Origin of the sequence: Spirillospora sp. CA-108201, from assembly GCF_050936235.1 — a bacterium.
GTDB lineage: Bacteria > Actinomycetota > Actinomycetes > Streptosporangiales > Streptosporangiaceae > Spirillospora.
Genome location: NZ_JBNJNE010000001.1, coordinates 5,609,157 through 5,664,003 on the forward strand (window position 1 = coordinate 5,609,157; position 54,847 = coordinate 5,664,003).

Here is a 54,847-nt window from a genome sequence, read left to right on the forward strand (position 1 = left end):
CGGGATGACCATGTCGGCCTCGACGGGGTGCTCGCGGGCCAGCCGCCGCCCGACCTCGACGCGGGTGGCCTGGACGCTGCGCCCGGCGATCGTCGTGTCGGGCCGCGCCAGGTACACGTACTCGAACAGGCAGCCCTTCGGGCGCGCCTCGGCGAACCGCTCGGACCGCACGCCCTCGCCGTCGAGCGCGATCAGCTCGCCCGGCTCGATCTCCCGGACGAACCGGGCGCCGACGATGTCGAGCCCGGCGGTCTCGGAGGCGACCACCCAGCCGCGGTCCTCCAGGGAGCCGAGCACGAGCGGCCGGATGCCCTCGGGGTCGCGGGCGGCGTAGAGGGTCCCCTCGTCCATGAAGACCAGGGAGAACGCGCCGCGGGTCGCCGGGAGGATCTCCCGCGCCGCCTCCAGCGCGCCGCCCTGGCCGCGCGCGGCGAGCAGGGCGGTCAGGACCTCGGTGTCGGTCGTGGCGGTCAGCTCGCCGGGGTCCAGCCGCGCGGCCAGCTCCGGCGTGTTGATGAGGTTGCCGTTGTGGACGAGCGCCAGCCCGCCGTCGTCGGTGGACCGGAACGTGGGCTGCGCGTTCTCCCACGTGGGCGAGCCGGTCGTGGAGTAGCGGCAGTGGCCGACGGCGATGTGGCCCCGCAGGGTGTTCAGCACCGACTCGTCGAAGACCTGGGCGACGAGGCCCATGTCCTTGAAGACGACGATGCGCGAGCCGTCGCTCACGGCGATGCCCGCCGACTCCTGCCCGCGGTGCTGGAGCGCGTACAGCCCGTAGTACGTGAGCTTGCTCACTTCGGCCCGGGCCGCCTGCTCGGCGGGCACCCAGACGCCGAAGACCCCGCAGGCGTCCTGCGGAGCACGGTCGGAGGGATCGATGTCGTGGCTCAGACGTCCGTCACGGAGAGGCACGTTCGCCAGTCTAGATGCCCGGTTCACCTGCTCCGATCGGTGGGATCTCCTTAACCGACCTTTACTCCCCGAAACCACGGGGATCACGGGGTGCGGGGGAATCTGGGGACGACACGTGGAGGAACGCATGACCATGCCCGGGTACCGGCCCCACTCGCCCCCGGCGCCGCCGAGGCGGAGCACGCTGGCGCGAGCCTCCCAGGTACTCGGGATCGTCGGCCTGGCCGGGCTCGCGGCGTGTTTCGCGGGGATGCTCCCGGCGCTCGTGGGCCTCGTTCTCGGGACGGTGTCCCTCGCGCGCCGCGATCCCGAGCGGCGTCCCGCCCTCGTGGGGGTGGTCTGCTCCGCGCTCGCGCTCCTGATCGGCTCCGGGACGCTCTTCTGGCTGCTGAGCAAAGCCGCCCAGTGCGGGGACGTGGCCCGGTACCCCGACGACCTCTCGCGGCGCGGCTGCGTCGAACGCGAGTTCCCGTTCGCCCAGGCGACCCCCTGGACGCCCGGGTTCAGGCGCCCGGCTGGTCGGCCAGGGAGCGGACGGCCTCCTGCCCCAGCGCCGAGGCGTACACGCGCAGATCGTCGATGAGGCCGCCGAAGCCGGGCTTGGCGGGCTCCCTGCCCAGGTAGACGGGCCCCGCCGGGGTGACGACGGGATGCTCCAGCGGGGCGGCGGCGTCCTGCTCCCCGTCGACGTAGAGGACCATGCCCCGGGTGTCCACGACGAACGCGATGTGCGCCCATTCGCCCACGGTCAGCCGGGCCCGGCTGTCGACGTAGTCGGGGCCCCTGACGGTGAACAGCTGGACGCGCAGCCTCATCGCGTCCGGGTACAGCCACAGGCCGAGCCCGCGCGCGTCGTCCTCGGCGACGGGCTTGTACAGGAGGCTGCGCCACTCGCCGGTGGGCGCCTCGTCGACCCGGACGAAGAACGCCAGGCCGAACCCGAAGACCTGGCTCAGCACGAGCTGCGGCGCCGCGGGGATCACGGCGCGGTCGCGGCCGCCGAGCGACAGCGCCTCGCCGTCCCGGCCCGGGGCGATCCCCGCGTTCCCCGCCAGCTCGGCGGCGGGGGCGGCCCCGGCGGAGTCGGCGGCCCGGCGGCCGTCCACGGTGCCGGCGTCGAACGTCCAGTGCGCGATCAGCACGGGGACCACCTCCGGTAAGGCGCGCGTCACCCGCGCACGCTATGCGCGTCCTCCCCGCCGAGTCGAGAGGCGGGCCTCAGTCGAGGGGCAGCGGGAGGTGGGGCGTCAGGTCGGCGCGCGGGCCGCTCGCCCGCACCCGTCCGTTCGCCGCGGCGTCCTCCCAGGTGAGGCGGCCGGTGGCCAGCGCGATCCACGTGGCGGCGTCCATCTCCACCACATTCGGTGGCGTACCCCGGGTATGGTGCGGGCCGTCGATGCACTGAACGGCGGCGTGCGGGGGGACCCGCACCTCCACCGAACGACCGGGGGCCAGCTCGGCCAGCCGGTCGAGCAGGTACCGCACCGCTCCCCTGACCACCGGGCGGCTCGGTTCGGCGCCTCCCGCCTCGATGCCCGCGAGGACCGTGTCCAGAGCCGCGCGGCGCAGCGCGGCGGGCTCGTCGGCGCCGGTGTAGGGCGCGAGCCCGAGCGCGGCGCGCTGCTCGTTCAGGACGGTGGGGGAAAGCGGTGTTCGCGGCATCGCGCATGACGCTACCGGGTGAGCCTCGGCACCGCGCAGGCGGTAGAAAGGACCCCGCCAGGCATGGGGGTGCAGGGAACGGGGAGGCCGGGGACGCCGTCCCCGGAGGAGACGGAGGTTCGTCAGATGCCCGAGGCGCTGCCCCTGCAGCCGGGCGATCCGAGTCGGCTCGGCTCGTTCGAGATCACGGGACGGCTCGGCGTGGGCGAGCAGGGCGCCGTCTTCCTCGGCAGGGAACCGTCCGGACGCCCCGTCGCCGTGAAGGTCCTGCACGTGCGGCTGAGCGGCGAGCCGGTCGCCCGGTCGCGGTTCGCCGACGCGTTCGCCCCGGCCCGGAAGGTCTCCGGCTTCTGCACGGCGGCGATCCTGCACGCCGACGTCGAGGGCGACCGCCCCTACGTGGTGAGCGAGTGGGTCGACGGGCCGTCCCTCCAGCAGCTCGTGGACGAGGAGGGCGTGCGCGGCGTCGTCGTCGTCGAGCGCGTGGCGGTCGGCATGGCGGTCGCCCTGGCCGCCGTCCACCGCGCGGGCGCCGTCCACCACGATCTGAAACCCGGGAACGTTCTTCTCGGCCGGCACGGTCCCCGGATGAGCGACTTCGCCATCGCCCACGCCATGGAGGCCGTGAACGTGGCGTTCCGCGGGCACATGACGGAGGACCCGGCCTACAAGTCCCCCGAGCAGCTGAGCGGCATGGGCATCGGCCCCGCCGCCGACGTGTTCGCGTGGGCGTCGACCGTCATGTTCGCCGCCGCGGGCAGGCCGCCGTTCGGCGAGGGCTCGCCGTCCGAGGTGATGCAGCGGATCGTCTACGACGAGGCCGACCTGTCGGAAGTGCCCGACTCCCTGCGCGACGTCCTGACCGCCGCTCTGGCCAAGGACCCGGCCGAGCGCCCGATGGCCAGGACGATCCTCGAACGGCTGCTCGGCAAGGGCAGTGCGCTCGCGGAGCGCCTTCCGACCTCGATGGTCGAGGAGGGGCGCGCCCTCGCGACGGGCGTGATGGTCCGCCACAACCTGCCGCGGGTCACGCCGCCGCCGCGTTCTCCCATGGGAGCCCCGGGGAGCCCCATGGGAGCGGCTCCCCCGGCCGGGTTCACGCCGGGCCCGGCCATGCCTCCGGGGCCGCCTCCGGGCCCGCCTTCAGGGCCGCCCCCGGGGCCGGTCGGCGACTCCGCATCGCCTTCCGTACCGCTGTTCGGGAAGCTCGGGCGGTCCCGCCGCGCGCGCCCGGAGGCCGAGCGGCCGCCCGAGCCGCCCGCCGCCGACCTGGACCCCTCCGCGTTCGAGGCGACCACGACGCTCAGCGCGGTCGGCATGGACCGGCCCGAGCAGCACGCCCAGGCGGAGCAGACCGCGAGGTTCGACGCCGTCGGCGGCGACCGGACGGCCGCGTTCGACGCCGTCGACATGCCGCCCCCGGCCGACCCCACCGCGCCGAATCCCCTCATCCCGGGGCAGGGCCGCGAGGGCGGCGGGCACCGCTCCCCGAACCGCCCCTCGCCCTTCGCGGCCCTCGCGAAGATGCGCCGCCCCGGCAACCACGTCCTCGGCCTGGCGCTGTCCCTGGCCATCGGCGTCGGCGTCGGCGTCGCCATCATCGCGCTGGTGCTGTGGCCCCAGCTGAAGGCGGACGACGACGGATCGCCCCCCGACAGCACCAACACGTCCGACAACCGCCCGGTGACGACGATCCCGGCCTCGTTCACGGGGACGTGGAAGGGGACGGTGGTCAACACGGGCCGCAACGCGTCCTTCCCGGTGGAGATCACGTTCCAGAAGGGCGGGACGACCGGGCGCGCCCTGTACCCGCGGGAGAACTGCAACGGCACGCTCCGGCTCACCCGCGGCACCGAGAGCGCGCTGAAGATGAACCTGGACATCGGCAAGCCGTGCACGTCGGGGACCGTCCAGGTCACCCGGCAGCCGGACGGGACGCTCCAGTACACCTGGACGAGGCCGGGGACGAGCCTCGGCTACGGCGGGCGGCTCAGCCGGGCCTGACCGCTCGGCCGCCCCCGACAATGCGTCCAGATTGTCGTCTCTTATTAGGACAGTTCCGCTAGGGTTTCCCCTCGATCGAAACCATCGATCATGGGCGGGACGCCTCCGCGCGCTCCCCGGCACAAGGAGGGGACCTTGCGGACTGTCCACCGAAGGCTGCTGCTCGTCGGTTCGGTCACGGCGTGCCTCGGCGCCGCCGCGGCGTTCCCGGTGCTCGCCGACGACTCGTCGTCCCTGGTGAAGGTGACGGCGGCGGCGGGCACGCCGGTGCCCGGCCGGTACATCGTCACACTGAAGTCCGGAGCGTCCACCGACGCCGCCGCCAAGAACGTCAAGGCGACGGGCGTCCGGCGCTTCGACGGCGTCCTGAACGGCTTCGCCGCGCGGCTGAACGGCGACCAGCTGAACAAGCTGCGCCGCGACAACCGCGTCGCCGCGATCGAGCAGGACCAGATCGTCAAGGCCAGCACGACCCAGCGCGCGCCGCTGCCCTGGGGCCTGGACCGCATCGACCAGCGGTCGGCGAAGCTGTCCAAGACCTACACTTACAAGTCGTCCGGCAAGGGCGTGAACGCCTACATCATCGACACCGGCCTGGACGTCGGTCACAAGGAGTTCGGCGGCCGCGCCTCGGTCGCCTGGGCGGCGAGCAGGTTCAACGGCGACGGACGTGACTGCAACGGCCACGGCACCCACGTCGCGGGCATCATCGGCTCCAAGACCTACGGCGCCGCCAAGTCCGTGAAGCTGCGGGCCCTGCGCGTCCTCGACTGCAACGGCGAGGGCTCGATGTCGGACATCGTCGACGCCGCCAACTGGCTGCGCACCCACGCCGCCAAGCCGGCCGTGGCGAACCTGTCCCTCGGCGGCCCCAAGTCCACCGCGGTCAACACCGCCGTGATGAACCTGTCCAAGTCCGGGGTGTTCACCTCCGTCGCCGCCGGCAACGAGAACGTCGACGCGTGCAAGGTCTCGCCGGCCGGCGCGGGCTGGGTCATGGCGGTCGGCGCGACCACCAAGACCGACACGCGCGCCTCGTTCTCCAACTGGGGCAAGTGCGTCGACATCAACGCCCCCGGTTACGGCATCTACTCCACCTGGCCCGGCAACCGCAGCAAGGCGCTCAGCGGAACGTCCATGGCCGCCCCCTACGTCAGCGGTGTCGCCGCCCTCTACCTCTCCACCCACCCGAAGGCCACCTTCCCGACGGTGCAGAAGGTGCTGAACGACAACGCCACCCACGGCCTCAAGGGACTGCGTTCGCAGCCCAACAGGCTCCTGTGGAAGGGCAAGCTGTGAGTCCCGTCACGTAGGATGGCCCGGCTCCCAGCAAGGGGGCCGGGCATCTCGCGCCTTCGCCCGCTCCCGGCACCGCCGGGGTCTACTCTTGGCGAGGCAGACGGCTCTTTAACGTTCATTGACCTTCGGCCATGACGAGAGGAGAACACGTGGAGACCCCCGCCTCCACCCGTCGGCACGCTGACCGCCGCCGTGGCCGGCGACGCGCCGCCGCGGCTCTCGTGGCCCTCGCCGCCGCGGTACCCCTGGTCGCCGCCGCCACGCCGTCCGCGGCCGCCCCCGCGTCCCTGCCCCTCGACCCGGGCGACAGCGGCAAGTTCGCGAAGCTGAACCGCCAGATCGAGCAGCTCGACAAGGAGTACGGCGGCGACCTCGCCAAGCTGAAGGACGCCGAGTTCGCCGCGAAGAAGGCGCTGGACAAGTCCAACGACCTCCAGCGCGACCTCCGGGAGGCCCGCGGCGTCGTCGCCCAGCTCGCCGCGTCCCAGTACATGACGAACGGCGAGGACCCCACCGTCACCTTCCTGGCCGACGCGGACCCCTCCGACCTCCTCAGCAACGCCACCCTGGTCAGCCATCTCGCCCAGAACAAGGCGGGCAAGGTCGCCCAGATCCAGAAGCTCGTCAACGACCAGCTCGCGGCCCGCAAGGCGGCCCAGCAGAAGATGACGGAGCTCAACAAGGAGATCAAGGACCTGAGGCGGCGCAAGTCGCAGATCCAGTCCCTGGTCAAGAAGTACAAGCCCGAGTCCCCGAGCGTCGGCATGGGCGGCGTCACCCCCCGCATGCTCAAGGTGAAGAACACCCTCGACCTGGAGACGGGCCCCTTCCCCACGATCGGCTGCGTCCGGCAGACCGGCGACCCCCAGGACCACGGCACCGGCCACGCCTGCGACTTCATGGTGACCACGGGCGGCGTCATGGCCTCCGGCAGCGCCCAGGCCCTCGGCGACCGCACCGCCGACTACGCCATCGCCCACGCCAGCGCCCTGGGCATCAAGTACATCATCTGGCGCCAGCGCATCTACGACCTCCGCAGCCCCGGCTGGCGCGCCATGGAGAACCGAGGCGGCGTGACCGCCAACCACTACGACCACGTCCACGTCTCAGTTTTCTAGGCCCCGGCCCACTTCGCTCGCCTGGCGGCTCGCTGCGTGACCGGGCCTGGGCGAACGCGGCATCGCTTCGCGATCTGCCCGGTTCCGCTCGCCTCCGGCTTCGCTGCACCGGGCAGGTCACGCGTTCGCGTGCGTGGCCGAGGCCACTTCGAGACGGCCCACCCCGCTCTGACTAGAGGGCCTGCGCTCTGGACGCGCGCCTCTTCGCTCCGGCCTGCCCGCCTTTTCGCGGCGCGCGGACCCGACTTGCTGCCTGCGAACGAGCCCGGACGGTTTCCAGGTGAGTACGACCGACAACCGAGAGACCAGAAGGGCAAAGCCCATGATTTCAAACTATGACGGCCCCTCCCAGCAGGACGTCGACCGGGTGATGAGCGAAGGCGGCACGCTGACGTTCGACCTGGCAGGCGCCTACGGGGCGGCCGAGAAGCTCGCCCGGGCGTGCGAGCTGCTCTCCGGCCGCATCGATCTCCCCATCACGGAGATCCTCGCCGCCGGGGAGTTCGCCGTCCACGCCGAGCTGCGCCTGAGCGCCAAGGCCACGGGGGCGCCGGACCACACCGGCTCCTCCCAGCCGGACGACACCGACTCCTCCCAGGAGGACGTCGACCGGGTGATGAGCGAAGGCGGCACGCTGACGTTCCGCCTGGCCGACGACGCGAGCGAGCTGTACCCGGCCGTCCACGAGCTCTCCCGAGCGTGTGAGACGGTCTCCGGCCGCATCGACCTCCCCGACGTGGAGATCCTCGATGCCATGGACGACTTCGACGTCTTCGTCGAGGTGCGTCTGAGCCTCATGTCCGACTAGCGCGTCCACAACAGCGCGCCCCGTCCCCTGCCGGCCTCCTCCCGCCCTCGCGGAAGGAGGCCGGCACCTTTTCGGCCCCGGCTGAAGCCAAATGCGGGAGCTTCCGCGGTATCGGGTTCTGACCGGGGCCTGATGACGAGACCTTCTGCCGGCGGGTCCCCAACGGGGAGCGCGTCCTCGTCGCCCAAGCGCTGATCCGTCACCCGGACCAGCGAGGGGGTGACATGCCGAAGGGCGCCCCCGTTCGGGAGCGCCCTTCGTCGGTCTGGTCAGTCGGCGTAGGTCGGGAGCATGCGTTCGTGGGACTCGCGGAGTTCGGAGAGCCCGATGCTGAACAGCTCCTGCTGGTCGCCTTCGGGGCCGCGGCCCGTCACGTGCAGGCTGTCGCCGCCGGCCACGCCGAGCTGGCTGACCGGGACGCCCGCCGACTCGCACAGGGCGGCGAGACGGGACTCGGCGCCCGGACGGACGACGACCATGGCGCGGGCCACCGACTCGCTGAACAGCGCGACGAACGGGTCGCCGTGCAGGGTGATGCGGGCGCCGAGGCCGCCGCGCAGGCACGACTCCACCAGCGTCTGCGAGAGACCGCCGTCGGAGAGGTCGTGCACGGCGTTGACCAGGCCGTCGCGGACGGCCGCGACCATCACCGAGGCCAGCGCCGCCTCGGCCTTCAGGTCGACCAGCGGCGGCAGGCCGCCCAGGTGGCCGTAGACGACGTGCGCCCATTCCGAGCCGCCGAACTCCTCGCGGGTCTCGCCGAGGAGGGCGATCGTGGCGCCGTCGGTGGTCAGCGACATGTTCACCCGGCGGCGCACGTCGTCGTGGACGCCGAGGACGCCGATGACCGGGGTCGGGTTGATCGCGGTGTCGCCCGTCTGGTTGTAGAAGCTGACGTTGCCGCCCGTCACCGGGATGCCGAGGTACTGGCAGCCGTCCGCCAGGCCCGTGACCGCCTGCGCGAACTGCCACATGACGCCCGGGTCCTCCGGGGAGCCGAAGTTGAGGCAGTTGGTGACGGCCAGGGGCCGCGCACCGGTCGCGGCGACGTTGCGGAACGCCTCGGACAGCGCGAGCTGGGCGCCCGCGTACGGGTCGAGACGGGCGTAGCGGCCGTTGCCGTCCAGTGACAGCGCGATGCCGAGGCCCGACTCGTCGTCGATGCGGACCACGCCGGCGTTCTCGGGCATCGCCATGACGGTGTTGCCCAGGACGTACCGGTCGTACTGGGAGGTCACCCACGTCTTGCCGGCGAGGTTCGGGGACCCGGCCAGCCAGAGGACGGTCCGGCGCAGCTCGTCGCCGTTGGACGGGCGGGTGAGCCGCCCCGGGGTGTCGGACTGCAGGGCGCCGAGGTCGTGCGGAGGCGCCAGCGGGCGCTGGTAGACGGGGCCCTCGTCGGCGGCCGTGACCGGCGGGATGTCGACGATCGTCTCGCCGCGCCACGTCATGACCAGCCGGCGGGTGTCGGTGACCGTCCCGATCACGGTGGCCGGGATCTCCCAGCGGGCGCAGATCTCCATGAAGCGCTCGACCTTGGCGGGCTCCACCACCGCCATCATGCGCTCCTGCGACTCGCTCATGAGGATCTCCTCGGGGAGGAGCGTCGCGTCGCGGAGCGGGACGGCGTCGAGGTCGACGTGCATGCCGCCGGTGCCGGCCGCGGCCAGCTCCGTCGTCGCGCACGACACCCCGGCGGCGCCGAGGTCCTGGATGCCGACCACGAGGTCCTCGCGGAACAGCTCCAGGCAGCACTCGATGAGCAGCTTCTCCATGAACGGGTCGCCCACCTGGACCGACGGCCGCTTCTGGTGCGACTCCTCGTCGAAGGTGGCCGAGGCGAGCACGGACGCGCCGCCGATCCCGTCCGGGCCGGTCAGGGCGCCGAACAGGATCACCTGGTTGCCGGGGCCGGGGGCCACCGCGCGCTTGATGTCCTCGTGCTTCATCACGCCGACGCACAGGGCGTTCACGAGCGGGTTCTGCTCGTAGCAGGCGTCGAAGACCGTCTCGCCGCCGATGTTGGGCAGGCCGAGGGAGTTGCCGTAGCCGCCCACGCCGGCCACGACGCCCGGCAGGACGCGCTGGGTGTCGGCGGCGTCGGCCGGGCCGAAGCGCAGCGAGTCCATGACGGCGATGGGGCGCGCCCCCATCGACATGATGTCGCGGACGATGCCGCCGACGCCGGTAGCGGCGCCCTGGTACGGCTCGACGTAGGACGGGTGGTTGTGCGACTCCACCTTGAAGGTGACCGCCCAGCCCTGGCCGATGTCCACGACACCGGCGTTCTCTCCCATGCCGACCAGGAGCTTGTCGGTCTTCGGGGCCTTGTCACCGAACTGGCGCAGGTGCACCTTGGAGCTCTTGTAGGAGCAGTGCTCGCTCCACATGACGGAGTAGATCGCCAGCTCGGCCGAGGTGGGCCGGCGTCCCAGGATGTTGCGGACGCGGGCGTACTCCTCCTCGTTCATCCCCAGTTCGGCGTACGGCTGGGGACGCTCGGGAGACGCGGCGGCGATGGCGACCGTGTCCGTGCCACCGTCGTAGTACGCGGGCGGCTCGATGGCGGGCTGCGGACCGGTGCTGCGGCCGATGGCGGGCGGCTGACCCGGGCCCCGTCCGAGGGCGGGCTGGGGGCTGGTTCCGGTGCCGACGGCGGGCTGCGGGCCCGTTCCGCGTCCGACGGCGGGCTGCGGGCCGGTGCCGGAGCCGATCGCGGGCAGCGGGCCCGTCCCCGGGCTGACCCTGGGCAGCGGGCCCGTCCCCGGGCTGACCCTGGGCAGCGGCCCCGTCCCCGGGCGGACGGCGGGCAGGGGGCCCGTTCCGGGTCCGACCGCGGGCTGGGGGCCGGTGCCCCGCCCGATGGCGGGCAGCGGGCCGGTGGCCGGGCGCACGGTCGGCTGCGGGCCGGTGCCGCGCCCCACGGCGGGCTGGGGACCCGTCCCCGGGCCTACCGGAGGCTGGGGGCCGGTACCGGGGCCCTGCGACAGCGGGCCCGTGTTCAGGTCGATGAGAGGCTGCGGGCCGGTGCCCGGACGAACCGCGGGCTGAGGCCCCGTGCCCGAAACGACCGCGGGCTGAGGCCCCGTGCCGGTGCCTACGGCGGGCTGGGGGCCGGTGCCGCGCCCCACGGTGGGCTGGGGGCCCGTTCCGGCGCCTACGGCGGCCTGAGGGCCGGTGCCATGGCCTACGGCGGCCTGAGGGCCCGTGCCGGAGCCCGCAAGGGGCTGCGGGCCGCTGCCCGTGCCCCGGGCGGGCGACGGCGCCGCGAAGGCGCTCAGGTCGGGCACTGTGAGCGACGGGTCCGCTACGGTGGACGTGGGGTCGCCACTGACGCGCTCTTCTTCCAGGGCCCGCGCGAACTCCGGGTCGGGCACCCCCTGGAACGGCGCAGGGCCCAGGACGGGCTCCTCGTCGTTCAGCACCGGGATGGGCCCGGTGAAGGGGCCGGGGGGCGGTTCGGCGGCCGGGTCCTGGGAGCCGGGCAGAGCGGGGGGCCGGTCCTCTTCGAGGATGGCCTTGAACCCCTGCGTCACAGCGGGATTGACGGGCTGGAGCTCCGGGTCGTCCGCGTCGGACTTGAGCTCGCCGAGCCACTCCATCGAGGGCTCGTCCTCGTCTCGGATAGCCCTTCCGGAAGCGTGGGGCCGTTGCTCACTCATGCGTTGACCAGTCTCTTGACGATCGAGGTGAAGAAGCCGAGCCCGTCGGTGGACGGCCCGGTCAGCGACTCGACGGCGTGCTCGGGATGGGGCATGAGCCCGACCACGTTGCCGGCCTCGTTGCAGATCCCGGCGATGTCGTCCTGGGAGCCGTTCGGGTTCAGGTCGAGGTAGCGGGCGACGATGCGGCCGGAGCCGGCCAGTTCGATCAGCGTCTCCCGGTCGGCGGTGTAGCGGCCGTCCCGGTTCTTCACCGGGATCACCAGTTCCTGTCCCTCGTTGTACTCCGAGGTCCAGGCGGTGTCGGCGTTCTCGACGCGCAGCCGCTGGTCGCGGCAGACGAAGTGCAGCCCCGCGTTCGGGAGCAGCGCGCCGGGCAGCAGGTGCGACTCGCACAGCACCTGGAAGCCGTTGCAGATGCCGAGGACGGGCAGGCCGTCGCCCGCGGCGGCCACGACCTCGGACATCAGCGGCGCGAACCGGGCGATCGCCCCGGCGCGCAGGTAGTCCCCGTAGGAGAACCCGCCGGGCAGGACGACGGCGTCGACCCCCCGCAGGTCGCGGTCGCCGTGCCAGAGGGCGACCGGCTCCGCGCCGGCCAGCCGCACCGCGCGTGCGGCGTCCTTGTCGTCAAGGGAACCTGGGAAGGTGATGATCCCAACCCGGGCAGCGTCCATCTGTTCTGTTCCTCCGAAATGAGGTGCGGCCGAGACGATCGGGATCTTCTCCGCCGATCAACCCCGATGCGCGTCGCATTCCCCCGCGCGCAGGTCCCAATCTACCCGGCGTTGGGAATGAGGCTGCGGTCGAGGCGTCCGACCAGCGCCCCGTCCCTCCAGGTCAGCCGCTTCCGCAGGTGAACGACGGTGCCCCGGTCGGGCACGGAGTCGATGTCCAGGTGATCCACCAGCGCACGCATGATCGTGATTCCGCGCCCCGACTCGCTCAGGGCGTCCGGCTCCGGCGGGGCGGACCGGAGCCCGCGGCCCCGGTCCATGACCTTCAGCATGCAGGTGCCGTCGTCCACGTGTCCGGTCACTTTGTAGTCGCCGTTGGCGCGGGCGTGCTCGATGACGTTCGTGCACGCCTCGGAGACCGCGACCAGCAGGTCGTCGACGCAGTCGTCGGCGACACCGAGCCCCCGCAGGGCGTCGCCCGTCACCCGCCGGACCACCGGGATGCTCAGCGCGTCGCGCGGCAGCGCGAGCGAGAACCTCATATCCACCCGGACACCTCGTGTCATGCTCCGGGCGTCCCGACCGTGCCCCCGGTCCCGGAGCGTGCTCGACGACTCAACGCAGCTAACACTTCCCCGACGGAATCTTCCGTAATCGCCACAGTCGCGAGTCCGCCATTTGGAACGGGCCATGTCGCGGCGGCAAACCGAGCGGCATTCTGCCGCCGGGGCGGGCGGCGGACCGGTCCCGGCCGCACGCCCGGCCGGTTACAGAACGTGAACCTCGTAGTTCTCGATGACCGGGTTCGCCAGCAGCGTCTCGGCGATCTTGCCGACCTTCTCCAGGGCCGCCTCGTCGGCGTCCCCCTCCAGCTCCACCTCGAACCGCTTGCCCTGCCGGACGGCCACGACCCCGTCGAACCCCATCTGCGGCAGCTTGCGGGCGATCGCCTGCCCCTGCGGGTCGAGGATCTCCGGCTTGAGCATGACGTCCACGACGACACGCGCCACGGTCGCCCCCTCACTGATCTGCGCTTTTGCTTACGATCCTGAAGCGTACGGCACCATGGCCCATCACGAGCCATCAGCACCCCCGGAGCCAGCCGATGAACATCGAGGACCTCACGCCCGTGGAGCGCCGCCTGTGGGAGGCGTTCCCCAAGGGCGAATCCGTCGACCTGTCGTCCGGCGACCAGGCGATGGACGACATCACGCGCTCCGACCGCTGGGGACGTGACCGGATGGTCAGGGCGGAGGTCCTCGTCGCCCTGCTCGTCGGCGCGGTGGATGCCGAGCCCGGCCAGGTCGCCGCCGTGCGGCTCGGCGGCGCCCGCATCACCGGCTCGCTGAACCTCGGGCACGCGGAGGTCCACGTCCCGCTGGCGCTCACCGGCTGCGACTTCGACGAGGCGCCGCACCTGTACTGGGCGAACATGAACAGCGTCCACCTGATGCGCTGCCGGCTGCCCGGCCTGATCGCCTCCGGCACGCGGGTGGACGGCCACCTGTGGCTGGAGGGCAGCCGCATCAACGGCGGCCTCTGGCTGGACGGGGCGAACATCACCGGCATCCTCAACATGTCGGGCGTGCACCTGTCCAACCCCGGCGGGGACGCGATGCTCGCCGACCGCCTCTCGGTCGAGGCGAACGTCTACTGCGACCAGGGGTTCGCCGCCAACGGCGAGGTCCGGCTGCCGGGGGCCCGCGTCGGCGGCCAGCTGATCTTCCGGGGCGCGCGGCTGCACAACCCGTCCGGCGCCGCCCTGTACGCCAGCCGCCTGGACGTGGCCGCGAACGTGTTCTGCGACGGCGGGTTCAGCGCCGAGGGGGAGGTCCGACTGCGCGGCGCGCGCGTCGGCGGCTACCTGTCGTTCGTCGGCGCCCGCCTGGCCGCCCCCAAGCGGACCGCCCTGAACGCCGACGACCTGGCCGTCGAGACCGACATCTACTGCTCGGACGGGTTCACCGCCGTCGGCGCCGTCAGCTTCTCCGGGGCCCGCGTCACCGGGCAGCTCAGCCTGCGCGACGCCCGCCTGCTCCACGACGAGGGGACGGCGCTCGGCCTCCAGCGGCTCCAGGCCGAGGAGCTGCTGATGCGCACCTCCGAGCCGATCAAGGGGACCGCGGACCTGTCCTACGCGCGCATCAACCTGCTGCGCGACGACGCCGCGTCCTGGCCGGAGCGCCTCCAGCTCGACGGCCTCCAGTACGAGACCCTCGAACCGCCGCTCACCGCCCGCGAGCGGCTCGCGTGGCTGCGCCGCGACACCGACGGCTACGCCCCGCAGCCCTACGAACGGCTCGCGCAGACCTACCGCTCCCTCGGCCTGGACGCCGACGGGCGCTCCGTCCTGCTCGCCAAGGCCCGGGACCGGCGCCGGACGCAGGGCGTCCCCCGCAAGATCGTCGGCTGGTTCCAGGACGGGCTGGTCGGCTACGGCTACCGCCCGTTCCGCGCCGCGAGCTGGCTGGTCGGCCTGCTCGCCTTCGGGACCATCGTCTTCTCGATCCACCGGCCGGACGTCCTGGACGACGGCCACAAGCCGCACTTCAACGCGTTCTTCTACACGCTCGACCTCCTCCTGCCGATCGGCAGCCTCGGCCAGGAGATGGAGTTCGCGCCGAAGGGCGTCTACCAGTGGATCGCCAACTTCATCGTCGCCGCGGGCCTGCTCCTCGGCCTGACGGTCGCGGCCGGCGCCACCCGCGCGTTGTCTCGGGAATAGCGGGCATCTCGGGATCGGCAGGCATCTCGGGATCGTCAGGCATCGGGGACGGCGAACGTAACGTGCGTCACGTCCGGGTCGCGGGGCATGCCCGGGGGTAGGACCTCCGGTGGAGGGACTCGCATCGCGGTGGCGGGGGCCTTGCATCGCAGGGTGTGATGTCTGCCACGATGGCATTGCGGCTTTTGTCCCTTACCGGGGGCGGGGCCGTCGACATCGGCCGACCGCGCGGCGACCCCGCGTGACGGCCCCGAACGAGGAGTGTCATCGATGACGATCGACTCCGTGCGCGGCGCGCCCGACACCCCCAAGGCCGCCGAGCCCGAACTCGTCCAGCTGCTCACGCCCGAGGGCGAGCGCGTCGAGCACCCGGACTATCCCCTGGACCTCGGCGCCGAGGACGTGCGCGGCCTCTACCGCGACCTGGTCGTCGTCCGGCGCATCGACCAGGAGGCCGTGGCGCTCACCCGGCAGGGCGAGCTCGGCCTCTGGGCCTCGCTGCTCGGGCAGGAGGCGGCGCAGATCGGCTCCGGGCGGGCGGCGTCCGCCAACGACATGGTCTTCCCGACGTACCGGGAGCACGGCGTCGCCTGGTGCCGGGACGTGGAGCCGCTGAAACTGCTCGGCATGTTCCGGGGCGTCAACCACGGCGGTTGGGACCCCAAGGAGCACGGCTTCCACCTGTACACCGTCGTGATCGGCAGCCAGACGCTGCACGCGACCGGGTACGCGATGGGCGTCCAGAGGGACGGTGTGCTCGGCACCCCGTCGGCCGGCGCCACGATCGCCTACTTCGGGGACGGGGCGACGTCCCAGGGCGACGTCAACGAGTCCTTCGTGTTCGCCTCGGTCTTCAATGCGCCGATCGTGTTCTTCTGCCAGAACAACCAGTGGGCCATCTCCGAGCCCCTGGAGCGGCAGTCCAGGATTCCTCTCTACAAGCGTGCGCAGGGTTTCGGCTTCCCGGGCATCCGCGTGGACGGCAACGACGTGTTCGCCTGCCTGGCCGTCACCAAGAAGGCATTGGAGAACGCCAGGACGGGTCAGGGCCCCACGCTCGTCGAGGCCTACACGTACCGGATGGGCGCCCACACCACGACCGACGACCCCACGCGCTACCGGCTGAAGGCCGAGGAGGAGGCGTGGAAGCTCAAGGACCCCATCGAGCGCGTCAAGGCGTACCTGGTGCGCGGCGACCTGGCGGACACGGGGTTCTTCCAGAAGGTGGAGGACGAGGCCAAGCAGATCACCCGGGAGCTGCGTGAGGCGTGCCTGGCACTGCCCGACCCGGAGCCGCTGTCGATGTTCGACCACGTGTACGGGGCCGAGCACCCGCTGATGACCGAGGAGCAGGAGCAGTTCGCCGCCTACCTGGCGTCGTTCGAGGAGGAGGAGGAGGCGAAGTGAGCACCCTGACCCTCGGCAAGGCCCTCAACGAGGGCCTGCGCAAGGCCATGGAGAACGACCCGAAGGTCCTGGTCATGGGCGAGGACGTCGGCAAGCTCGGCGGCGTCTTCCGCATCACCGACGGCCTGCAGAAGGACTTCGGCGAGGAGCGGGTCATCGACACCCCGCTCGCCGAGTCCGGCATCGTCGGGACCGCGATCGGCCTGGCGCTGCGCGGCTACCGCCCCGTGGTGGAGATCCAGTTCGACGGGTTCGTGTTCCCCGCCGCCGACCAGATCATCACGCAGCTGGCGAAGATGCGGATGCGCTCGCTCGGCGCGCTGGAGCTGCCGGTCGTCGTCCGGATCCCGTGCGGCGGCGGCATCGGCGCGGTCGAGCACCACTCCGAGTCGCCCGAGGCGTACTTCACCCACACCGCCGGCCTGCGCGTGGTGGCGTGCTCGAACCCGCTGGACGCCTACTCGATGATCCAGCAGTCGATCGCCTCCCCCGACCCGGTGGTCTTCTTCGAGCCCAAGCGCCGGTACTGGGACAAGGCGGAGGTCGACACCGACTCCGGCCCGGCCGACTGGACGGCGCTGCACCGGGCGGCGGTCGTGCGGCCGGGCGAGCACGCGACGCTGCTGGCCTACGGGCCGTCGGTGAAGACGTGCCTGGAGGCCGCCGGGGCCGCCGCCGAGGAGGGGCGGCGGCTGGAGGTCATCGACCTGCGCTCGCTGAACCCTCTCGACATCGGCACCGTGACCGACTCGGTGAACCGGACGGGACGCTGCGTCGTCGTCCACGAGGCCCCGGTGTTCAACGGGTACGGCGCCGAGCTGGCCGCCCGGATCACCGAGAAGTGCTTCTACCGGCTGGAGTCGCCGGTGCTGCGCGTCGGCGGGTTCTCCACCCCGTACCCGCCGTCCCGCATCGAGGACCATTACCTGCCCGACCTCGACCGCATCCTGGACGCGGTCGACCGGACCTTCGCGTGGTGACGCCGGTGAGCCAGCCGAGACTGTTCAAACTGCCGGACGTGGGCGAGGGCCTGACGGAGGCCGAGATCGTCAAGTGGCACGTCCGGCCCGGCGACACCGTCGAGGTGAACCAGACCATCGTCGAGATCGAGACGGCGAAGGCGATCGTGGAGCTGCCCTGCCCGTTCGAGGGCGTGGTGACCGAGCTGATGGTCACCGAGGGGCAGACCGTGGACGTCGGGGTCCCGATCATCGCGGTGGACGCCGGCGGCGGCGAGGGAGGCGTGGCCCCGCCGGTGTCCACGCCGGTGTCCGAGCCCCCGGCGCAGACGGCCGCGCTGCGCGAGGAGGGCGTTCCGACCGCCCGTGAGCCGGGCATGGCGGCGCCGCAGGAGCGGCCGAAGCGCACGCCCGTCCTCGTCGGCTACGGCGTGAAGGAGGGGACGACCAAGCGCCGTCCCCGCAAGCCGGCCAACGGCGCGGCGCCCGCGGCTCCGGCCGCCCCCGCACCGGCTCCCGCACCGGCTCCCGCGCCCGCGCCCGCCCCGCAGGCGCCGCCGGCGCCCCGTCCGGGCCCTTCGGGCAACGGGCTGCCGCCGGCCAAGCCGCCCGTCCGGAAGCTGGCCAAGGATCTCGGGGTGGACCTCGCGTCCATCGCCGGGTCGGGCCCGGAGGGATCGATCACGCGCGAGGACGTCCACGCCGCGCGGGCCGGGGCTCCCGCCGCGCCCGTCCAGGCGGGCCCGCGCGAGGAGCGGGTCCCCGTCAAGGGCGTCCGCAAGGCGACCGCGGCGGCGATGTCCGGTTCGGCGTTCACCGCCCCGCACGTCACCGAGTTCCTCCAGGTGGACGTGACGCGGACGATGGAGACCGTCAAGCGGCTCCGCGAGCTGCCCGAGTTCGCGGACGTGAAGGTGTCGCCGCTGCTGCTGGTGGCGCGCGCGCTGCTCACCGCCGTGGCGCGCCACCCGATGGTGAACTCCACGTGGGCGGACGGTCCGGACGGCGCGGAGATCGTCGTCAAGCGCTACGTGAACCTGGGGATCGCCGCGGCCACCGATCGCGGCCTCATCGTCCCCAAGGTGAAGGACGCGCACGACCTCGATCTGCCGGGCCTCGCGCGCGCTCTGAACGAGCTGGCGGCGAAGGCCCGCGCGGGCAAGGCGTCTCCCGCCGACCTGTCCGACGGGACGATCACGATCACCAACGTCGGCGTGTTCGGGGTGGACGCCGGAACCCCGATCCTCACCCCCGGCGAGGCCGCGATCCTGGCGTTCGGCCAGGTCCGGGACATGCCCTGGGTGCACGAGGGCGAGCTCGCGATCCGCAAGGTGACCACGCTGGCGCTCTCGTTCGACCACCGCATCGTGGACGGCGAACTGGGCTCCCGCGTCCTGCGCGACGTCGGGGACATGCTGGAGGACCCGATCCGCATGCTCGCCTGGAGCCGCTGACGGTTCCGTGGGGGCCGGCTCCGGGTCGGCCCCCACGATCAGGAGACGGAGACCTTCTCGACCTTGCCGAAGGGACCGGCGTCGAGGGTCACGGACGTGACGTTGCCGGGCGGGGCCGGAAGGTAGACGAAGCCCCGAACGGGTTCGTTGACCGCGGTGCGGAAGACGGCTCGTCCAGCATCGACGTAGTTGGTAGGGCGGCCCGGCGCCGGAGGGCCGACGCGAACGGCGCGGTAGACGTCCTTCTTGCCCGGCACCTGAATGGAGAACGATCCGAACACTCCGCCCGGGTAGGCCGGGTTCGGGTAAGACGCGTCCGGCGGCGTGGTTCCCGGGCCCTCGTTCACGATGTCGAACACGGCGACGATGTAGGCGCCGTCCCGGTAGAAGGGCTTGACCTCAAGGCGCCTCTTGGCAGCGCCAAAGGAAGCCGTACGGGACGCCACCTTCTGCCCGTCCTGGGCACGGAAAGAAGCCGGTTGGGACGAGGCTGACGCTGTCGACTTGAGCTGGTAGGTGATGTCGACGCCATCACCGTCCTGCCGCCCGTTCGCCGTGTAGGTGAACGCACTTCCGAGTCTGGTCTTCATCTCGTTCAGGAGTGCCTGGGCCCGGTCCCCGGACACCTTGGCGTCATCGGCATGCGCGACCAACGTCAGCGCGCCGGCCGCCTGCCCCTTGATCTGCTGGGCGACCCCGTCCAGCGCGGCCTTGGCGCCGCTCGCGGGCTTGGCCGAACGGGTCTCGAACAGGGCATCGCTGCGCAGGCCGACCGTGACGCTCGATCCGCTGGACGAGACGGTCCGTCCCTCCACCTCGACGATGTCGTACAGGTCGACGGGGTTCCCGCCCGGCACGGCGCTCGGCGGGGAGGAGGCGGCCGACGGGGAGGTCGTGATCGGGGACGGCGCGGCCGCCAGGAACGGCTCGGCCCCGACCTGCGGAGAAGACGAAACCGACGGAGAGGACGGAACCGGCCCGCTCGGCGAGGCGGACGAGAACGGCGGCACCCCCGTCCCAGAGGGAGCGGCCGGCGCCGACGGCGTGGCCGGCGCGGCGGCCACCGGGATCCCGGTGAACTCCCCGGCCGTCCCGGGCGTGATCGCCGTGACCTTCGAGACGGTCGCCGGGATCGGCGGATAGTCGGCGGCCATCTCGCGGGTCGTGCCGGGCGCGAACCCGGAGCCGCTGGTGGTCCCGGTCGGCTTGTAGAGCCGGCGCCCGGCCGTGTCCAGAAGCGCGATCTCGAACGGCACCGACTTCACCGACGAGTCCAGCGACGTCACGCTGTAGCGCAGCACCGACTTGGCGGCCTGCCTCTCGACGCCCCTGATGGCCACACGCGCGTGCAGGCCGTCCGCATCGCCGAACCACCCCTCCTTGCCGAAAGCCCCCGCAGGCTCCACGGAGGGAGGAGCACCCCCCGCCCGAACGGTCGGCGGGACGACCTTCTCAGCCCGGTCGGCGTCGGCGCATCCGGCGACGACCGACAGGCCGGCAAGCAACACGGCGAGGGGCAGCGCACGCATCATTCATCCGGTCGAGAGGAGGCGGGCGAGGGACGCGGGCAACAGTAGTCAACCGCGACGGCCGGCCGGAAGAGTCCCGGCACATCCGGACAACCAGAACTCGCTAGAATAAGGCAGCTTTTCACCCGGATACCAGTTCAGCCGATGCTTCCAGCACCAAAGGGGAAGTCGATAGCGGCGGCGACCGTCGCGCACTCGGTCGAGCAACTGGCAATCCACCCAGCGGAACGAAGAGGCGAGGCAATGCCGGTAACCGACCACCAGATGGCGACCTTGCGATCTCAACTCACCGGGCGGATCGACGAGCACCGGCGGCTGCTCTCCCAGATGGACCACGCCGCGGCCAACCGGTACGTGTCACTGCTGATCGCCGCCTTCTTCGAGGCGGCGATACGGCGCTTCGTGCGTGATGGATCACCGGTGGACGACACCGAGATCATCAAGTTCGTCGCATCGGTGCGGAACCGGCTCGCCGATCCCGGCGACCTGGACGCCCAGGTGGCCCTGACGCTCATCAAGATCGCAATCGACAAGCTGCCCGTGGAAGCCCAGAAGGGCATCAGCCTCGACGTTTCCAACGGTACGAGGATCATTCTGCTGTCAGGCATGGTCGGCGCCCTGAACCTGAGCCCCGACCAGCTCGAAGAATTCCTGAACGCAGCCCGGGCCATGACGGACAAAGCGTTCCCGTGACGCCTCCCCCGAGGCCGTGACAACGGACGGCCCGCTTCCGAGCCGCCGAGGAAATAAGAAAGCGACCTCCGCAGAGGCCGCTGACTGTTCCGGATGGAACCTCGGGCGAGCCGGCTTACCGGCCTTCCCCGTAGTTACTCCTGGCCCAGGACCTTGTCAGGGTCGAACCCCGCGAGGTCCAGCGCTTCCGCGAGCTCTTCGTCGCTGGCGACGTCGTCGTCATCGCCCTTGGGCGCCGTTTCCCTGGCCATTTCTTTTGCTCCCTGCCTCGCAGTGAGCCGGCGGCTTTTACCGTCGGCGGTGTTGACAGTCCGTGCGGTGGGGGCGTTGTCAAACCCTCGGAGCGACCGTTCACGGCGCAGCGCCTCGTCCTGGGCGACGGCGCGAAAACCTGTTGGTGGGCCGCGGCGCGCGCTGCTAACTTGCGGGTGGCCGTGCGAGAGAACGAGGAGGTGGTACCCGTGAACGTATCGACATGGGTGCTCCCCTCCGGGGTCACGGTCGGGCGGTAGGTCGTCCGGGAGCGCCGTTCACGAGCACTCCCGAAAGGCACGACCCATGCAGTTCATCTCCGAGCGGCGCCTCGACGACGGCGTCCTCGAACGTGAATTCACCCTCGGCGAGATCCCCGGCATCCTGTGGACGCCCGGATCCGCGTCCGCGTCCGCGCCGGCCCCGCTGATCCTGATGGGCCACCCCGGCGGGCTGAGGAAGATGCACCCCCGGCTGGTGGGCCGGGCCCGGCACTGCGCGGCGGACGGCTTCGCCGCGGCCGCCATCGAACTCCCCGGGGGCGGTGACCGGCCCCGCTCGGCCGACGCCGAGCAGGCCCGCGCCGACCTGCGGCGGACGCTGGAGGCCGGCAGGCCGGTCGACGAGGAGACCATCGACCGGCTCATCCTCCCGCTGGTCGAGCAGGCGGTCCCGGAATGGCGGGCCACCCTGGACGCCCTCCTGTCGCTACCCGAGATCGGCGGCCCGGTCGGGTTCTCGGGAGGAGTGATCGCCATCGGCGTCCGGCTGGCGGTGGTGGAGCCGCGCATCTCGGCCGCCGTTCTGTTCGCCGGGAGTTACGTGCCCCGCACCATCCTCGCGGAGGCCCGGCAGGTCACCATTCCGCTGCACGTCCTGTTGCAGTGGGACGACGAGGGGAACGACCGGCAGGCGGCCCTGGACCTGTTCGACGCCTTCGGCTCCAAGGAGAAGACGCTGCACGCCAACATGGGCGGGCACACCGGCGTCCCGCAGTTCGCGGGTGACGCCGCGGCGGCGTTCTTCACCCGGCATCTGGCCTGACCGCTGACCGCCGGCGCACCAGAGGCGTCGCCGGCGGCCGCCAGATGCACGACCGCCCCGATCGCGCCGGTACCGGTGCGATCGGGGCGGCGCTCGTCTTCCGCCTACTTTTCGATCTCGTAGCGCAGCAGTGCCGTCCCGTTCTCGAAACGGGTGGCCTCGACCAGGCTGAGGTCCTGCCGGTCCTCGAAGATGCGCCGTCCCTTGCCGCGCGACGTCGGGCAGACGAGCATCCGGATCTCGTCGACGACGCCGGCGTCCAGCAAGGAGTGCATGAGGCTCAGGCTCCCCCACAGCCAGATGTCCTTGCCGTTCTGCTCCTTGAGTTCCCGGACGGTGGCGGCCGGGTCGCCGGTCACCGTCGCGGCGGGGAAGTCGCCCCAGGGGGCGTCGTCCAGCTTCGTCGAGGCGACGAACTTGGTGAGGTTGTTGAGTTTCTCGCCGTACTCACCCTGCTCGTCGGCGGTCGGCCAGTAGTCCTTGGTCTGGGCGTAGGTGTTCGCTCCGAGGATCATCGTGTCGACCGAGTCGATGAATCCCATCAAGCTCGCCTCGAAGGCCTTGTCGGTGGCCTCGGAGAAGGGCTCGCCCGACACGAAGCTGAGCCCGCCGTCCTCCTCCGCGGCGATGTTGTCGACGGTGGCCCACTGCTGGACTCTGAGCTTTCGCACGGCGCCGGATCTCCTTCGTCACGCGGCCTGTTCCCGGCCGCTCGTGCCCCTGGGACGGAGCAGGCACCGCGTCCTCGACATCCGCCACGGCTCGTGCCCGAAGTTTCTTCCGCGGCGGAGGCGCCCTGGCCACCGAGCAGCACTGTGGCCCTGCCCCGGGGAGGGGCAGGGCCACGGCGGCGGGGGCTAGAAGGAGTCTTCGGGGAGGTCCATCACGTCCAGGGTGGTGGACTCGGTGATGGCGCGGTCGGAGGCCAGGCGGGGCAGGACGGTCTGGCAGAAGAACTGCGCCGCCGCGACCTTGCCGGTGTAGAACGCCGTGTCGGAGTCGGAGACGTCGCCGCCGCCGAGGGCGTTCAGGGCGACCTCGGCCTGGCGGCACAGGAGCCAGCCGACGATCAGGTCGCCGAGGGCGAGCAGGAGGCGCGAGGAGTTCAGCCCGATCTTGTAGAGCTCCTTCGGGTTCTCCATCGAGCCGAGCGCCCAGCCGACCATGGGGTCGAGGATGCCCTGGACGTCGTCGAGGGCCCGGCCGAGCAGGGCGCGCTCGTTCTTGAGGCGGCCGTTGCCGGCCTCGGAGCCGGCGAACTCCCGGATCTCCCCGACGAGCACCTTCAGCGCCTCGCCGTTGTCCCGGAGGATCTTGCGGAAGAACAGGTCCTGGCCCTGGATCGCGGTGGTGCCCTCGTACAGGGTGTCGATCTTGGAGTCGCGGATGTACTGCTCGATCGGGTACTCCTGCAGGAAGCCGGACCCGCCGAGCGTCTGCAGCGACTCCGCGCCGAGCAGCGCGTACGCCCGCTCGGAGCCGAAGCCCTTCACGATCGGCAGCAGCAGGTCGTTGACCTTCTCCGCGGTCTCGTCCCTGCGGCCCTCGAACTCGGCGAGCTGCACGGCGTCCTGGTAGGACGCGGTGAGCAGCACGAGGGCGCGCATGCCCTCGGCGTAGGCCTTCTGCGTCATGAGGCTGCGCCGGACGTCCGGGTGGTGGGTGATCGACACCCGCGGAGCGGTCTTGTCGGTCATCTGCGTCATGTCCGCACCCTGGACGCGCTCCTTGGCGTACTCCAGCGCGTTGAGGTAGCCGGTCGACAGGGTGGCGATGGCCTTGGTGCCGACCATCATCCGCGCGTACTCGATGACGAGGAACATCTGCCGGATGCCCTGGTGGACGTCGCCGACGAGGTAGCCGACGGCCGGCTGCTTCTCGCCGAAGGTGAGCTCGCAGGTCGTGGAGACCTTCAGGCCCATCTTCTTCTCGACGCCCGTCACGTGGGCGCCGTTGCGCTCGCCGAGCTCACCGGTCTCCACGTCCACCAGGTACTTGGGGACGAGGAACATCGACAGGCCCTTGGTGCCGGGGCCGGCGCCCTCGGGGCGGGCCAGCACCAGGTGGAAGATGTTCTCGGACATGTCGTGCTCGGCCGAGGTGATGAAGCGCTTGACGCCCTCGATGTGCCAGGTGCCGTCCGGCTGCTGGACGGCCTTGGCGCGGCCGGCGCCGACGTCGGAGCCGGCGTCCGGCTCGGTCAGCACCATCGTGGCGCCCCACTGCCGCTCAAGGGCCAGCTCGGCGAACTTCTTCTGCTCGGGCGTGCCGATGTGCCAGAGGATCTGCGCGAAACCGGGGCCGGAGGCGAACATGTAGACGGCCGGGTTGGCGCCCAGCACCTGCTCGGCGACGGCCCAGGTGAGCGAGCGCGGGGCGCCGCTGCCGCCGAACTCGGGGGCGAGGTCGAGGCGGTACCACTCGGAGTCCATCCACGCCTTGAACGACTTCTTGAAGCCCTCCGGCATCGTGACCGCGCCCGTGGCGGGGTCGAACACCGGCGGGTGGCGGTCCGCGTCCTCGAAGGAGGCGGCGAGCGGGCCCTCGGCCAGCCGGTTCACCTCGTCGAGGATGCTGCGCACGGTGTCCTCGTCCAGTTCGGCGTACGGGCCGCTGCCGAGGAGGTCCTGGCGCCTGAACACCTCGAAGAGGTTGAACTCCAGGTCCCGGAGGTTGCTCTTGTAGTGCCCCATGCGAGACTCCGTCTGGTTCCGGCGGCGACCGGCGGCCCCGCTGCGTACTGGTTAGTAACTCGACATCATGCTACCCGCTGGTAACCACTGACAACCACCCCATTCGCGCCGTTTCCGGGGAGGCAGGCCACATCGATACCACGCCCGTCCACTCGGCGTGACCCACGTCACGAAGGCCCCCTGAACCGCACCCTCCTACGGCCCGCGCGGCGGGGGTGGCAAGATCAGGCGGGCGCGAATTCACCCGGGTGCACGAGGAGGTGCGCAATGAGGCAGGAGGAGGAGGCCGCCCCGAGACTGACCGTCATCGGGACCGGCTACCTCGGCGCCACGCACGCGATCTGCATGGCCGTGCTGGGGTACGAGGTCCTCGGTGTGGACGTCGACCGCCGCAAGATCGAACAGCTGGCGTCGGGCGAGGTCCCGATCTTCGAACCGGGGCTGCCGGAGCTGCTCACCAAGGCGCTCGACTCGGGCCGGCTCCGGTTCACCACCTCCTTCGCGGAGGCCGGCGAGTTCGGCGACGTCCACTTCGTGTGCGTGGGAACGCCCCAGCAGGCCGGTTCGGACGCCGCCGACCTCACCTACGTCGACGCCGCCGTCCGCTCCCTGGCGCCGCACCTGCGCCGCAGGTCCCTGGTCGTCGGCAAGTCCACCGTGCCGGTCGGGACGGCCGCGCGCCTCACCGGCCTCGTGCAGGAACTGGCGCCCGCGGGCACGGACGTCGAGCTGGCCTGGAACCCCGAGTTCCTCCGCGAGGGCTTCGCCGTGGACGACACGCTGCGCCCCGACCGGCTGGTGTTCGGCGTCGCGTCCGACTGGGCGCACGAACGGCTGCGGGCGGCGTTCAGGCCCGTCCTCGACCTCGGCACCCCGGTGATCCGCACGGACCTCGCGACCGCCGAGCTGGTCAAGGTGGCGGCGAACTCCTTCCTCGCCACGAAGATCTCCTACATCAACGCGATGGCCGAGGTCTGCGAGGCGGTCGGCGCCGACGTCAAGGACCTCGCCGACTCGCTGGCGCTGGACGACAGGATCGGCGGCAAGTTCCTGCGGCCGGGCCTCGGGTTCGGCGGCGGCTGCCTGCCCAAGGACATCCGGGCGTTCGCGCACCGCGCCGAGGAGATCGGCGTCGGCCAGGCCGTGTCGTTCCTGCGCGAGGTGGACGACATCAACCGGCGCCGCCGGGCCCGCACCGTCGACCTCGTCCGGGAACTGCTCGGCGGCGACCTCGCCGGCAAGCGCGTCGCCGCGTGGGGCGCCGCGTTCAAGCCCAACTCCGACGACATCCGGGACGCGCCCGCGCTGGACGTCGCGCGCACCATCCACGGCCTCGGCGCGGACGTGCGGATCTACGACCCCGTCGCCCTCGGCAACGCCCGCCGCGCGTTCCCCGAGCTGACCTACGGCGAGAGCGCGTTCGACGTGGCGCGGGACGCGGACGTCGTCGTCCTGCTGACCGAGTGGTCGGACTTCCGGGAGGTCGAACCGGAGGCGCTGGCCGGGGTCGTCCGCCACCGACGGGTCGTGGACGGCCGCCACGCCCTCGACGCCGCCCGCTGGCGCGCGGCGGGCTGGGAGTACCGCGCCCTGGGCCGGTCCTGAAGAAGTACCGGTCCCCGCGCCGAGCAGGCGCGGGGACCGGCGAGGCGGAAGCGTGTCGGCTACCGCCCAGGTGTCACTGGCTGCCGCCGGTCAGCCGGCGGTCCTCGGCCGTGGTCTCGGTCGCCTTGTCGTGCGCCTTGTCCATGGCCTCCTTGTTCTCCGGGGTCGGGTCCTGCAGGTACGCCTGACCGGCGACGTACAGCTCGGTCTGCGCGGCGTCCATCTTCTGCCCGGCCTCGTGCGCTTCGGGGTTCCGGGGGGTTTCGTTTGCCATGGGTCTCTCCGTTGGAAGTCGTTCACCGCGGCTACCGCGGCGGAGCTCCTCGTCCGATCGTCCGCGTAGGCCTAACCTGCGCGGGCCCCAGAGGATGAGGAGGCTCATGGAGAGCCGTCCGCCGAGCCGGCCGACCCGCAACAGGCGGCCGCGGCAAGCGCACGTCGGCGATGCGTGCGGGGCCGGGGCCATTCCCGGCGCGGGGGAACATCGCCCGTTCCCGGGCCGTTGACGATGACGAGGGCCACGCTCAGGCGGGCTTCTCCCGGACGAGGTGCGCCGTACCCGGAACGCGAAGACGGCGCGTGACAGCAGTCGTCTCGTCATCCGGGAGTGCCACCATGGCCTGGATCCTCGTCATCGTCGCCGGCCTCTTCGAGGTCGCCATGGCCCTGTGCCTGAAGGGCAGCAAGGGCTTCACCCAGCCGCTGGAGTCGGCGGGATTCCTCGTGTTCGCCGTGGCGTCCTTCGGGCTGCTCACCGTCGCCCTCAAGCATCTGGAGGTCGGCACCGCCTACGCCGTGTGGGTCGGCATCGGGGCCGTCGGGACGGCGGTGCTCGGCATGCTCTTCATGGGCGACGAGGTCTCCGTGACCCGCGTCGTCGCGCTCGCGTTCATCGTGCTCGGAGTCGTCGGCCTGAACCTCGCCGGAGGCGGTCACTGACCGGCGGATCGGGCGTTCCCGGCCGAACGGCCGGGAACGGCCACCGCCCGCGCAGGTCAGCCGAGTTCCCCGGAACGTAATCTCCCGTAACAGCGTCTATGGGACGAGAGCGCGGGGAGTCGCTCGAACACGGGAGGACGGACCTTGGTCTTCAAGAAGCTGCGTCAGGCGATGGGCATCGGCGGCCCCTCGATCGAGACGGTTCTGCACGACCCGAACACGACGCCCGGCGGGGTCGTCACCGGCGAGATCGCCATCATCGGAGGGCAGCACAACTCCGACATCAAGGCGGTGAACCTCGCCCTGCGCACCAAGGTCGAGGTCGAGTCCGGCGACAACGAGTACACCTCCAACCTGGAGTACGCCAAGATGCCGGTGGCGGGCGGGTTCAGCCTGCAGGAGGGCGCGCGGCACAGCATCCCGTTCCAGTTCCCGATCCCGTGGGAGGCGCCGCTCACCCACATGTACGGGCGCCCGCTGCACGGCACGACCGTCGGGATCGCGACGGAGCTGGAGGTCGCGGGGGCGCTCGACCCGGGCGACCTCGACCCGATCGCCGTCCACCCGCTGCCCGCGCAGGAGCGCCTCCTCGTGGCGTTCTCCAACCTCGGCTTCCAGTTCCGCAACGCCGACTGCGAGAAGGGCCGCATCTGGGGCGTCCACCAGGAGCTGCCCTTCTACCAGGAGATCGAGTTCTACCCGCCGGGGCAGTACGCGCGGGGCATCAAGCAGCTCGAAGTGACGTTCGTGTCCTACCCGCAGTCGATGGAGGTCGTGCTGGAGCTCGACAAGCGCGGCGGGGTGTTCACGGAGGGCCACGACGCGTTCAGCCGGTTCACGGTCGACTACGCGACCGTGGAGCACACCGACTGGGAGCAGCAGCTCGACGGCTTCCTGCGGGAGGCCGGGAGCCGCAGGGGCTTCTTCTGACGGCCGCCCGGCCGTCCGGCCGCCCATGGAGATCCCCTCCGCGATCTTGATCGCGGAGGGGATCTCCGCGTAGAAAGGGATCCCGTGCCCCAGCCTCCCGGACTGAACGACGCGGAACGGCGCCTCTGGACGGCGTTCCCCAACGGATCGACCGTCGTCCTCGGCGACGACCGCCCGGCCGGGCCCCTGCCCGACCGCATCGTCCGCGCCGAGATCATCACCCGGCTGCTGCTCGGGGAGCGCGAGCCGCGTCCCGGCGCGGTCGCGGCCGTCCGGCTCCGCGGCGCCTACGTCACGGGACGGCTGGACGTCGCGGGCGGCCGCGTCGAGGCCGAGCTGCTCCTGGAGGACTGCCGGCTCGTCGAGGAGCCGCTGCTCGCCAACGCCGAGACGCGCCAGCTCCGGTTCTCCGGCTGCCGGATGCCCGGCTTCGACGGCGGCGGCCTGCGCGTGGACGGCTTCCTCAGCCTGTCCGGCTCGGAGATCGAGGGGGAGGTCCGGCTGCCGCGGGCGCAGATCCTCGGCGGCCTGCGGATGAACGGGACGCGGGTCACCGCGTCCGCGCCGGAGAAGTGGGCGGTCTCCGGCGGCGCCCTCGTCGTGGACGCCGGGGCCTTCATCCGGGACGCCGAGATCACCGGCGGGGTGCGGTTCGTGGGCGCGCGGATGAACGGCGGGCTGTTCATGGAGCGCACCAGGCTCGCCAACCCCGGTCGCATCGCCCTGGACGCGCAGAACATGGTCGTCGAGGACACCGCCGAGCTGAGCCACGGGTTCAGCACGTTCGGCACCATCCGCCTGCGCAGCGCCCGCGTCAACGGCATCCTGTCGTTCGCCCGGGGCAGCCTGGACTCCTCCGACCCCGGCCGGATGGCCCTGCACGCCAGCCACATGCAGGTCGACGAGCTGCTGCTGTGGCCGCAGGAGCGGATCAAGGGCCGGGTGTCGCTGTCGTACTCCAGGATCGACCTGGTCATGGACCACCCGGACATCTGGCCGGACGAGCTGTACCTGAACGGCATGACGTACCAGACGCTGCGCGGCGCCGAGTTCAAGGAGCGGCTCAGCTGGGTGTCGCGGGACCCGGAGTTCCACCTCCAGCCGTACGAGCAGCTCGCCGGCTGGTACCACAGCATCGGCCACGACGACCTGGCCCGGAAGGTCCAGCTCGCCAAGCTGCGGGCGCGCCGCCGCGGGCTGCACCCGGTCCCGGGGGCGTGGAACCACGTGCTCGACTGGACGGTGGGGTTCGGCTACCGGCCCTGGCTGGCGTTCGCGTGGTTCGCCGCGCTGCTGGCCGTCGGGACGACGGTGTTCTCGATCGAGCACCCCCGCGCGGTCAAGCCGCCGGACGAGCTGCCCTCCTTCCACGCGCTGATCTACACGCTGGACCTGCTGATCCCGCTCGACACGTTCGGGCAGCAGCTGTCCTACGACGCGGTGAACTGGTCGCGCTGGGTGGCGTACGGGCTGGTCGCGACGGGGTGGGTGCTGGTGACGGCGCTGATCGCCGGCGCGACGCGGGTGCTGCGCCCGAACTGAGGCGCGGACGCGCCCGGGGCGGGACCGAACCCGGGCGGCGCCCCGGACGTCCATCCGGGGTAGGGGATCGACGAGAATGGGACGCCATGGGCACGTATCTGATCACGGGGGCGACGGGCGGCATCGGCACGGCGGTGGCGGAGCTGCTGCGCGAGCGCGGCCACGACCTCCTTCTCGCCGGCCGCTCCGCCGAGCGCCTGGACAAGCTCGCCGCGACGCTGCGCGGAGGCGCGCACGCGGCCACGCAGGTCATCAACCCGGGGGCGGTCGCCTCGCCGGCGCCCGCGGCGTCCATCGGCACGATCCCGCTCGACCTGACCGAGCCGCGCCGCATCGAGGCGCGGCTCGCGGCGGCGGGGATCCCCGCCCGGCTGGACGGCGTCGTCCACGCGGCCGGGATGGTGCATCTGGGGACGGTCGCCGACACCGAGGCCGACGAGTGGATGGAGCACCTGTCGGTCAACCTGGTGTCGGCGGCCGAGCTGACGCGGCTGCTGCTGCCAGCGCTGCGCGCCGCCGAGGGGCACGTGGTGTTCGTCAACTCCACCGCCGGGCTGCGTGCGAACCCCGAATGGTCGGCCTACGCGGCGAGCAAGTTCGGCCTGCGCGCGCTGGCCGACTCGCTGCGCGCGGAGGAGCCGTCCCTGCGCGTCACGACCGTCTACCCGGGGCGGACGGCCACGGAGATGCAGCGCAGCGTGCGCGCCCAGGAGGGCCACCCCTACGCCGAGGACGACTTCGCGGCCCCCGGCACGGTCGCGCGCGTGCTCGTCGCCGCACTGGAGACGCCTCGGGACGCGGTCGTCTCGGACGTCACCGTCCGGCCGGGCCCGTCGCGGGGCTGACGGCCGCGTCGCCGCAGCACGGCGACGCGGCCGCCCTTCAGCCGTGACGGGGGCGGGGGCTCGGCGCCCCGCCCCCGTGCCGATCAGGCGGGGCCGGTCGTCCGCCGCCGTGCCGCGAGCGCGATCCCGCCGCCGGCGAGGATCGTGGCCAGGCCCGCCGCGGCGAGCGCGGAGTCCGCGCCGGCGGAGGTTCCGCCCGCGCCCGCCCGCACTCCGCCGGTGGGAATCACACGGATCCTGTGCAGGAACTTGACGTCGATGAACCCGTGCCGGAGCTGCACGGGAACGTTGCCGCGAATCTCGGTGAACCCTTCCTTCTTGCAGTCGGCCCACGGCTTCTGCTCGAACTTCAGGACGCCCACGATCTTCGAATGCACGTTGGGCAGTTCGTGGACGTTGAGACCGTCCCGCGCGGTGACGGAGTACTCGCAGAGCTCGGTGTCCGCCCGCGCCTCCGCCGTCCCCGACCCGATCATGACGAACGCCCCCGCGGCCGTCCCCGCGGCGGCCACGGCCATCGCTCTTCGCACGCTCATCCTTCTCTCCCCCGCTCGTTCCTCCTGGTGGACGAGGTGATTCACCTCGGAGGCACCGATACCCGACGAAGACCAAGAAGAGCCATGGCAGCCACAAAACAATGGATTCGCCAGATTGGCATCCATTCACAACAAAAGGGCTTATAGCGACATAATCCAGGGCGATCGGGCGGCGTTCAGCCGGACGCCCCCCGCGGCGCCTCGGTCCTGCCCCTGCGCAGGAACCACGAGGCGAGGACGCCGCCGAGCAGCCCGAACAGGTGGCCCTGCCACGAGATCATCGGGTCGCTCGGGAGGACGCCGAGCAGCATCGTCCCGTAGACGGCGACGACGGCGACCGCGATGGCGATGTCGACCACCCGCCGCTCGAAGGCCCCGCGTCCCACCAGGTAGCCGAAGAACCCGAAGATCAGGATGCTGGACCCGAGGGTGTTGGCGGAACTGAGGAACCACACCCCGAGCCCGCCGACCACGATGATGATCAGGCTGGCGGCGAGGAACTTGGCGATGCCGCGCGCCGCCGCGACGAACCCGAGGATCAGGAACGGGAGCGTGTTGGCCGTCAGGTGCCCGAAGCCGGCGTGCATGAACGGCGCGGTGAAGATGTCCGGCAGGTCGTTCACGTCGCGCGGCTGGATCCCGAACCGGTCGAGCCAGCCGTCCGTCGTGTAGTCGAACGCCTCCAGCACCCACATCGCGGCGGTCACCGCGAGGATCAGCACCGCCGACGCCAGGGCGCGGACTCCGTGCTTGGCCAGGCCCTCGGAACGTTGCCGGTCGGGGGTAAAGCTCATGTCAGCCACCGTAAAAGTTCTGTGCGTCCCTGACCCTCCCCAACGCGCGGGGCGGTCGAAAGGTGCCGGTGGCCTCCGGCGGGGCGGCCCGGCGGCCGCCCGGGCGGTCCGCTAGGCGGCCGACGCGTGCTCCGACTCGGAGGCGTCGCCGCGCACCACGATCACCGGCAGCGGCCGCCGCGCCGGGGCGTCGGCCGTCCGGCGCAGGTAGCGCCGCTCCTCGGGGGTCGTCCCGCCCCAGATGCCGTCGGGCTCGCCCACCCGCAGCGCCCACGCGAGGCAGTCGGCCCGCACGGGGCAGTTGGAGCAGATCTCCTTGGCGGCGTCCTCCTGCGCCTGGAGCACGGGCGCGGAGTAGCCGATCGGGAAGAACAGGTCGGGATCCGCGCCACGGCAGATGGCGTGGTCGGTCCAGTGTTCCTCGTTCTCGGTGGTGTGCATTGACCCGATGTTGTGCATTGAGTTCTCCCTGCGCGGCGATGAGACCGCCGTCCGAGCCGGGGGGTCTCCACTCAGCGTAGTACTACACATCGTAGTACTACAAGACATGAGCGAACGCTGCAACTTAGCGTCCCGATAGCCTGGAGGGCGTGCAGAGTGATCAAGAAGTGACCTTCCGCGCGGCGGTGGTGGGCGATCTCCCTGAGATCGTCCGGCTACTGGCCGACGATCCCCTGGGATCCACCCGCGAAACACCGGGTGAGGAGATACCGGAGGCCTACTTCCGAGCGTTCGCCGCGATCGAGAAGGATCCGAACAACAGCCTGGTCGTCGCCGAGGTCGCCGGGAAGGTCGCCGGCACGCTCCAGCTCACCTACATCCCCGGCCTCACCTACACCGGCGGCGAGCGCGCCCAGATCGAGGGCGTCCGCGTCGCCGCCGAGCAGCGCGGCGCCGGGCTCGGCCAGCTCATGATCACCTGGGCCATCGACCGGGCCCGCGCCCGCGGCTGCCGCGTCGTCCAGCTCACCACCGACCGCCAGCGCCCCGAGGCGATCCGCTTCTACCAGAAGATCGGCTTCCGCCCGTCCCACATGGGGATGAAGTACCACCTCGCCTGAGCCCGTCGGACGGGCCTCACGGGACGAGGGCGTCCCGCCACCGGGCGGTGTCGGTGTACTGGTGCAACCAGGAGATCCGGCCCTCGGTGACACGCCAGAGATGCGCGAACTCCGCCTCGTGCGAACGGCCGGTGGCCCTGGCGGTCCCCCGGTAACGCCCGGTCACCACGACAAGGCCGTCATCGGTCTCGTGCCAGGTCTCGGCATGGGGAGCCGTGTCGAACTCGGCGAAGACCGCACCCCACACGCGCACGAGGGTCTCCTCGGGACCGTGGAAGACGCCGCCCGCCCCGCACGGCAGCCCGGGCGCCGTGTGCGCCTCCAACTCCGGGTGCAGGAGCGCGAGGAACGCCGCCCCGTCGGCGGCCCGGGTCGCGGTGTAGAAGCCTCGAACGATCTCGGACGCCCTCATGCCGCTCCCGCTTCGGTTCGCGCGACCTGCTGCTCGCAACCCTGTGGACCCGGTGCGTCCGCCGCTTCCAGGGCGGCTTCGTCGCGGCCCTGGACGCGGGCGACGCCGAGGCGGCCGCCCTGCACACGCCCCGCTGGTGCCGCGCGCACCCCGCGGAGGCCGCCGTCCTGCTCCTGCACCGCCGCCGCGACCTCGCGGCCGCCTGGCCCGCCGAACTCGCCGAACCCCTCGCGGCCCTGAACGCCGGAACCGCGGAGGCGCTGAGCGCGTTCGCCCGGCGCCGCGGCGTCGACCGCGAGCGCGTGGTCTTCGCCATGGTCGACGTCCCCTCCGGCGCCGTCCGCCGCCACCTGCTCGACCGCCTGCCGCCGCCGCCCGGGGTCGACGAACTGATCGTCGCGGCCTGCCGGGCCGTCCTGGTCCCGTAGGGGCCGGAAAGACTTCTGTTGGTGTTCACCTTGGCGTGAAATGCTGGCTACCTGGGGGTGCATCCCCGATTTGTCCACCGTCCCGGAGGAGCAGCGCGTGGCCGAGCGGCATCTGGAGATCGAGCAGAAGTACGACGCCCCGGCCGGGTTCGTGCTGCCGGATCTCGACGGGCTCACGGGCGTGGCGTCGGTCGGGGAGCCCGAGGTCCGCGAGCTGCACGCCACCTACTTCGACACCGCCGACCTGCGCCTGGCGGCCAACAAGATCACGCTGCGCCGGCGGCGGGGCGGGCCGGACGCGGGCTGGCACCTGAAGATGCCGGCCGGGCAGGACGGCAAGCACGAGTTCCGGGCGCCGCTCGGGCGGCCGCTGCTCGTCCCCGCGCGCCTGGCCGGGCTGGTCGCCGCGCACACGCGCGGGGCGGAGCTGCGCCCCGTCGCGACGCTGGAGACCCGCCGGACGGTCGTGCGGCTGCTCGGCGCGGACGGGGAGGCCCTCGCGGAGGTCGCCGACGACCTGGTGACCGGGCGCGGGCGCGAGGCCGAGCCCGAGCGGTGGCGGGAGATCGAGGTCGAGCTCGGCACGGGGACGCCGGAGCTGCTGAAGGCCGCGGGCAAGCGCCTGCGCAAGGCCGGCGCGAAGAGGTCCAAGTCGGCGTCCAAGCTGGCGCGGCTGCTCGGGGACGGCGTCGCGCCGTCGCAGGCGGCGCGGCAGCGGGCCGGGGCCCGGTCGCGGATCACGGCGGCGACCAGCAACGGGAAGGCCCCCGCGATCACGACGGGCGAGGTCGTGCTGGCCTACCTCGCCGAGCAGGTCGAGGCGGTCCTGCGCTTCGACCCCGGGGCGCGGCTGGGCGAGGACGACGCCGTCCACCGCATGCGGGTGGCCGTGCGCCGGACGCGGAGCGTCCTGCGCAGCTACCGGCCCGTCCTGGACGCGGAGCGGACCGCGCCGCTCGGGCCCGAGCTGCGGTGGGTGGCGCAGTCCCTCGGCCAGGTCCGCGACCTGGAGGTGCTGCGGATGCGGTTCGCGGGGGCGCCGGCCTTCCTGCTGGAGGACCTGGAGCGGCACGAGCGGGCCGCGTACCGGCACCTGAACTCGGCCCTGAGGGACCCGCGGTACTTCGCGCTGCTCGACGACCTCGACCGGCTGGTCGCCGACCCTCCGCTGGCGGCCGTGGCGGGCAAGAAGGCCCGCAAGGAACTTCCGGCGCTCGTCACCCGGGCCTGGGACCGGATGGCCGGGGACTACGCGTCGATCAGGACGTCCGCCGACCCCGACCTCGCGCGCCACGAGACGCGCAAGGCGGCCAAGCGCGCCCGGTACGCGGCCGAGCTGGCGGTGCCCGTGCTGGGCGCGGCGGCCAAGCGGGTGGTCAAGGACGCCAGGCGCATCCAGGAGGTCCTCGGCGCGCACCAGGACGCGGTGATCGCGATGGAGCACCTCGAACGGGCCGCCGGCCGCGCCCGCACGACCGCGGACGCCTTCGCGGTCGGCGTCCTCTACGGCCGGGAGCAGGCGGAGGCGGAGAGGGCCCGCGACCTCCTGGGGACCACCTGGTCACGGACGCTGGGCCCTTCGTTCTAGACCCTGTTCCGCTCCAGGGGCGGCGGCGGGCGGCGACGGTCAGGGAAGGCCGGGACGGCGGCCGGGGACGACGATGCCGTGCTCGTACGCCAGCACGACGGCCTGGACGCGGTCGCGGAGGTGAAGCTTGGCGAACACGCTGCCCACGTGGCTCTTGACGGTGGCCTCGGTGACGACGAGTCGCGCCGCGATCTCCTGGTTCGACAGGCCCTGGGCCACGAGCAGGAGCATCTCGCGCTCGCGCGGGGTCAGCGCGGCCAGCAGGTCCGTCGCCGGCCGGACCGGGTCGGTGCGGCCGGCGTAGTCCTCGATCAGGCGGCGGGTGATCGACGGGGACAGCAGCGCCTCGCCCCGGTGCACGACGTCGATCGCCTCCAGGAGCCGCTCGCGGGGCGCGTCCTTCAGCAGGAAACCCGACGCCCCCGCGCGCAGCGCGCCGAACACGTACTCGTCGAGGTCGTAGGTGGTGAGGACCAGCACGCGGGGCGGACGGTCGGCGCCGGTGAGGCGGGCGGTGGCCTCGACGCCGTCCATCCGCGGCATCCTGACGTCCATCAGGACGACGTCGGGCCGCAGCTCCGCGGCCCGCGCGAGGGCCTCGCGGCCGTCCGCGGCCTCGCCGACGACCTCCAGGCCGGGCCGGGTCTGCAGGAACAGCCGGAACCCGATCCTGATCAGTTCCTGATCGTCGACGATCAGCACCCGGATCGTCACGCCCGCTCCCGGACCGGCAGCCGGGCCGCGACCCGGAACCCGCCGCCGGGGGCCCGGCCGGTCTCCAGCTCACCGCCGAGCATCGCGACCCGCTCCCGCATCCCCACCAGGCCGTACCCGCCGGGGCCCGGCTGGCCGGTTCCCGTCCCGTCGTCGTGCACCCGCACCTCCAGGTCCGCTCCGCCGTAGTTCAACCGCACCGTGACCAGCGTCGCCCGTGCGTGTTTCAGCGCGTTGGTCAACGCCTCCTCGATGATCCGGTAGGCGGACAGCTCCACCCCGCTCGGCAGGGCCGGCCGTTCCCCGGCGACCTCCAGCCGGACCTCCAGCCCCGCCGCGCGGTACCCGGCGACCAGTTCGTCCAGGTCCGCCAGCGACGGCTGCGGCCGCGTCCCGGTCGCGTGGGGCCCGCGCAGCAGGACCAGGATCCGGCGCAGTTCGGCCAGGCTCTGCTCGGCGCTGGTCTCCACCTGCTCCAGCGTCCGCGCGGCCACCCGCGGTTCGGTCTCCAGGACGTCGCGCGCGCCGCGGACCCCGATCAGCATCACCGTCACCGAATGGGCGACGATGTCGTGCAGTTCGCGGGCGATCGAGCCGCGTTCGCGCTGCGCCGCGATCAGGTCGAGCTGCTCCCGTTCGCGTTCGAGGGTGGCGGCCCGTTCCTCCACGGCCTGGACGTAGCGGCGGCGCGTCTGCATGTAGGCGCCCAGCATCCACGCCCCGACCGGCGCCGGCGGGGCGCAGACGCTCTCGGCGAGCAGGAACACCGCCACCGGCGCCAGCACGGCGAGCGAGACGCGCCGGTCGCGCGTCTCGGCGAGCGACCACAGCGCGACGACGACCGGCGCGCCTCCGGGCGAGTACCCGGCCTCGGCCGCCGCGGCCGCCGCCGCGACCGTCACCGCGGTCACCGCGATCCCGAACCGCCGGCGGGCCAGGAGCACCGCGCCGGACAGGACGGCCACCGCGATCGGCAGCGGCGCGGGCCGGGTGCCGTCGTTGAACAGCAGCCCCGCTTCCACGATGGTCGCCGCCACGGCGAGCGCGACGTCGAACAGCACCGGGCGGTGCGGGACCCGCAGGCCCCGCACCGCCCGGATCCGCTCCGCGACGCTCACGCCAGGTCGCGCCGTCGTTCGCACCCGACCGCCACCAGCAGCCCGAGCACCGTCCAGAGGGCGAACACCGCGCCCGCCTGCGCGACCGTCAGCGTCGTGTCGTGGGTCCCTCCCGTCATGATGCCCGCCGCGCCGAACGGTGAGAGGTTCGCCTCCCGCTCCCACGCCCCGCCCACCAGGGGCTGCACCACCAGGGCCAGGATCAGCAGGACCACCGCGCCGACGACCGGGCTGCGGATCAGCGCACCGAGCGCCGCGCCCAGCACGGCCGCCAGCACGAGCGCCGCGACGTTGCCCGCCACGACCTCGGCCACCTGGCCGGACGTCAGGTCAGGACCGGGCTGGTCCGCCAGCAGCGGCAGCGCCACGCCGGCCGCGACCGCGTTGATCAGCAGCGCCAGCCCGAGACCGGTCAGCGCGTACGCCGTGATCCGCACCGCCAGGACGGCGCCGCGGCCGCGCCGGGCGACCAGCGCCGTGGGCGCGGCGGTCCGGTGGCGGTACTCGCCGGCGGCGCCGACCAGTCCCCACAGCAGCAGCAGGACCGGGAACCCCGACAGCGCCTCCTTCTTCTCCGCCACCTCGTCGAGTGTCCCCGACGCCACGGCGACCATCACCGCGTTCAGTGCGGCGAAGGCCGTTCCCCCGGCCGCGAATCCCCACACGGCCCGGGTCGTCATCGCCTTGAGCAGTTCTCCTCGAAGCAGGCCGATCATCGCTCCAACCCTCCGGTCAGCTCGAGGAACGTCTCCTCCAGCGACTCGACCTCACTGATCGGTCCCTCGTGCACCAGCCTGCCACGGTCGATGACGACCACGTCGTCGACCGTCTGCGCGGCCTCCGCGAGCAGGTGGCTGGACAGCAGCACCGTGCCGCCCCCGGCCGCCCGGTCCCGCAGCATCCTGCGGAGCCAGCGGATCCCCTGCGGGTCCAGCCCGTTGGCGGGCTCGTCCAGCACCAGGATCTCCGGGTCGCCCAGCAGCGCGGCGGCGAGGCCGAGCCGCTGCCGCATCCCGAGGGAGAAGGCGCCGACCCGGCGGCCCGCCGCCGGCGTCAGCTCGGCGACCTCCAGGACCTCCTCGACGCGCCGCCGCGGCAGCCCGGCCGACAGCGCCAGCGCCCGCAGATGGGCGCGGGCCGACCGGGCGGGGTGCGCGCCGCAGGGCTCGATGTGGACGCCGATCCTGCGCGCGTCCGGCACCATCGAGGCCACCGGCGCGCCCAGCACCGACACCGTGCCCGCCGACGGCCGCGCCAGTCCCGCGACCGCCTTCAGCGCCGTGGTCTTGCCCGCGCCGTTCGGGCCGAAGAAGCCCGTCACCGCGCCCGGACGGACCGTGAAGGTCAGGTCGTCGACCACCGTGCGGCGGCCGTACCGTTTCGTCAGCCCCTCGACCCTGATCGCCGGGGTGGCCTTCGTCTGTGAGGTCATGGCGCCCAGCTTCGGCCCCGCGCGTCTCCCGGTCATCCGACCACGGTCGAAACCCGGTCTCCGACCGCGGCATGACTTTCGCCCGCCCGGTCTCCCTCAGGGCTCCGCGGTCCTGTGGCGTTCCAGGGCGGCCAGGGCGCCGTCGGCCAGGTGGGCCGTCCAGAACTCGGCCTTGCCGAGGGACGTGTCGTCCGGGACCTTCTCGCCCAGCTTCCGGCAGAGGCCGGCGACGATCTCGGAGACGATCTCGCCGTGGGTGCTCACGACCGCGGGCGTGCCCGCCATGGACAGCAGCCGCTCCACCGCCCGGTCGGGGTTGGTCTCGCCCACCGTGAACGCCGCCTCCGTCTCGACGGGCACGCGGACGCGCCGCGCGTAGGGCAGGACGGTCTCCAGGCAGCGCGCGGTCGCCGAGCTGACGGTCCGCATGGGCCCGTAGGAGTGCAGCAGCCCGGCGAGGCCGGACGCCTCGGCGCGGCCCGCCTCGTCCAGCGGGCGCAGCTCGTCGGCCTCCCGCCACGCCGTCTTCTCCCCCGCCCGCGCGTGCCGCAGGACCACCAGCGGCGCGGTGTGGAGCGGGCCCTTGAGGAACGCGCGGAGGAGGTCGGCGTCGTGCCCGTAGCTGAGCCGGGCCGCGGCCTCGCGCGCCGGAAGCCAGACCAGCTCGTCCACCTCCTCGTTGGGGGTGAACGCGCTCACGGCGACCGGGCGGGCGGCCCAGTACTCGACCCGCTTGGTCCGGTCGCCGATCGGATAGGAGACGGTCGGCAGCCGCCGTCCGAGGCGGGGGACGACCCCGGTCTCCTCCTCGATCTCGCGCACGGCGGCGCGCAGCACGTGCTCGCCCGGGTCGACCTTGCCCTTCGGGAACGACCAGTCGTCGTGGCGGGGGCGGTGGATCAGCGCGAACTCGGGACCGTCGCGCCACAGCAGCGCGCCCGCGGCCCTGATGACGTCAGGCATCGATCGTCCTCCACCGGCGGCTCTTCACCAGGTGGGTCTGGATGTCCAGGAGGGTCTCACCGGCACCGGCCCGGCTGCGCGTCCAGGTGCCCTCGCCGTCGAGCGCCCAGGCGTGGGTCCTGCCGTCCATGGCCCGGTCCATCAGCGCCAGCAGGTCGTCGCGCTGGGCCCGGTCGTTGACGGTGACGAGGGCCTCGACGCGCCGGTCCAGGTTGCGGTGCATCAGGTCGGCGCTGCCGAGCCACACCTCCGGCTCGCCGCCGTTCTCGAACGCGAACACGCGGGAGTGCTCCAGGAACCGGCCGAGGACGCTGCGCACCCGGATCATGTCCGACAGGCCGGGCACGCCGGGTCGCAGCGCGCAGATGCCGCGGACCCAGACGTCCACCGGCACCCCGGCCCGCGACGCCCGGTAGAGCGCGTCGATGATCACCTCGTCCACCAGGGCGTTGCACTTGATCCGGACATGGGCGGGATGCCCGGCCCGCCGGTTGTCGATCTCGTGCTCGATCCGCTGGACGAGCCCGGAGCGCAGGCTGTTCGGGGCGACGAGCAGCCGGTGGTAGGAGCTCTGCCGCGAGTAGCCGGTGAGGTGGTTGAACAGGGCGCTGACGTCCTCGCCGACCTCGGGGTCGGCGGTGAGCAGGCCGAAGTCCTCGTACAGGCGCGCGGTCTTCGGGTGGTAGTTGCCGGTGCCGATGTGGCAGTAGCGGCGCAGGTGGCCCTCGGACTCCTGCCGGACGATCAGCGCGAGCTTGCAGTGCGTCTTCAACCCGACGAACCCGTAGACGACATGGCAGCCGGCGGTCTCCAGCTTGCGCGCCCAGGCGATGTTGGCGCGCTCGTCGAACCGGGCCTTCAGCTCGACGACGACCACGACCTGCTTGCCGGCCTCGGCGGCGCTCATCAGCGCGTCCACGATCGGGGAGTCGCCGCTCGTCCGGTACAGCGTCTGCTTGATCGCCAGGACGCGCGGGTCGGTCGCGGCGTCCTCGATCAGCCGCTGGACGGTCGTGGTGAACGAGTCGTAGGGGTGGTGGACGAGGACGTCGCGCTCACGGATGGCGCTGAAGATGCTCGCGTCCTCGGGCAGCGCCTCCTTCGACGGGACGAAAGGGGGGTACTTCAGCTCCGGGCGGTCGAGGTCGGCGATGGCGGCGAGGCCGCCGAGGTCGAGCGGCCCGACGACGCGGTAGATCTGGCCCTCGTCCACGCCGAGCTCGGAGGTGAGCAGGTCCAGCACCCCCTCGGAGATCGACTCCTCGACCTCCAGCCGGACGACGGGGCCGAACCGGCGGCGCAGCAGTTCGCGTTCGAGCGCCTGGAGCAGGCCCTCGCTGATGTCGTCGTCGATCTCCAGGTCCTGGTTGCGGGTGACCCGGAACGCGTGGTGCTCGACGACCTCCATTCCGACGAACAGCTGCCCGAGGTGCGCCGCGATGACATCCTCCAGCGGCGTGAACCGGTCGGGGGACGCCTCGATGAAGCGGGGCAGCAGCGGCGGCACCTTCACCCGGGCGAACATCGTGGCGTCGGTCTCCGGGTCGCGGACGATCACCGCGAGGTTCAGCGACAGGCCCGAGATGTAGGGGAACGGGTGCGCGGAGTCGACGACGAGCGGGGTGAGCACGGGGTAGATCCGGTCGCGGAACAGGCGCCGCATCCGCTCCTGCTCGGTCTCGGCCAGCTCGTCCCAGCGCAGGAGTTCGATGCCCTCGTCGCCGAGCGCGGGCAGGATCTCCTTGCGGAAGCACGACGCGTGCCGCTGCATCAGCTCGTGCGCGACCACGCCGGTGCGCGCCAGCACCTCGCGGGGCTGGCGGCCGCTCGCGGACTGGACGGCCAGCCCGGTCGCCATCCGGCGGGCGAGCCCGGCGACGCGGACCATGAAGAACTCGTCGAGGTTGCTGGAGAAGATCGACAGGAAGCGGACGCGTTCGAGCAGCGGCAGGCCCGGATCCTCGGCGAGCTCCAGGACGCGCTGGTTGAACCTCAGCCAGCTCTCCTCCCGGTCGAGGAAGCGGTCGTCGGGCAGCGCCTCGGATTGCGGGGGAACATGTCCTGGATTGACGGTCATGCCAGAATTTTCCCTGATCTAGGTTAACGAAAGTCGAACGTGCGGGTTCGGCCGAGGTATCCGGTACGTCGATCATTCCCGTGGTTCCTCCAGATCACTCCGCTCCGGCCGCCCGCGCCGAACGTGGCCGGGGGGTTTCAACGACCTGGCCACCGGGAGACCTTCACTGCGCGCCCCCGCGTGGGTAGAACGAAGACCGTGACTCCTCACGAGGCTTCGCCGCCCACGGTCTTCTGGCCGCGCTGCACCGCCGTCGACGGCTGCACCGGCCGGGCCGCCGGCGGCCCGGGCGGCTGCCCCGCCCACCTGAGCCCCCGCGAGTTCGAGCGGTTCACGGGCGCGCTGCGCCCCGGCGCCGACCTCGACCTGCGCGGCGTCACCGTCCCGCCGTGGCTGCTGGACGGGGTGCTCGACGCCGTCACCGGGCCCGACGGGCGGCCCCACCTCGGCCGGACCCGGTTCGACGGGGCGGTCCTCCCGGCGCACGCGGGGCTGCGCGGCTTCTGCGTCGAGGGCGACAGCTCCTTCGACGGCGCCCGGTTCCTCGGCGGCGCGTCGTTCTACGACGCGCGGTTCTTCGGCAACGTCTCGTTCCGGGGAGCGCGCTTCGGGCGCAACGCGTCCTTCCACGAGGCCCGGTTCCACCGGCACGCCTCGTTCGAGGAGGCCGTGTTCACCGGTGACGCCCTCTTCGGCGAGACGCGGTGGCACGCCGACGCCGCCTTCCGCGGGGCCGTGCTCATGGGCGCGGCCTGCTTCGACCGCGCCCGGTTCGGGCGGGACGCGGCGATGCAGGGGGCGGTCTTCCGCGGCGACGTGTCGTTCAAGCGCGTCGAGGTGGCGCGGCACGCCCGGTTCGAGCGGGCGCGGTTCCGGCACGGCGCCTGGCTCGGCCCGCTGGCGGCGGGCGGCCGGATCGCGCTGTCGGACGCGACCGTGCACGGCGGGCTGCGGGTGCACGCGGCGGCGCGGCAGGTCGTCGCCCGCGGCGCGGTCGTCCACGGGGAGGCCGACTTCCGGCTCCGGCACGCCGAACTCGACCTGGAGGACGCGGTGTTCGAGGGCCCGGCCGCCGTCCGGGCGCTGGCCCACCCGATCCAGGGGCTCGCCGAGCCCGCCGCCGGGGCCGGCCCGTCCGGCGTCCGGCTCCTCTCGCTGCGCCGCGCCGACGCCGCCCGGCTGCTGCTCGCCGACGTCGACCTCAGCGGCTGCGGCTTCCTCGGGCTGCGGCGGCCGGACGCGCTGCGGATCACGGGCGACTGCGCGTTCGCGACCGCGCCGGGCCCGCGCGGGCTGCGGCCCTGGCGCCGCGACCGGGCCGTCCTCGCCGAGGACATCGCCGACGGCGCCGGCGACGACGACCGGCTGCGCCCGCTGTACCAGGCGCTGGCACGTGCCACGGCCGACTCCGACCGCGACCGCCTCGCCCGCGACTTCCGCTACAGCGCGCTGGAGATGCGGCGGCACGGCGAGCGCGACCCGTGGCGCCGCGCCGGCCTGCACCTTCTGTGGATCACCTGCGGATACGGGCTGCGGGCCGGACGCGCCGTGGCCTGGCTCGCCGTCATCATCGCGCTGCTGTGCTGCGGCGCGTCATTGGTCCGCCACGACGACCGGACACGGCACGACAACCGCACGGGGAGTGTCCGCGCCGCGCACACGGGCGCCCGCAACACATAAGCGCCCGGCGGCCCGCTAAAGGCGGGGGGTTGTTTTGTCAGACCCACGCGTAATGATTGTTGTTATGAGCAGAGACACCCATCCGGGGGTGCAGTGCCCGCACTGCCAATCGCATCTCGCGCTCGTCCCCGTGACTGGAAACCCCGTGTCCGGAAACTCCGCCGCCGCACCGCTCCCCGTCCTGCCGATCGTGCCGAAGGAGGAATGGCAGCCTCCCCCCGTCGGCGAGGTGCTCGCCGTTTACGCCGGGCGCGCCAAGGACACCGTGACCGCGGCGCGCGGCGCCGCCAAGGTCCGCGAAAGCCTGAACCGCGCCAAGGCGGCCGCCGCGGGCCGCAGAGCCGCGCAGAAAACCGCGCGCCGCACTCCCAGAAGCGCTTGATCACAACCCGGCCACTAACGCCGGGAAGGGACGGCGCCGGTTCGGCACCGCCCCTTCCGCAATGACGTCAGCGCGGCTTGGAATCCGTCCATTCGGCGCCGACCAGGGTGGTGGAGTTCATCGTCCGCCCCGCCGGGACGCGCGCCCCGGCCGTCGGCGCCACCATCACGTTCATGCTGGCCAGCGCGTTGCCCGACGCCAGATCAATGATCATCTCGTCCCGGATCACGCCCATCGGCGTCTTCTCGTCCAGCCCGATGGCGTTCCCCGTCCGTCCCTGCGGATCCGCGACCTTCCCGAGCGAGCGCACCGCCGGGAGCCCCGCCAGCATCCGGAACGCGGCCGCCCGCACCCCCGGCTTCACCGGCATCTCCATCACCAGGCCCCGCGCCACGGTGTAGAGCCACAGGTCCGAGGACATCGGCCGCCTCGACTCGGTGTCATGGCCCTTGTACCAGCGCAGCAGCTCGGCCTTGAGCCGCTTCGGGTCCGACGGCAGCGCCCGCAGGTCCTTCATGGTCACGTTGCGGCCGAGCCAGAACACCTTGTCGCCGTCGACCAGCGCGGAGCCGTTGAAACTGCGCGGACCCGGCGTGGTCTTCGCCGTGAGCCCCTTCAGGCGGCCCTTGGCCCCCGGCGCCACGGGGACCTCGACCTTGAACGTCGCGGGCGACCCGGCGCGCCGCCACGCCTCCGCGTCCGCCTTCGTCGCGGGCCGCGCCCCCAGTTCCTGCCCCGCGGCCCACGCCTTGCCGCCGGGCCGGGCCGGCGTCCAGCTCTCCGCCTTGCTCCTGACCGCGACGGCGTAGGCGCCGCCGCCCGCGCCGACCGTGTACGTGGAGGACGAGACCGTCACCTGGTGCCAGTAGGCCCCCGACTTCTCGGTCTGCCCGTCCGCCTTCTCGGCCGCCGCGAGCAGGACGGTCCTCGCGTCGAGCACCCGCTCGCCGCCTCCGCCCGTCCTGTCCGGCTCCGTGCCGTCCCCGCCGGGGGCGACGAACACCGCCGCCGCGGCGACCGCCCCCGCCGCGACCGCCCCGGCCAGCCCCAGCCCCCAGACCGGCCGCACCCGCCGCCGCGCGCCCGCGGCGCTCGCGTCCTCCGGACGCGGCGCCGCCATGGCCCGCGCCAGCTCGTCCCGCCGCACGCCCTCGTCCACCGGCGTACCCGGGTCCATCTCCTCAGGCCTGGCTTCCCGCAACACCCGCATCACATCCCTCATGCCGTTTCCTTGCGGGGGGACGACCCCCCGCACCCCCCGGTTCGCTCCGCTCATGCCGTTTCCTTGCGGGGGGACGACCCCCCGCACCCCCCGGTCCGCTCCGCTCATGCCGTTTCCTCCTTCATGAACCCGACCTGCGAACGTGCCCCCTGCGCCCCCGCGCCCGACCCCGGTCTGGCGTCGGTCCGGGCGGGCGGGTGGGGCGGGTCCGGGCGGGCGGGCGCCGCGCGGGCGTCCGACTGCTCGTCCTCGGCCGCGCGGAGCAGGCGGCGGCGCGCGCGGTGCAGGCGCACCCGAAGCGCCGCCGGCGAGCAGCCGACGACCCGGGCGGCCTCGCGCGGGGTCAGCCCCTGCCAGGCGATGAGGATCAGGATCTCCCGGTCCCCCTCGGGCAGCGCCGCCATCGCGCGCAGCACCGCGAGCCGCTCCGCCACGTCCTCGGCGACGTCGCCGGTCTGGCGCGGCGCCGACCGTCCGAACTCGGCCGCGAACGACTCGCGGCGCACCCGCGCACGGTGCCCGTCGCGCAGCACGTTCCGCGCGACGCCGAGCAGCCACGGCAGCGCCGGGTCCGGGACGTCGCCGAGCCGCCGCCACGCCACGGCGAAGGTCTCGCTCACCACCTCGTCCGCGACCTGGCCGCCGGCGCGGGCGGCCGCGTAGGCCCACACGCGCTGGCGGCACTCGTCGTAGATCGCGGTGAAGCGCTGTTCATCGGGGGCCTCGTCTGCCACCGCGTGCTCCTCCGTCCGTCCGTTCGGGTCATGTCACGGGGTAGTGGTGCGGGAGGCGGCATCGTTACCGGAAGGCCGGCGGAATCCTCCGGACGGGCGCGGTTCGCCCGCTCCCCGTGCCTCCCGGCCGCCCGATGCCTCTAACATTTGCTCGATGGCAAGGGCCTCCCACCTGACATCGACCCGGCCGCGCCGGACAGAAGGAGCTGAGACATGGCCGCGATGCCCAGTCGCGGTGCGGAGCGGCTCCTCGGTGTCGCCGGTTCCCCGCACCTCCTTCTCGTCGAGGACGACCCCGGCGACGCGTTCCTGTTCGAGGATCTGCTGACCGAGGCGCAGCCCGGCCTGCGCATCACCGTCGCGGCCACGCTCACCGAGGCCCTCGCCGCGCTGCGGCCCGACATCCAGTGCGTCATCGTCGACCTGTCCCTCCCGGACGCGCAGGGCCTCGACGCCCTCCACCAGGTGCGCGAGCACGCGCCGACCACCGCCGTGCTCGTCCTGACCGGGCTCGCCGACGCGCACGTCGGCGTCGCCGCCGTCGCCGCGGGCGCCCAGGACTACCTCGTCAAGCAGGACGTGGACGGCGCGCTGCTCACCCGGGCGATCAGCTACGCGATCGAGCGCAAGCGCGCCGACGAGTCCGAGCGGCAGCTCGTCGAGGCACGGGCGCTCAGCAGGGAGAACGCCCGGCTGGAGCGCGGCCTGCTGCCCGTGCCGATCCTGCACGACCGGGCGCTGCGGCACCACACCCGGTACCGCCCGGGACGTGACCGGGCGCTGCTCGGCGGCGACTTCCACGACACCGTGGAGACCGCCGACGGCGCCGTGCACGCCGTGATCGGCGACGTGAGCGGGCACGGCGCGGACGAGGCGTCCCTCGGCGTCCGGCTCCGCATGGCGTGGCGGACGCTCGTCCTCGCCGGGCACACCGGCCCGCGCCTGCTCGACACCCTCGACGCCGTCCTGCAGCACGAGCGGTGGGGCGACGAGATCTTCACGACCCTCTGCATGGTGACGATCGCGCCCGACCGGCGCACCGCCCGGGTGCACCGGGCCGGGCACCCGTGCCCGCTGTTCTTCTCCCCGGGAGGCGTGGAGGCCCTCCCGGACGAGCCGCGGGGCCCGGCGCTCGGGCTGCTCCCGGGCGCCCGGTGGCCCGCGGCCGACCTGGAGCTCGGCGACGAGTGGGGGCTGCTGCTCTACACCGACGGGCTGATCGAGGGGTCCGCCGGCGAGGGAGGCGGGCACCTCGACCTGGCGGGCCTCCTGCACCTCGCCAGGACCGCACACGAGGAGGGGAGGCGCGGCGACGTGCTCGTCGACGGGCTCATCGCGGAGGCCGAACGGCTGAACGGGGACGTCCTGTCCGACGACCTCGCCCTGCTGATGCTGAGCCGGGGGGACGGCCGGTGACCGCCCCGGCGTCCGCCGGGACCGGCGGGACGGCCGGGCGGCCGCGGGCCGCCGGGCCGGGCGCCCTGCTGCCCGGCGCGCGGATCCCCGAGGGCCGGGGGATGGGCCGGGTCCGGCTCGTCCAGATCTACCGGATCGGCTCCGCCGTCCTCGGCGCCCTCCTGCTGGCCGCGTTCGTGCAGGCCGGGATGGCGCTGTACGGCAACGAGCAGGCCCGCGACGTCCTGATCGAGCGCGTCGACCCCGCGGCGCTGGAGCAGTTCCGGCTCTCCACCGCCGTCTCCGGCCAGGACATCGCCATCCGCGCGTACGCCGAGGAGGGCGGGCGCGAGCACGTCGAGCAGTACCGGGCCGCCGTGCGCCAGGAGGCGGCGTCGGCCGCGCGCATGCGCCGCCTCCTCGCCGACGTGCCCGGCCACGGGGAGGTCGACCGGCTCCTCGCCAAGGCGACGGCCGACTCGCGCGCCTGGCGGACCGGGTTCGCCGACCGGATCGCCGCCGGGCCCGGCGGCCGGGGCATCGGCCGCGGCGAGAGCCGGCAGGCGAGCCGCCTGCTCGTGCAGGCGCGCGGCGACATGACGCCGCTCCAGGCCGGCATCACCGCGCTGCACGACCGGGCCGCCGCGAAGCTGAACTCCCGCGCGAGGACCGCCCAGTGGTCCACGTTCGCCGCGCTCGCCACGGTCGTCGCCGCCGCGCTGCTGCTCGCCGTCCTGTTCCGCCGGACCGTGCTGACGCCGGTGTCGACCCTGACCGGCCGCGTCCGCGCCGTCTCCGAGGGCGACTTCGGGCACCGCCTCGACGTCCCCGGCCCAGCCGAGATCAACGAGCTGGCGGCGATCATCGACGCGATGCGCGCCCGGATCATCGAGGAGTGGCGCACCAGCGAGGACAAGTCCCGCCGCCTCGACGAGCAGACCGAGGAGCTGCGCCGCTCCAACGCCGAGCTGGAGCAGTTCGCCTACGTCGCCAGCCACGACCTGCAGGAGCCGCTGCGCAAGGTCGCCTCGTTCTGCCAGATGCTCGAACGCCGGTACGACGACCGGCTCGACGACCGCGGGCGGCAGTACATCGCGTTCGCCGTCGACGGCGCCAAGCGCATGCAGGCCCTGATCAACGACCTGCTGAGCTTCTCGCGCGTCGGGCGGACGTCGCGCCCCGAGGACTCCGTCGACCTCGACGACGTCGTCCGGCAGGCGCTGGACAACCTCTCCACGCTGCGCGAGGAGACCGGCGCCGAGGTGGACGTGGCGGAGCTGCCCGACGTGCCCGGCGACCGCACCCAGCTGGTCCAGCTGTTCCAGAACCTCGTCGGCAACGCGATCAAGTTCCGCCGGGAGGGCGTGCCGCCGCGCGTCGTCATCGACGTCCGCCGCGCGGGGGACGAGTGGGAGTTCGGCTGCGCCGACAACGGCATCGGCATCGAACCCCGCTACGCCGACCGGATCTTCCTCATCTTCCAGCGGCTGCACTCGCGCGAGGAGTACACCGGCACGGGCATCGGCCTGGCCCTGTGCAAGAAGATCGTCGAGTACCACGGCGGCCGCATCTGGCTCGCCGCCGGGGACGCCGCCCCGGAAGCCGGCGCCTCCGGGACGACGTTCCGGTGGACGCTGCCCACCCAGCCGTCCACCGGTGGACAGGACGCGGACGCGGATCCGGACGGCTGAGCCGCCGGCGACCCGGCCGGGGCGGGCGAGGGATTCTCAGTCCTGCCCGGCGTCCGGGTCGCGGCCCGTCCAGTCGACGCACACGATCACGGCGTCGTCGGACGGCTCGGTGCCCTCATGGAAGCCGACGTAGTGCCGGACCATGGTGCGCACGGCCTCGGGCGGATCCTGCAACCGGGTGGCGCGCATCGCCTGGGGCAGCCCGGCGTCGCCGTACAGGGCGCCGCCGGGCGACCGGGCGGCGTGCACGCCGTCGCTGACGATGACCAGCCGGTCGCCCGGCTCGACGGCGAACTCCTGGGGCACGTAGCGGGTGTCGCCGAACATCCCGAGCGGCATCTGCGCCTCGAACCCGATCCGCTCCGTGGCGCCGCCCCGCATCCGGGTGATCACCGGTGAGCCCGCGTCGATGGCCCGGACCCGCCCCCCGGCGAGCTCGAACTCCAGCAGCAGGGTGTCCACGAGCCGCTCGCCCCGGTACCGTCCGAACACCGCCTCGTCGGCGAGCTCGGCCTGCTCGGCGATGTCGCCGCCGGACCGGCGGGCGTTGCGCAGCGCGCTGATCGCCAGATGGGTGAGCTCCGCGGACTCGGTGCCCGACCCCATCCCGTTGCTGACCATCAGCGTGAACCGGTCGCCCGCGGCGGCCCAGTCGTAGGCGTCGCCCCACACCGCGTACGCGGGTTCGAGCTGCCCCGCGAAGCAGATCTCGGGCGCCCGGTAGGCGGGCGCGGGCAGCATGTCCCACTGCATCTCGGCGGCCAGCGTCAGCCGCGTCCGCCGCCGCACGCGCCGGTACAGGTCGGTGGCCTGGTCGGCGATCTTGAGGGCGCGGGCGAGCACCCCGGCGAAGTCGTCCAGCCAGGACGGCCCGCCGTCCGGAAGCCGCACCGACAGGATCCCGATCCGCTCCCCCTTCACGGTCAGCGGCAGGTGGGCGAGCCCGTCCGCGTCCTCCCGGACGGCCCGCTGCGACGCGAACGCCCGGCCCGGCGCGGTGTTGTCCACGGGGACGTCGTCGCTGGCGGTGAGCGTCCGGACGAGGAACGTCTGCCGATAGTCGATCATCAGGATCTCGGTGTCGGCGCCGCCGGCGTACCGGTCGAGGACGTCGGCCGCGACGGCGATCACCTCGTTCGGCGCAGCCGCCCAGATCGCCTTCCTGGCCGCCTCGAACGGCCCGTTCTCCGCGCGTGCACCGTGCATCTCGATCCTCGCCCCGTCGCCGCACGGCCCCGGCGCCCGGCGGACCCGCAGGTCCAGGGATGCCGTGGGCGACGTCGTGTGTAACAGTGGAGGGCATGGTGGCCACGTCGGGTGAGGACGCCGCGGAGTCCGCGACTGCACTCGACGACGCGGCCTCCACCCTGCTGAACGTGTGGTCGCGCGCCCACAATGCCCCGGATGTCCCTATTCCGTCCACGCAACTGCGCGCGCTTTTCGTCCTGGAGCGCGGGCCGGTCAACATCAGCCGGCTGGCGGGGGAACTCGGCGCTCTGGTGTCGTCGGCGAGCCGGCTCTGCGACCGGCTGGAGGCCGCCGGGCTGCTGTCGCGCGACCCGGGCCGCGACCGGCGCCAGGTCACCGTCCGGCTGAGCGCCGACGGGCAGGCGCTGCTCGACCGGCTCCGGCTGCGGCGGCGCGAAGAGCTCACCCGCGTGCTGGCCGAGATGCCGGCGGCCGCGCAGGCCGCGCTGCTGTGGGGGCTCGCCGAGTTCCACGACGCGGCCGCCCGCCTGGAGGACGACGGCGGTTCCCTCTCCATGCTCGCCTGAACCGTCCATGGAATCCGTTTTCCCCGAAAAGTCATGACTCTCCGCAAAGAGCCTTCCAAATAGAGCATTATCTACATTTACAACGGCGCCCTCTCGGAGCGTTTTCGCAATTCTCGTTACGGCCGCCCTCACCGCTACTAACATCCCCGCTCATGGCGACCATACGTGCCCCTCGGCATTTCCTGCGCGCCGTCACCGCGGGCGGGATCACCGCTGCCGTGCTCCTCTCCGCCGGCGGCTGCGGCGGCTCCTCCTCCGGGCACGGCACGGCATCGGCCGGGACCGGAGGCGGGAACCCCGCGCCCGCCAAGGCCCCCGAGGCCACGACCTACAGGACCCTCGCCGGCGCTCCGGCCGACACCACGCCCGACGGCGCCACCGACGGCCTCGTCGTGCACCCGACCAGCCCGGCGCCGGTGTTCGACCGTCCGGCCGGCCACCGCTTCGCCACCCTTCCCACCACCGAGCTCGGCGGCCCCACGTGGGTGCCCGTGGTGGAGACCTCGGGCGACTGGCGGAAGGTGCTCCTGCCGAGCCGTCCCAACGGGGCCGCCGGATGGGTTCCCGGCACCGCGCTGAAGACCGCGCACACGCCCTACACCGTCCGCGTCGACCTCACCCGCAGGCGGCTCGTCCTGGAGAAGTCCGACCGCCCGGTGGGCCGCTGGCCCGTCGCGGTCGGCGACGCCAAGACCCCGACGCCGACCGGCCGGACGTTCGTCATGGCGACGCTCGCTCCGGCCGAGAAGACGCCGAGCCCCATCGTCCTGCCGCTCGGCGCCCACTCGGCGACCCTCGACACCTTCGGCGGCGGTCCCGGCACCGTCGCACTCCACGGCTGGCCCGACACCTCGGTGTTCGGCAAGGCCGTCACGCACGGCTGCGTGCGCGTGCCCGCGGACGCGCTGAAGGCGCTGTCCCGGGTCCCGCTCGGTTCCCTGGTGTTCGTCACGGCCTGACCGGCCGGCACCACTCCCAGCTCTCACCAGAATCGGAGTACGTTCATGCGTCACATCCCTGCCGTCAAACGGATCGCCGCCACCGGTCTGCTGGCCACCGGCCTCGCCGCGTCCGTCGCCCCGGCCACGGCGTTCGCCGCCGCCCCCGGCAGCGAGGGCTCCGCGTACGGGCTGACCGTGACCGGGCCGCTCGCCGTCCCCCCGGTGCCCGCCGTCTCCTCCAGCACCGGCCGGGTCAGCAAGAGCCTGCTCCGCGAGGACCGCACCAAGCTGGTCAAGGCGTCCGCGCTGGACGTCGACGCCTCCGCCTCCCGCGCCCGCTCGGCCGTCGCGCACCTGTCCGTCCCGTCCGCGAAGCTGCTGGCCGACGCCGTCACCGCCAAGTGCACCGCCGGGCAGGGCGGCGCCCACCTCGCCCGCGCCACCCTCGCCGGGAAGCACCTCGACTCCACCCCGCCGCCCAACACCACCGTCCCCGTCGACGTGGACGGCCTCGGCCGGACGGCGCTGGTCCTCAACAAGCAGCAGCGCATGGCCGACGGCCGCCTCGCCGTCACCGGCATCGAACTGACCCTGCCCGGCAGGAAGGGCGCCATCCGGGTCGCGTCCGCCACCTGCGGCAAGCCCGCGGGCCCGGCGCATCACCCGTCCGAGGCCCCCGCGCCGAAGCCGGTCAAGCACGACCTGCCGGTCACCGGCTGACCCGCGGGAAGAGCCGCGGCCCGGCGGGCACCAGCCCGCCGGGCCGCTCCATGCCGCCGGCCCGATGCCGTCAGCTCGCCAACGACTTCTCGAAGTGCACGATCGACCCGTTCCGGTGAGCGCGCCCGGCGATCTGGACGCCCTCCGTGAACGCCCTCATCAGGCGCAGCCCCCGCCCGTGCTCGGCCAGCGGCGGCGCCTCCGCGCGCTCCCACGCCGCGCTCCCGTCCGCTCCGTCCGCCGTGCCCCCGTCGATGACGTCCACGACGCACCGCGCCCCGTCCATCCGCGCCCGGACCTCGTACTCCATTCCGGCCGCGGCATGCTGAATGACGTTCGCGCACGCCTCACCCAGCGCCAGCGCGATATCGGCACGGACCTCGGAGCCCACTCCGAGCCCGCGGAGAGAGGCGTCGAGCGTGTGCCGCACCAGCGGAGCGCTCTCTGCGTTCCTCGGCAGGGTCATTTCAAGAACGACCTCCATGCCAATCGCCTCCGTTCCCTCTAGCACACAGATTTCCCAGAGCCAACCGAGAGAAACCACGTCCATTGCTTTTCGCATCGGAGACCGAACCACCGCCCCGAAGCCCCGAGCCCCACCACACGACCGCACCCGAAGCCAGACTCAGCAAATCGAGACCCCGACCACCCGCAAGCTCAATCAGCCCCCACTACGGCAACAACCTCAGCCACCGGCGCACCACGCGACAACCCGGGGACCCGCGATCGCGTCCGAAGGCAGGTTCAAGCGAAGCAAGAACCTGATCGCGCAGCGAGCCCCTGGGCGAGTCGAAGCGATGCCAGCGATCGCCCGCAGTGCCCGACGGTGGAGGGCCCCCCGACCTCAGCCACCGGCGCACCACGCGACAACCCGAGGACCCGCGATCGCGTCCGAAGGCAGGTTCAAGCGAAGCAAGAACCTGATCGCGCAGCGAGCCCCTGGGCGAGTCGAAGCGATGCCAGCGATCGCCCGCAGTGCCCGACGGTGGAGGGCCCCCCGACCTCAGCCACCGGCGCACCACGCGACAACCCGAGGACCCGCGATCGCGTCCGAAGGCAGGTTCAAGCGAAGCAAGAACCTGATCGCGCAGCGAGCCCCTGGGCGAGTCGAAGCGATGCCAGCGATCGCCCGCAGTGCCCGACGGTGGAGGGCCCCCCGACCTCAGCCACCGGCGCACCACGCGACAACCCGAGGACCCGCGATCGCGTCCGAAGGCAGGTTCAAGCGAAGCAAGAACCTGATCGCGCAGCGAGCCCCTGGGCGAGTCGAAGCGATGCCAGCGATCGCCCGCAGTTCTCGACGATGGAGGGCCGCCAGGCCCGAAGGAGGAGAGCACTGCAATCAATAAGCACTACTCATCGATCCACTTGCCGTGGGCTTCCCAGGCGGCCTGTTTGCTGACGCCCATCGCGCCGCCGATCTGGGCCCAGGAGGCGCCGGCGCGGCGGGCCGAGCGGACGGCGAGCTGCCGGCCGTAGACCGCCTTCCGCGCGATCACCTCGCCCAGCGCGAGGAGTTCGAGCACCTCCTCGCGCTGGAGCGGCGGTTCGCCGACGGCGTCCCGCACCCACAGCTCGTCGTACCGGGCCGCCGCGCTCGTCAGCGTGATGTCTCGCTCGATCCCATCTGGTGTGACCATGATCCGAGTGTGCGCGTCAAGTCGTCCTGACGTCAAGTGCTCTTGACATCCGTTTCCAGGTCGCGCGCCTGCTTCACCCAGCCGGCGAACAGGTCGGCGTCGACGTCGTCCGGGATCCGCAGCTTCACGCCCGCCATCTGCCTGGACATGGCCTCCAGCCGGCCGGAGCCGTCCTCGATCAGCCGGCCCTTCCAGAAGCCGAGCGTCACGTGCCCGGGGTAGGCCTTGAGGAAGCAGACGGGCTTCCGGCCCGGCCTGTCCCCCAGGCTCCAGGTCGGCTGGCCGTGCCAGAGCGCGGGCTCGACCTCGGGCAACGCCTCGCCGACCAGAGCGAGAGCCTTCTCCAGGACGTCCCTCAGGCCCTCCGGCACGTCCGCCGCGTACTCCTGAACATTCGCGTGCTTACCCATGTCGATCCCCTTTCGTCACCTACGCGTCGCTCGGCGGACGGGGGGATCGACATCCGGGCGAGATTTCTTTCCTGTGGCGTGGGTCATTTGACCCCGCGAGGGCGCCGGGCAGACTGGAGCCGTGGTCAAGTCGCTGCGTCCGCAGAACTACAACGAGGTCCTGTACGTGGGGCACTTCTTCCGCAAGGGCGTGCCCGTCCTCATGGACCTGACGGATCTTCCGGACGGCGACGCCAAACGCCTCGTCGACTTCGCCACCGGCCTGGTCTTCGGCTGCGGCGGCGCGCTCGACCGCGTCGACCGGAAACTCTTCCTCCTCCAGCCCTGAGACGTCACTCCTGGCGCATGGCCTTGAGGATGCGCTTGGCGGTGCTC

Annotated in this window: 54 protein-coding genes and 1 riboswitch (2 of these 55 only partly in view); of the genes, 25 read left to right on the plus strand and 29 right to left on the minus strand. The window is 72.6% G+C overall.

The window, feature by feature from the left end; all coding sequences use genetic code 11:
* The 3 genes from purF to ACQEU6_RS26980 form a co-directional block, all read right to left on the minus strand.
* Positions 1-912 carry the 5' portion of an amidophosphoribosyltransferase gene (gene purF, locus ACQEU6_RS26970; protein WP_499335829.1) on the minus strand. 543 nt of this gene lie to the left of the window's left edge, so only the first 912 of its 1,455 coding nucleotides appear in the window; it begins with the start codon at positions 910-912; its stop codon lies off the left edge, out of view.
* Between the two features lie 503 nt (positions 913-1,415).
* The gene (locus ACQEU6_RS26975; protein ID WP_499335831.1) at positions 1,416-2,084 is read right to left on the minus strand and encodes a LamG domain-containing protein; all 669 of its coding nucleotides are present in this window, start codon (positions 2,082-2,084) and stop codon (positions 1,416-1,418) included.
* Between the two features lie 46 nt (positions 2,085-2,130).
* A complete protein-coding gene (locus tag ACQEU6_RS26980) occupies positions 2,131-2,574 on the minus strand; it encodes a sterol carrier family protein (RefSeq protein ID WP_499335833.1) in 444 nt (147 codons plus the stop codon).
* 126 nt (positions 2,575-2,700) lie between these two features.
* On the opposite strand from ACQEU6_RS26980, the gene ACQEU6_RS26985 reads away from it, so the two are divergent.
* The 4 genes from ACQEU6_RS26985 (at position 2,701) to ACQEU6_RS27000 (ending at position 7,803) form a co-directional block, all read left to right on the plus strand.
* Entirely contained in the window at positions 2,701-4,578 is a 1,878-nt protein-coding gene (locus tag ACQEU6_RS26985; protein WP_499335835.1) for a serine/threonine protein kinase, read from the plus strand.
* A gap of 135 nt (positions 4,579-4,713) precedes the next feature.
* Complete coding sequence (locus ACQEU6_RS26990; RefSeq protein ID WP_499335836.1) at positions 4,714-5,877, plus strand: S8 family peptidase; 1,164 nt, start codon at positions 4,714-4,716, stop codon at positions 5,875-5,877.
* Positions 5,878-6,026: 149 nt separating this feature from the next.
* Entirely contained in the window at positions 6,027-6,995 is a 969-nt protein-coding gene (locus tag ACQEU6_RS26995; RefSeq protein WP_499335837.1) for a coiled-coil domain-containing protein, read from the plus strand.
* Positions 6,996-7,317: 322 nt separating this feature from the next.
* On the plus strand, positions 7,318-7,803 hold the full coding sequence (locus ACQEU6_RS27000) for a hypothetical protein (RefSeq protein WP_499335838.1): 486 nt from the start codon (positions 7,318-7,320) through the stop codon (positions 7,801-7,803).
* 269 nt (positions 7,804-8,072) lie between these two features.
* Here ACQEU6_RS27000 and purL read toward each other — a convergent pair whose 3' ends face one another.
* The 4 genes from purL to purS form a co-directional block, all read right to left on the minus strand.
* The gene (gene purL, locus ACQEU6_RS27005) at positions 8,073-10,274 is read right to left on the minus strand and encodes a phosphoribosylformylglycinamidine synthase subunit PurL (RefSeq protein ID WP_499340353.1); all 2,202 of its coding nucleotides are present in this window, start codon (positions 10,272-10,274) and stop codon (positions 8,073-8,075) included.
* A gap of 1,187 nt (positions 10,275-11,461) precedes the next feature.
* Entirely contained in the window at positions 11,462-12,142 is a 681-nt protein-coding gene (gene purQ, locus ACQEU6_RS27010; RefSeq protein ID WP_499335839.1) for a phosphoribosylformylglycinamidine synthase subunit PurQ, read from the minus strand.
* Positions 12,143-12,243: 101 nt separating this feature from the next.
* A complete protein-coding gene (locus ACQEU6_RS27015) occupies positions 12,244-12,684 on the minus strand; it encodes an ATP-binding protein (RefSeq protein ID WP_499340355.1) in 441 nt (146 codons plus the stop codon).
* Positions 12,685-12,909: 225 nt separating this feature from the next.
* Entirely contained in the window at positions 12,910-13,152 is a 243-nt protein-coding gene (gene purS, locus ACQEU6_RS27020) for a phosphoribosylformylglycinamidine synthase subunit PurS (RefSeq protein ID WP_089315160.1), read from the minus strand.
* Between the two features lie 95 nt (positions 13,153-13,247).
* Between purS and ACQEU6_RS27025 the strand changes: the two genes are divergently transcribed.
* From ACQEU6_RS27025 to ACQEU6_RS27040, 4 genes are all read left to right on the plus strand, one after another.
* Positions 13,248-14,867, plus strand: a complete 1,620-nt coding sequence (locus ACQEU6_RS27025; RefSeq protein WP_499335840.1) for a hypothetical protein — start codon at positions 13,248-13,250, stop codon at positions 14,865-14,867.
* 270 nt (positions 14,868-15,137) lie between these two features.
* Positions 15,138-16,274, plus strand: coding sequence for a pyruvate dehydrogenase (acetyl-transferring) E1 component subunit alpha (gene pdhA / locus ACQEU6_RS27030; protein WP_499335841.1), 1,137 nt, complete (start codon positions 15,138-15,140; stop codon positions 16,272-16,274).
* Positions 16,271-17,254 (plus strand): alpha-ketoacid dehydrogenase subunit beta, encoded by a 984-nt coding sequence (locus ACQEU6_RS27035; protein ID WP_499335842.1) that lies wholly within the window; start codon positions 16,271-16,273, stop codon positions 17,252-17,254. Before pdhA ends, ACQEU6_RS27035 begins: the two co-directional genes overlap by 4 nt.
* Positions 17,255-17,259: 5 nt before the next feature.
* Positions 17,260-18,687 carry a dihydrolipoamide acetyltransferase family protein gene (locus tag ACQEU6_RS27040; protein WP_499335844.1) on the plus strand — a complete coding sequence of 476 codons (1,428 nt, stop codon included), beginning with the start codon at positions 17,260-17,262 and terminating at the stop codon, positions 18,685-18,687.
* 38 nt (positions 18,688-18,725) lie between these two features.
* Here ACQEU6_RS27040 and ACQEU6_RS27045 read toward each other — a convergent pair whose 3' ends face one another.
* Positions 18,726-20,219 (minus strand): OmpA family protein, encoded by a 1,494-nt coding sequence (locus ACQEU6_RS27045; protein WP_499335845.1) that lies wholly within the window; start codon positions 20,217-20,219, stop codon positions 18,726-18,728.
* 240 nt (positions 20,220-20,459) lie between these two features.
* Here ACQEU6_RS27045 and ACQEU6_RS27050 point away from each other — a divergent pair, with 240 nt between their 5' ends.
* Together ACQEU6_RS27050 and ACQEU6_RS27055 are read left to right on the plus strand one after the other, a co-directional pair.
* Positions 20,460-20,909 (plus strand): hypothetical protein, encoded by a 450-nt coding sequence (locus ACQEU6_RS27050; protein ID WP_499335846.1) that lies wholly within the window; start codon positions 20,460-20,462, stop codon positions 20,907-20,909.
* Between the two features lie 558 nt (positions 20,910-21,467).
* Complete coding sequence (locus tag ACQEU6_RS27055) at positions 21,468-22,205, plus strand: dienelactone hydrolase family protein (protein ID WP_499335848.1); 738 nt, start codon at positions 21,468-21,470, stop codon at positions 22,203-22,205.
* A 104-nt stretch (positions 22,206-22,309) separates the two neighbouring features.
* Here the strand turns inward: ACQEU6_RS27055 and ACQEU6_RS27060 are convergent, their stop codons facing one another.
* Both ACQEU6_RS27060 and ACQEU6_RS27065 read right to left on the minus strand, forming a co-directional pair.
* Positions 22,310-22,876: a dihydrofolate reductase family protein gene (locus ACQEU6_RS27060; RefSeq protein WP_499335849.1), complete on the minus strand. Its 567-nt coding sequence runs from the start codon at positions 22,874-22,876 to the stop codon at positions 22,310-22,312.
* A 186-nt stretch (positions 22,877-23,062) separates the two neighbouring features.
* On the minus strand, positions 23,063-24,898 hold the full coding sequence (locus ACQEU6_RS27065; RefSeq protein WP_499335851.1) for an acyl-CoA dehydrogenase: 1,836 nt from the start codon (positions 24,896-24,898) through the stop codon (positions 23,063-23,065).
* Between the two features lie 267 nt (positions 24,899-25,165).
* Here ACQEU6_RS27065 and ACQEU6_RS27070 point away from each other — a divergent pair, with 267 nt between their 5' ends.
* Positions 25,166-26,503: a UDP-glucose dehydrogenase family protein gene (locus ACQEU6_RS27070; protein WP_499335852.1), complete on the plus strand. Its 1,338-nt coding sequence runs from the start codon at positions 25,166-25,168 to the stop codon at positions 26,501-26,503.
* Between the two features lie 73 nt (positions 26,504-26,576).
* On the opposite strand, the gene ACQEU6_RS27075 is transcribed toward ACQEU6_RS27070, so the two are convergent.
* The gene (locus ACQEU6_RS27075; protein ID WP_499335854.1) at positions 26,577-26,777 is read right to left on the minus strand and encodes a hypothetical protein; all 201 of its coding nucleotides are present in this window, start codon (positions 26,775-26,777) and stop codon (positions 26,577-26,579) included.
* 243 nt (positions 26,778-27,020) lie between these two features.
* A riboswitch (guanidine-III (ykkC-III) riboswitch) is annotated at positions 27,021-27,085 on the plus strand.
* A gap of 33 nt (positions 27,086-27,118) precedes the next feature.
* Between ACQEU6_RS27075 and ACQEU6_RS27080 the strand changes: the two genes are divergently transcribed.
* The 4 genes from ACQEU6_RS27080 (at position 27,119) to ACQEU6_RS27095 (ending at position 30,759) form a co-directional block, all read left to right on the plus strand.
* Positions 27,119-27,442: a DMT family transporter gene (locus ACQEU6_RS27080; protein ID WP_499335855.1), complete on the plus strand. Its 324-nt coding sequence runs from the start codon at positions 27,119-27,121 to the stop codon at positions 27,440-27,442.
* A gap of 144 nt (positions 27,443-27,586) precedes the next feature.
* Positions 27,587-28,372 (plus strand): sporulation protein, encoded by a 786-nt coding sequence (locus ACQEU6_RS27085; protein ID WP_499335856.1) that lies wholly within the window; start codon positions 27,587-27,589, stop codon positions 28,370-28,372.
* Positions 28,373-28,456: 84 nt separating this feature from the next.
* Positions 28,457-29,914, plus strand: a complete 1,458-nt coding sequence (locus ACQEU6_RS27090) for a hypothetical protein (RefSeq protein WP_499335857.1) — start codon at positions 28,457-28,459, stop codon at positions 29,912-29,914.
* Between the two features lie 86 nt (positions 29,915-30,000).
* Complete coding sequence (locus ACQEU6_RS27095) at positions 30,001-30,759, plus strand: SDR family oxidoreductase (RefSeq protein WP_499335858.1); 759 nt, start codon at positions 30,001-30,003, stop codon at positions 30,757-30,759.
* A gap of 83 nt (positions 30,760-30,842) precedes the next feature.
* Here the strand turns inward: ACQEU6_RS27095 and ACQEU6_RS27100 are convergent, their stop codons facing one another.
* The 3 genes from ACQEU6_RS27100 to ACQEU6_RS27110 all read right to left on the minus strand — a co-directional run bounded on the left by ACQEU6_RS27100 (position 30,843) and on the right by ACQEU6_RS27110 (position 32,530).
* Positions 30,843-31,295, minus strand: a complete 453-nt coding sequence (locus tag ACQEU6_RS27100; RefSeq protein ID WP_499335859.1) for a hypothetical protein — start codon at positions 31,293-31,295, stop codon at positions 30,843-30,845.
* A 176-nt stretch (positions 31,296-31,471) separates the two neighbouring features.
* Entirely contained in the window at positions 31,472-32,089 is a 618-nt protein-coding gene (locus ACQEU6_RS27105) for a rhomboid family intramembrane serine protease (RefSeq protein ID WP_499335860.1), read from the minus strand.
* 111 nt (positions 32,090-32,200) lie between these two features.
* On the minus strand, positions 32,201-32,530 hold the full coding sequence (locus ACQEU6_RS27110) for a WhiB family transcriptional regulator (RefSeq protein WP_499335861.1): 330 nt from the start codon (positions 32,528-32,530) through the stop codon (positions 32,201-32,203).
* 167 nt (positions 32,531-32,697) lie between these two features.
* Between ACQEU6_RS27110 and ACQEU6_RS27115 the strand changes: the two genes are divergently transcribed.
* Complete coding sequence (locus tag ACQEU6_RS27115) at positions 32,698-33,150, plus strand: GNAT family N-acetyltransferase (protein WP_499340357.1); 453 nt, start codon at positions 32,698-32,700, stop codon at positions 33,148-33,150.
* 16 nt (positions 33,151-33,166) lie between these two features.
* Here the strand turns inward: ACQEU6_RS27115 and ACQEU6_RS27120 are convergent, their stop codons facing one another.
* Both ACQEU6_RS27120 and ACQEU6_RS27125 read right to left on the minus strand, forming a co-directional pair.
* A complete protein-coding gene (locus ACQEU6_RS27120; protein WP_499335862.1) occupies positions 33,167-33,562 on the minus strand; it encodes a nuclear transport factor 2 family protein in 396 nt (131 codons plus the stop codon).
* On the minus strand, positions 33,559-34,053 hold the full coding sequence (locus tag ACQEU6_RS27125; RefSeq protein ID WP_499335863.1) for a hypothetical protein: 495 nt from the start codon (positions 34,051-34,053) through the stop codon (positions 33,559-33,561). Before ACQEU6_RS27125 ends, ACQEU6_RS27120 begins: the two co-directional genes overlap by 4 nt.
* Positions 34,054-34,087: 34 nt before the next feature.
* On the opposite strand from ACQEU6_RS27125, the gene ACQEU6_RS27130 reads away from it, so the two are divergent.
* Positions 34,088-35,578 carry a CYTH and CHAD domain-containing protein gene (locus ACQEU6_RS27130; RefSeq protein WP_499335864.1) on the plus strand — a complete coding sequence of 497 codons (1,491 nt, stop codon included), beginning with the start codon at positions 34,088-34,090 and terminating at the stop codon, positions 35,576-35,578.
* 39 nt (positions 35,579-35,617) lie between these two features.
* Here ACQEU6_RS27130 and ACQEU6_RS27135 read toward each other — a convergent pair whose 3' ends face one another.
* From ACQEU6_RS27135 to ACQEU6_RS27160, 6 genes are all read right to left on the minus strand, one after another.
* Positions 35,618-36,292 (minus strand): response regulator, encoded by a 675-nt coding sequence (locus tag ACQEU6_RS27135; protein WP_499335865.1) that lies wholly within the window; start codon positions 36,290-36,292, stop codon positions 35,618-35,620.
* Complete coding sequence (locus ACQEU6_RS27140; protein WP_499335866.1) at positions 36,289-37,410, minus strand: sensor histidine kinase; 1,122 nt, start codon at positions 37,408-37,410, stop codon at positions 36,289-36,291. The genes ACQEU6_RS27135 and ACQEU6_RS27140 overlap by 4 nt, the downstream gene beginning before the upstream one ends.
* Positions 37,407-38,126, minus strand: coding sequence for a hypothetical protein (locus ACQEU6_RS27145; protein WP_499335868.1), 720 nt, complete (start codon positions 38,124-38,126; stop codon positions 37,407-37,409). The genes ACQEU6_RS27140 and ACQEU6_RS27145 overlap by 4 nt, the downstream gene beginning before the upstream one ends.
* Positions 38,123-38,842 (minus strand): ABC transporter ATP-binding protein, encoded by a 720-nt coding sequence (locus ACQEU6_RS27150; RefSeq protein WP_499335869.1) that lies wholly within the window; start codon positions 38,840-38,842, stop codon positions 38,123-38,125. The genes ACQEU6_RS27145 and ACQEU6_RS27150 overlap by 4 nt, the downstream gene beginning before the upstream one ends.
* A gap of 96 nt (positions 38,843-38,938) precedes the next feature.
* Entirely contained in the window at positions 38,939-39,805 is an 867-nt protein-coding gene (locus ACQEU6_RS27155; protein ID WP_499335870.1) for an NUDIX domain-containing protein, read from the minus strand.
* Positions 39,798-41,882 (minus strand): RNA degradosome polyphosphate kinase, encoded by a 2,085-nt coding sequence (locus tag ACQEU6_RS27160; protein ID WP_499335871.1) that lies wholly within the window; start codon positions 41,880-41,882, stop codon positions 39,798-39,800. Before ACQEU6_RS27160 ends, ACQEU6_RS27155 begins: the two co-directional genes overlap by 8 nt.
* 198 nt (positions 41,883-42,080) lie before the next feature.
* Here ACQEU6_RS27160 and ACQEU6_RS27165 point away from each other — a divergent pair, with 198 nt between their 5' ends.
* Together ACQEU6_RS27165 and ACQEU6_RS27170 are read left to right on the plus strand one after the other, a co-directional pair.
* Positions 42,081-43,562: a pentapeptide repeat-containing protein gene (locus ACQEU6_RS27165; RefSeq protein ID WP_499335872.1), complete on the plus strand. Its 1,482-nt coding sequence runs from the start codon at positions 42,081-42,083 to the stop codon at positions 43,560-43,562.
* A 145-nt stretch (positions 43,563-43,707) separates the two neighbouring features.
* A complete protein-coding gene (locus ACQEU6_RS27170; RefSeq protein ID WP_499335873.1) occupies positions 43,708-43,944 on the plus strand; it encodes a hypothetical protein in 237 nt (78 codons plus the stop codon).
* Positions 43,945-44,011: 67 nt separating this feature from the next.
* On the opposite strand, the gene ACQEU6_RS27175 is transcribed toward ACQEU6_RS27170, so the two are convergent.
* Positions 44,012-45,166: a CU044_5270 family protein gene (locus tag ACQEU6_RS27175; RefSeq protein ID WP_499335874.1), complete on the minus strand. Its 1,155-nt coding sequence runs from the start codon at positions 45,164-45,166 to the stop codon at positions 44,012-44,014.
* A gap of 104 nt (positions 45,167-45,270) precedes the next feature.
* On the minus strand, positions 45,271-45,900 hold the full coding sequence (locus ACQEU6_RS27180; protein ID WP_499335875.1) for an RNA polymerase sigma factor: 630 nt from the start codon (positions 45,898-45,900) through the stop codon (positions 45,271-45,273).
* Between the two features lie 213 nt (positions 45,901-46,113).
* Here ACQEU6_RS27180 and ACQEU6_RS27185 point away from each other — a divergent pair, with 213 nt between their 5' ends.
* Positions 46,114-47,316, plus strand: coding sequence for a PP2C family protein-serine/threonine phosphatase (locus ACQEU6_RS27185; protein ID WP_499335876.1), 1,203 nt, complete (start codon positions 46,114-46,116; stop codon positions 47,314-47,316).
* Positions 47,313-48,986: a sensor histidine kinase gene (locus ACQEU6_RS27190; RefSeq protein WP_499335877.1), complete on the plus strand. Its 1,674-nt coding sequence runs from the start codon at positions 47,313-47,315 to the stop codon at positions 48,984-48,986. The genes ACQEU6_RS27185 and ACQEU6_RS27190 overlap by 4 nt, the downstream gene beginning before the upstream one ends.
* Positions 48,987-49,022: 36 nt before the next feature.
* Here ACQEU6_RS27190 and ACQEU6_RS27195 read toward each other — a convergent pair whose 3' ends face one another.
* A complete protein-coding gene (locus ACQEU6_RS27195) occupies positions 49,023-50,192 on the minus strand; it encodes a PP2C family protein-serine/threonine phosphatase (RefSeq protein ID WP_499335878.1) in 1,170 nt (389 codons plus the stop codon).
* 95 nt (positions 50,193-50,287) lie between these two features.
* On the opposite strand from ACQEU6_RS27195, the gene ACQEU6_RS27200 reads away from it, so the two are divergent.
* The 3 genes from ACQEU6_RS27200 (at position 50,288) to ACQEU6_RS27210 (ending at position 52,422) form a co-directional block, all read left to right on the plus strand.
* Positions 50,288-50,761: a MarR family winged helix-turn-helix transcriptional regulator gene (locus ACQEU6_RS27200; RefSeq protein WP_499335880.1), complete on the plus strand. Its 474-nt coding sequence runs from the start codon at positions 50,288-50,290 to the stop codon at positions 50,759-50,761.
* 152 nt (positions 50,762-50,913) lie between these two features.
* Positions 50,914-51,720, plus strand: a complete 807-nt coding sequence (locus ACQEU6_RS27205; RefSeq protein WP_499335881.1) for a L,D-transpeptidase — start codon at positions 50,914-50,916, stop codon at positions 51,718-51,720.
* A gap of 45 nt (positions 51,721-51,765) precedes the next feature.
* Complete coding sequence (locus ACQEU6_RS27210; RefSeq protein ID WP_499335882.1) at positions 51,766-52,422, plus strand: choice-of-anchor P family protein; 657 nt, start codon at positions 51,766-51,768, stop codon at positions 52,420-52,422.
* Positions 52,423-52,492: 70 nt separating this feature from the next.
* Here ACQEU6_RS27210 and ACQEU6_RS27215 read toward each other — a convergent pair whose 3' ends face one another.
* From ACQEU6_RS27215 to ACQEU6_RS27225, 3 genes are all read right to left on the minus strand, one after another.
* The gene (locus ACQEU6_RS27215) at positions 52,493-52,888 is read right to left on the minus strand and encodes an ATP-binding protein (RefSeq protein WP_499335883.1); all 396 of its coding nucleotides are present in this window, start codon (positions 52,886-52,888) and stop codon (positions 52,493-52,495) included.
* An 886-nt stretch (positions 52,889-53,774) separates the two neighbouring features.
* Positions 53,775-54,062 (minus strand): hypothetical protein, encoded by a 288-nt coding sequence (locus ACQEU6_RS27220; protein WP_499335884.1) that lies wholly within the window; start codon positions 54,060-54,062, stop codon positions 53,775-53,777.
* A gap of 32 nt (positions 54,063-54,094) precedes the next feature.
* Positions 54,095-54,472 carry a DUF1801 domain-containing protein gene (locus ACQEU6_RS27225; RefSeq protein ID WP_499335885.1) on the minus strand — a complete coding sequence of 126 codons (378 nt, stop codon included), beginning with the start codon at positions 54,470-54,472 and terminating at the stop codon, positions 54,095-54,097.
* A gap of 121 nt (positions 54,473-54,593) precedes the next feature.
* Here ACQEU6_RS27225 and ACQEU6_RS27230 point away from each other — a divergent pair, with 121 nt between their 5' ends.
* A complete protein-coding gene (locus tag ACQEU6_RS27230) occupies positions 54,594-54,800 on the plus strand; it encodes a cell division protein SepF (RefSeq protein WP_499335886.1) in 207 nt (68 codons plus the stop codon).
* A 4-nt stretch (positions 54,801-54,804) separates the two neighbouring features.
* Here the strand turns inward: ACQEU6_RS27230 and ACQEU6_RS27235 are convergent, their stop codons facing one another.
* Positions 54,805-54,847, minus strand: the end of a protein-coding gene (locus ACQEU6_RS27235) for an acyl-CoA dehydrogenase family protein (RefSeq protein WP_499335887.1). 1,118 nt of this gene lie beyond the right edge of the window; the window shows 43 of its 1,161 coding nt (coding positions 1,119-1,161); the start codon falls outside the window, past its right edge; the stop codon is at positions 54,805-54,807.

Excerpts from the sequence above, each read along its gene's own strand:
- ACQEU6_RS27065 (WP_499335851.1), bottom strand. The coding sequence starts at position 24,898 with ATGGGGCACTACAAGAGCAACCTCCGGGACCTGGAGTTCAACCTCTTC.
- ACQEU6_RS27175 (WP_499335874.1), bottom strand. The coding sequence starts at position 45,166 with ATGAGGGATGTGATGCGGGTGTTGCGGGAAGCCAGGCCTGAGGAGATG.
- purQ (WP_499335839.1), bottom strand. The coding sequence starts at position 12,142 with ATGGACGCTGCCCGGGTTGGGATCATCACCTTCCCAGGTTCCCTTGAC.
- ACQEU6_RS27220 (WP_499335884.1), bottom strand. The coding sequence starts at position 54,062 with ATGGTCACACCAGATGGGATCGAGCGAGACATCACGCTGACGAGCGCG.
- ACQEU6_RS27120 (WP_499335862.1), bottom strand. The coding sequence starts at position 33,562 with ATGAGGGCGTCCGAGATCGTTCGAGGCTTCTACACCGCGACCCGGGCC.
- ACQEU6_RS27200 (WP_499335880.1), top strand. The coding sequence starts at position 50,288 with ATGGTGGCCACGTCGGGTGAGGACGCCGCGGAGTCCGCGACTGCACTC.
- pdhA (WP_499335841.1), top strand. The coding sequence starts at position 15,138 with ATGACGATCGACTCCGTGCGCGGCGCGCCCGACACCCCCAAGGCCGCC.
- ACQEU6_RS27095 (WP_499335858.1), top strand. The coding sequence starts at position 30,001 with ATGGGCACGTATCTGATCACGGGGGCGACGGGCGGCATCGGCACGGCG.
- ACQEU6_RS27055 (WP_499335848.1), top strand. The coding sequence starts at position 21,468 with ATGCAGTTCATCTCCGAGCGGCGCCTCGACGACGGCGTCCTCGAACGT.
- ACQEU6_RS26980 (WP_499335833.1), bottom strand. The coding sequence starts at position 2,574 with ATGCCGCGAACACCGCTTTCCCCCACCGTCCTGAACGAGCAGCGCGCC.
- ACQEU6_RS27070 (WP_499335852.1), top strand. The coding sequence starts at position 25,166 with ATGAGGCAGGAGGAGGAGGCCGCCCCGAGACTGACCGTCATCGGGACC.
- ACQEU6_RS27000 (WP_499335838.1), top strand. The coding sequence starts at position 7,318 with ATGATTTCAAACTATGACGGCCCCTCCCAGCAGGACGTCGACCGGGTG.
- ACQEU6_RS27080 (WP_499335855.1), top strand. The coding sequence starts at position 27,119 with ATGGCCTGGATCCTCGTCATCGTCGCCGGCCTCTTCGAGGTCGCCATG.
- ACQEU6_RS27155 (WP_499335870.1), bottom strand. The coding sequence starts at position 39,805 with ATGCCTGACGTCATCAGGGCCGCGGGCGCGCTGCTGTGGCGCGACGGT.
- ACQEU6_RS27145 (WP_499335868.1), bottom strand. The coding sequence starts at position 38,126 with ATGATCGGCCTGCTTCGAGGAGAACTGCTCAAGGCGATGACGACCCGG.
- ACQEU6_RS27215 (WP_499335883.1), bottom strand. The coding sequence starts at position 52,888 with ATGACCCTGCCGAGGAACGCAGAGAGCGCTCCGCTGGTGCGGCACACG.
- ACQEU6_RS27045 (WP_499335845.1), bottom strand. The coding sequence starts at position 20,219 with ATGATGCGTGCGCTGCCCCTCGCCGTGTTGCTTGCCGGCCTGTCGGTC.
- ACQEU6_RS27210 (WP_499335882.1), top strand. The coding sequence starts at position 51,766 with ATGCGTCACATCCCTGCCGTCAAACGGATCGCCGCCACCGGTCTGCTG.
- ACQEU6_RS27025 (WP_499335840.1), top strand. The coding sequence starts at position 13,248 with ATGAACATCGAGGACCTCACGCCCGTGGAGCGCCGCCTGTGGGAGGCG.
- ACQEU6_RS27150 (WP_499335869.1), bottom strand. The coding sequence starts at position 38,842 with ATGACCTCACAGACGAAGGCCACCCCGGCGATCAGGGTCGAGGGGCTG.
- purL (WP_499340353.1), bottom strand. The coding sequence starts at position 10,274 with ATGAACGAGGAGGAGTACGCCCGCGTCCGCAACATCCTGGGACGCCGG.
- ACQEU6_RS27075 (WP_499335854.1), bottom strand. The coding sequence starts at position 26,777 with ATGGCAAACGAAACCCCCCGGAACCCCGAAGCGCACGAGGCCGGGCAG.
- ACQEU6_RS27225 (WP_499335885.1), bottom strand. The coding sequence starts at position 54,472 with ATGGGTAAGCACGCGAATGTTCAGGAGTACGCGGCGGACGTGCCGGAG.
- ACQEU6_RS27015 (WP_499340355.1), bottom strand. The coding sequence starts at position 12,684 with ATGAGGTTCTCGCTCGCGCTGCCGCGCGACGCGCTGAGCATCCCGGTG.
- ACQEU6_RS27185 (WP_499335876.1), top strand. The coding sequence starts at position 46,114 with ATGGCCGCGATGCCCAGTCGCGGTGCGGAGCGGCTCCTCGGTGTCGCC.
- ACQEU6_RS27100 (WP_499335859.1), bottom strand. The coding sequence starts at position 31,295 with ATGAGCGTGCGAAGAGCGATGGCCGTGGCCGCCGCGGGGACGGCCGCG.
- ACQEU6_RS27195 (WP_499335878.1), bottom strand. The coding sequence starts at position 50,192 with ATGCACGGTGCACGCGCGGAGAACGGGCCGTTCGAGGCGGCCAGGAAG.
- ACQEU6_RS27050 (WP_499335846.1), top strand. The coding sequence starts at position 20,460 with ATGCCGGTAACCGACCACCAGATGGCGACCTTGCGATCTCAACTCACC.
- ACQEU6_RS26985 (WP_499335835.1), top strand. The coding sequence starts at position 2,701 with ATGCCCGAGGCGCTGCCCCTGCAGCCGGGCGATCCGAGTCGGCTCGGC.
- ACQEU6_RS27205 (WP_499335881.1), top strand. The coding sequence starts at position 50,914 with ATGGCGACCATACGTGCCCCTCGGCATTTCCTGCGCGCCGTCACCGCG.
- ACQEU6_RS27110 (WP_499335861.1), bottom strand. The coding sequence starts at position 32,530 with ATGCACACCACCGAGAACGAGGAACACTGGACCGACCACGCCATCTGC.
- ACQEU6_RS27160 (WP_499335871.1), bottom strand. The coding sequence starts at position 41,882 with ATGACCGTCAATCCAGGACATGTTCCCCCGCAATCCGAGGCGCTGCCC.
- ACQEU6_RS27125 (WP_499335863.1), bottom strand. The coding sequence starts at position 34,053 with ATGCACCCCCAGGTAGCCAGCATTTCACGCCAAGGTGAACACCAACAG.
- ACQEU6_RS27105 (WP_499335860.1), bottom strand. The coding sequence starts at position 32,089 with ATGAGCTTTACCCCCGACCGGCAACGTTCCGAGGGCCTGGCCAAGCAC.